Source organism: Corynebacterium sp. LaCa_205, assembly GCF_057458085.1.
In genome coordinates, this window is sequence record NZ_CP190931.1 from 334,923 (window position 1) to 391,130 (window position 56,208).

A 56,208-nucleotide genomic window follows, 5' to 3' on the forward strand; every position below is an offset into this window, starting at 1 on the left:
GCATTCTCTTATGTCGCGCGCCCTGTGCTCTTGCACGGGGCTTTTGTTGTTTCGGGCAACCGAAGCGAGGAAGGCCCCGGCGGAATAATAAAAGAGATGTTTTGGAAGGAGGCGAGAGACAATGGCAAACCCAAAGAACACTGCAGACCTGGCAGAGCTGAAGGAGAAGCTGGCTGGCGCTAACTCTGTTGTATTGACCGAGTACCGCGGCCTGACCGTATCCCAGCTGCAGGAGCTGCGTAACGATCTGGGCTTTGACGTTGAATACTCCGTCGCCAAGAACACCCTTTTCAAGATCGCTGCCAAGGAAGCTGGCATCGAAGGTCTTGATGATTTGCTGACTGGCCCGACCGCAATTGCGTTCATCAAGGGCGAGGCAGTGGATGCTGCGAAGGTCATCACCAAGTTCGCTGATGACAACAAGGCACTCATCATCAAGGGTGGCTACATGGACGGCAACGCACTGTCTGCCGACCAGGTTGAGGCCATCGCCAAGCTGGATAACCGCGAGACCACCCTCGCAAAGCTGGCTGGCGCTATGAAGGGTTCTATGGCGAAGGCAGCCGCTCTCTTCAACGCTCCTGCAACCAAGGCTGTACGCACCGTCGCAGCCCTGCAGGACAAGAAGGAAGCAGAAGCTTAAGTCGTCACAAAAGACGCACAATTACAACACCGTGTGCGCGGCATAAATCACGCGCAGCGCACACACAACACAGAAAGGACTTGCCATCATGGCTAAGCTCACCAAGGACGAGCTCATTGAAGCTTTCAAGGAAATGACCCTCATCGAACTGTCCGAGTTCGTTAAGGAATTTGAAGAGGTATTCGACGTTGAGGCTGCTGCTCCGGTTGCTGCTGTTGCAGCTGGCGCTCCGGCTGAGGGCGGCGCTGCTGCTGCTGAGGAGAAGACCGAGTTCGACGTCGTTCTGACCGACGCTGGCGCTAAGAAGATTGGCGTTATTAAGGCTGTTCGCGAGATCGTCTCCGGCCTGGGCCTGAAGGAAGCTAAGGAAATGGTCGAGGGTGCTCCTAAGGCTATCCTCGAGGGCGCTTCCAAGGACGACGCTGAGGCTGCTAAGACCAAGCTGGAAGAGGCTGGCGCTTCCGTCGAGCTCAAGTAATTTCACTGAGCTTTACGCTTTCAAACCCCCACTCTTACCGCCGCGCGCGGTGGGAGCTGGGGGTTTCCTCGTTTTATGCTCGCGGGCGCTATGCGGGTAGTACAGCAATGGCCAGTAGTGTCAAAGTGTGACACTATGGCATTGTGGAGTTCAGGAGGGGTAGCTTAGAGCGCTTTCACACAGATGGTAAGGCGCCAAAGTACGTGCCCCCTGAACTGCGAAGGATACTGCGTCGCAAACTCATCATGATTGACCGAGCAGCCTCTCTTGCTGATTTGAGGATTCCACCAGCGAATCACTTAGAGAGGTTGAAAGGGCAGTGGGACGGATTTTATTCCATCCGCGTTAACGCGCAGTGAAGAGTAGTCTTTCGATGGACAGGGAAAGGAGCTGTGGACGTTGACTTCATCGATTATCACAAATGAGGGAGAGGAAGCTTCGGATATCATATCCGTTCCACACCCTGGGGAGGTTCTGCGCGAGGAGTTTCTGGAGCCGCTCGGACTTACTCAATACCGCTTAGCCAGGGATATTTTTAGCTCCAAATCCCAAATTTCCAAGCTGGTGCGTGGGCGCATTGGGATTAGTGCGGAAATGGCGCTACGTCTTTCCGCCTATTTTGGCAATTCGGCAGAGTTCTGGCTGGGACTGCAGGAAGAGTTTGATCTTTGGTGCGCGCGCCAAACCACGGATACGAGCAGCATCGTTGCTTGGAATAAGCACACAGCTTAAAAATCAATCCGGCGTAGCGGGGCCTGTAGAAACAAGGAATCGCCGCTACGGGCTGTAGAATTAGCCCCCATGCTGCCCAAGTCCCGCATTTTTTCCGTCCTGCTCCTAGGCCTCGGTGTTGCGCTCATCGCCGCCGGTATTGTGGCGCCGGCGTTTTTGGATTACTCCCCGCGGCTGCCGCTGAACCTGAAAAACAGTACGTGGACACTGCACGATGATTCTGCGGATTCGCAGCAGCTGTCCAAGGACGGCACACAGCCGTATTCGGGCCCCATGACCTACCAAATCAACATGGATATCCAAGAGCCCTCGGACGAGGAGAATGCTACCGTGCGCATCGGTGAGACCCGCATGCGCGGTGAGGGAGAGGGCCTTAATGACCTGAGCCAGGCCCAGGTGTGGACGTACCCCGTAGATCGCCTGAGCGGCGAGGCAGCAGGAGAGGCCACGTTGAGCCACACACTCGCAACCCCGTCCGACACGGTGACCGTGGACGGATATTGGCTCAAGTTCCCAGCGGACGCGGAAAAGACCAACTACCCGGTCTTTGACCCGACCCTGCGCAAGGCCGTCGATGCAGTCTTTGAAGAAGAAACCACGATGGACGGCCGCACGGTCTACCGCTACCACCAAGAAATTGAGCCGACCAACGTCGCGCAGCTATTTGCGGCCGATGGCAATACCACCAGCCTGCCCAAGGAAGACGGCGGCGAGGAGCAGGGCTACCTGACCCACTCCGGAAGCCGTGACTTCTACGTGGACCAACAAACCGGCCTCGTAGTGGGCATGGATATGGATATCGATGATTACTACGCGGACCGCGAGGGCGTGGGCCGCGAGCGCGCCTTCGTCTTTAATGGCTCTACCTCCGAAGAGGACCAGCAGGCGCTGCTCAAAGAGGCGGCAGATTTCCCGCGCGACCGCGTGGCGGAGATCGTGCGGTGGGTTGCCATCGGCCTCGGCGCACTGTTGACCCTGCTCGGAATCATTGGCGCATTGGGCCTAATTGGCGGCAAGAATAAGCATGCCCGCCCGCGCCATAACCGCGGGCGCATCGGCGGGAGCGCGGTGCCAGCGAGCCGGTAAAAGCGCAGCTGGAAAACAAAATCGCCGCCGGGGTTGCGGTGTATTGAGATTTTAGTGGTAGGGTGCTCGGTGGTTGTCGCGCACAGTCGCGCGACGTGGACGCGTTAGCGCCGCGGCGAGCACGAGCTTGCCCCCTAGCGCGGTAGCGACACGCCCCAAGTGTGGTGTGTCTTTACATGGCAGGTCTTTTCCTATAAGCTGTTTCGTTGCGCTGGAATCTGGATCTTCGGTGCACATTTAGCCTTTCAGGCCGGTGATGGCAAAACCGACTTGACAAGGTGATTTTGTGCATTCTGAACCCAGACACTCCACAGCAGACCGAATGCTAGAATTACCAGCGGTTTTGCGGCTCGTCGGCCAGGGCGAGCAGGCAATCCGCGTGAGGTGCTGGAAGGACCCATCTTGGCAGTCTCCCGCCAGACCAAGTCAGTGGCCAATATCCCCGGAGCCCCGAAGCGATACTCGTTTGCAAAAATCAGCGAGCCTATCGCCCTGCCGGGTCTCCTTGACGTACAACTTGATTCCTTTGATTGGCTCGTTGGCGCGCCGGAGTGGCGCGAGCGCGAGCAGGCTGAGCGCGGCGATGACGCCCGCGTGACGAGCGGCCTCGAGGACATCCTCGAAGAGCTCTCGCCGATTGAGGACTACTCGGGCAATATGTCCCTGTCCCTGTCGGAGCCGCGCTTTGAACCGGTGAAGAACACCGTGGATGAGTGCAAGGAAAAGGACATCAACTACTCCGCGCCGCTGTACGTGACCGCAGAGTTTATTAATAACGACACCCAAGAGATTAAGTCGCAGACCGTCTTCATCGGCGATTTCCCGATCATGACGGATATGGGCACGTTCATCGTGAACGGTACCGAGCGCGTCGTCGTCTCTCAGCTGGTGCGCTCCCCGGGCGTGTACTTCGATCGCTCGATCGATAAGTCCACCGAGCGCCCGCTGCACTCCGTGAAGGTTATTCCTTCCCGCGGTGCATGGTTGGAGTTCGACGTCGACAAGCGCGACACCGTCGGCGTGCGCATTGACCGCAAGCGCCGCCAGCCGGTAACCGTGCTGCTTAAGGCACTGGGTTGGAGCGAGGAGCAGATCAGGGATCGCTTCGGCTTCTCCGAGCTCATGATGTCCACCCTGGAGTCTGACGGTGTAGCGAACACCGATGAGGCACTGCTGGAGATCTACCGCAAGCAGCGCCCAGGCGAGCAGCCCACCCGCGAGCTGGCTCAGTCCTTGCTGGATAACTCCTTCTTCCGTGCAAAGCGTTACGACCTGGCTAAGGTCGGCCGCTACAAGGTCAACCGCAAGCTGGGGCTCGGCGGCGACCACGATGGTCTGATGACCCTGACCGAGGAAGACATTGCCGTCACCCTCGAGTACCTGGTCCGCCTGCACGTAGGCGAGCGCGAGATGAAGGCACCGAACGGTGAGATGATCTCCCTGCACACGGATGACATCGACCACTTTGGTAACCGTCGCCTGCGCACCGTGGGCGAGCTCATCCAGAACCAGGTCCGCGTCGGCCTGTCCCGCATGGAGCGCGTTGTGCGCGAGCGCATGACCACCCAGGACGCGGAGTCCATCACTCCGACCTCCCTGATTAACGTGCGCCCGGTCTCTGCTGCTATCCGCGAGTTCTTCGGTACCTCGCAGCTGTCCCAGTTCATGGACCACAACAACTCGCTGTCCGGCCTGACCCACAAGCGCCGCCTGTCCGCGCTGGGCCCAGGCGGCCTGTCTCGTGAGCGCGCCGGCATTGAGGTGCGAGACGTTCACGCTTCTCACTACGGCCGCATGTGCCCGATTGAGACTCCCGAGGGCCCGAACATTGGCCTCATTGGTGCGCTGGCGTCCTACGCCCGCGTGAATGCCTTCGGCTTCATTGAGACCCCGTACCGCAAGGTTGTGGACGGCAAGATTACCGACCAGGTGGAGTACCTCACCGCCGATGAAGAGGACCGCTTCGCTATTGCTCAGGCCGAGGTCGAGCAGGACGCAGAGGGCAACCTCACCGGCGAGCGTATTGAGGTCCGCCTGAAGGACGGCGACATCGGGCTTACCGACGCCGCCGGTGTGGACTACGTTGACGTCTCCCCGCGCCAGATGGTTTCCGTGGGTACCGCCATGATTCCGTTCTTGGAGCACGACGATGCTAACCGTGCCTTGATGGGTGCGAACATGCAGAAGCAGGCAGTGCCGCTGGTACGCTCCGAGGCCCCGCTGGTTGGTACCGGCATGGAGCAGCGCGCTGCGTACGACGCTGGCGACGTTGTCATCACCCCGAAGGCCGGCGTGGTCGAAAACGTCACCGCTGATGTCATCACCATCATGGATGATGAGGGCCAGCGCGATACCTACATCCTGCGTAAGTTCGAGCGCACCAACCAGGGCACCAACTACAACCAGACCCCGCTGGTTTCCATGGGCGAGCGCGTAGAGGCCGGCCAGGTTCTGGCCGATGGCCCGGGTACCCACAATGGTGAGATGTCCCTCGGCCGCAACCTGCTGGTTGCCTTCATGCCGTGGGAAGGCCATAACTACGAGGACGCCATCATCCTTAACCAGCGCATCGTGGAGGAGGACATCCTGACCTCCGTCCACATCGAGGAGCACGAGATCGATGCCCGCGATACCAAGCTGGGCGCCGAGGAAATTACCCGCGAGATTCCGAACGTCTCCGAGGACGTCCTGAGCGATCTGGACGAGCGCGGCATCATCCGCATCGGTGCCGACGTCCGCGCCGGCGACATCCTGGTGGGTAAGGTCACCCCGAAGGGCGAGACCGAGCTGACCCCGGAGGAGCGCCTGCTGCGCGCCATCTTCGGCGAGAAGGCCCGCGAGGTCCGCGATACCTCCATGAAGGTGCCGCACGGTGAGGTAGGCAAGGTCATTGGCGTTGCTCGCTTCTCCCGCGACGATGATGACGATCTGGCCCCTGGCGTCAACGAGATGATTCGTGTCTACGTTGCCCAGAAGCGCAAGATCCAGGACGGCGATAAGATGGCCGGCCGCCACGGCAACAAGGGTGTTGTGGGCAAGATTCTACCGCCAGAGGATATGCCGTTCATGGAAGACGGCACCCCGGTCGACATCCTGCTGAACACCCACGGTGTGCCGCGTCGTATGAACATTGGCCAGGTCCTTGAGGTTCACTTGGGCTGGCTGGCACACGCTGGCTGGAAGGTCGATACCGAGGATCCAAAGAACGCCGAGCTGCTCAAGACCCTGCCGGAAGAGCTCTATGACGTTCCTGCGGATTCCTTGACGGCGACCCCGGTCTTCGACGGTGCTACCAACCATGAGATCGAGCGCCTGCTGGCTTCTTCCCGTCCTAACCGCGACGGCGATGTGCTGGTGGATGAGCACGGCAAGGCCACGCTTTTCGACGGCCGCTCGGGCGAACCGTACAAGTACCCAATTTCGGTTGGCTACATGTACATGCTCAAGCTGCACCACTTGGTCGATGAGAAGATTCACGCCCGTTCCACCGGTCCTTACTCCATGATTACCCAGCAGCCGCTGGGTGGTAAGGCCCAGTTCGGTGGCCAGCGCTTCGGCGAGATGGAGGTGTGGGCAATGCAGGCATACGGCGCTGCCTACACCCTGCAGGAGCTGCTGACCATCAAGTCCGATGACGTCGTCGGCCGCGTGAAGGTCTACGAAGCCATTGTTAAGGGCGACAATATTCCAGATCCGGGCATTCCTGAGTCCTTCAAGGTGTTGCTCAAGGAGCTGCAGTCCCTGTGCTTGAACGTGGAAGTTCTTTCCACCGACGGCACGCCGATGGAGCTGTCTGGCTCTGATGACGATGACATGGATAGCCCATCGCTTGGCATTAACCTGTCCCGCGATGAGGGCTCTTCCGCTGACATCGCCTAATTAGTTTCTTGGTCCACCGCGGGGTAAGTCCCCGTGGTAGGGCGTAAACGTTCCATTCATACAAAGCCATCAATTCCTCGACAACGAGGATGAAAGGGAGACATTACGTGTTTGACGTAAATCTCTTCGACGAGCTCCGCATCGGTCTGGCCACCGCAGACGATATTCGTCGCTGGTCCAAGGGCGAGGTCAAAAAGCCTGAGACCATTAACTACCGCACCCTGAAGCCGGAGAAGGACGGCCTCTTCTGTGAGCGCATCTTCGGCCCCACCCGTGACTGGGAGTGCGCTTGTGGTAAGTACAAGCGCGTCCGCTACAAGGGCATCATCTGTGAGCGCTGTGGCGTTGAGGTCACCAAGTCCAAGGTTCGCCGTGAGCGCATGGGCCACATTGAGCTGGCCGCTCCGGTAACCCACATCTGGTACTTCAAGGGCGTTCCGTCCCGCTTGGGCTACCTGCTGGACCTGGCTCCGAAGGATCTCGAGCGCATCATTTACTTCGCCGCCAATATCATCACCTCCGTGGATGAAGAGGCTCGCCACAACGATCAGTCCACCCTGGAAGCAGAAATGCTCCTGGAGAAGAAGGACGTTGAGGACGATACCGAGTCCGAGATCGCAGAGCGCGCCTCCAAGCTGGAGTCTGACCTGGCTGAGTTGGAAGCAGCCGGTGCCAAGGCCGATGCCCGTAAGAAGGTAAAGAACGCTGCCGATAAGGAAATGCAGCACATCCGCGAGCGTGGCGAGCGCGAAATCGCCCGCCTGGATGAAATCTGGAATACCTTCATCAAGCTGGCTCCAAAGCAGATGATCATCGATGAGACCATCTACGAAGAGCTGGTTGACCGCTACGAGGATTACTTCACCGGCGGCATGGGCGCAGAAGCTATCCAGACCCTGGTCCGCAACTTCGACCTCGAGGCTGAGGCCGAGGAGCTGCGCGAGATCATCAACAACGGCAAGGGCCAGAAGAAGATGCGTGCTCTCAAGCGCCTGAAGGTCGTTGCTGCCTTCCTGCGCTCCGGCAACGATCCGGCCGGCATGGTGTTGGATGCCATCCCGGTTATCCCGCCAGAGCTGCGCCCAATGGTGCAGCTGGACGGTGGCCGCTTTGCTACCTCCGACCTGAATGACCTCTACCGCCGCGTGATCAACCGCAATAACCGTTTGAAGCGCATGATCGACCTGGGCGCTCCAGAGATCATCGTGAACAACGAGAAGCGCATGCTGCAGGAGTCTGTGGACGCGCTCTTCGATAACGGCCGCCGCGGCCGTCCGGTTACCGGCCCGGGCAACCGTCCACTGAAGTCTCTGTCTGACTTGCTCAAGGGCAAGCAGGGCCGTTTCCGCCAGAACTTGCTGGGTAAGCGCGTGGACTACTCCGGCCGTTCCGTTATTATTGTCGGCCCGCAGCTGAAGCTGCACGAGTGTGGTCTGCCGAAGCTCATGGCGCTCGAGCTATTCAAGCCGTTCGTCATGAAGCGCTTGGTAGAAAACGACTATGCCCAGAACATCAAGTCCGCCAAGCGCATGGTTGAGCGCCAGCGCCCAGAGGTGTGGGACGTTCTGGAGCAGGCCATTTCTGAGCACCCTGTGATGCTCAACCGTGCACCTACGCTGCACCGCCTGGGCATTCAGGCCTTCGAGCCGAAGCTGGTTGAGGGTAAGGCTATTCAGCTGCACCCGCTGGCTTGTGAGGCGTTCAACGCCGACTTCGACGGTGACCAGATGGCAGTCCACCTGCCGCTGTCCGCTGAGGCACAGGCTGAGGCCCGCGTCTTGATGCTGGCGTCCAATAACATTCTGTCCCCGGCATCCGGTAAGCCACTGGCTATGCCGCGTCTGGATATGGTTACCGGTCTGTACTACCTGACGATGGACAAGTCCGAGGACGAGATCGGTGGCAACGGCCGCTTCCGCGAGGCAGAAGAGGACAAGCCAGCAACCGGCGTTTACTCCTCCTACGCCGAGGCCCTCATGGCCTATGACCGCGGCACCGTTGGCCTGCAGGCCCCGATCAAGGTCCGCATCGATCACCTTCGCCCGCCGAAGGAGATCGAGGAGGAGCAGTTCCCGGATGGCTGGACCAAGGGCCAGGCATGGATGGGCTACACCACCATTGGCCGCGTCATGTTCAACGAGTTGTTGCCATGGAACTACCCGTACCTCGAGGGCATCATGGTCCGTAAGGGCGGCGGCTCTGGCAACAAGGTCCTCATCGGTGACGTGGTCAATGACTTGGCCAATAAGTACCCGATGATCACCGTGGCTCAGGTGCTGGACAACATGAAGGATGCCGGCTTCTACTGGGCAACCCGTTCTGGCGTGACCATCACTATGTCTGACGTTCTGGTTCTGCCGAATAAGACCGAGATCCTCGAGTCTTATGAGAAGGAAGCAGAGCGCATCGAGCGTAAGTACTGGGAGCAGGGTGCTCTGACCGAGCGCGAGCGCTACGATCGCCTGGTTGAGCTGTGGAAGGACGCTACCGATACCGTCGGTGAGGCCGTCGAGAACATGTACCCTGACCACAACCCGATTCCGATGATTGTGAAGTCTGGTGCGGCCGGTAACATGCGTCAGATCTGGACGCTGGCCGGTATGAAGGGCATGGTTGTGAACTCGCACGGTGATTACATCACCCGTCCGATTAAGACCTCCTTCCGTGAAGGCCTGTCCGTGCTGGAGTACTTCAACAACTCCCACGGTTCCCGTAAGGGTCTGGCCGATACCGCGCTGCGTACCGCTGACTCAGGCTACCTCACCCGTCGTCTGGTGGACGTGGCCCAGGACGTCATCGTCCGCGAAGAGGACTGTGGCACCCGCCAGGGCGTTCGCGTCCCCATCGGCGAGGTTTCCGGCGACAAGGTGGTTCTCTCCGAGCTGTGGGAGACCTCCGCATCCGGCCGCGTTCTCGCGACCGATGTCAAGGACGACAATGGCGAGGTCGTGGCCGAGGCCGGCTCCGACCTCACCGAGGAACTCACCCAGAAGCTGTTGGACGCCAAGGTTACTGAGGTCAAGGTTCGCTCCGTGCTGACCTGCCAGACCCCGGCTGGCGTGTGTGCCAAGTGCTACGGCAAGTCCATGGCTTCCGGCCAGCTGGTCGATATCGGCGAGGCCGTCGGCATCGTGGCGGCACAGTCCATTGGTGAGCCGGGCACCCAGCTGACCATGCGTACGTTCCACCAGGGTGGTGTCGGTGGCGATATTACCGGCGGTCTCCCGCGTGTTCAGGAGCTTTTCGAGGCCCGTAACCCGAAGAACCGCGCTCCTATCGCTTCCGTTGACGGCACCGTATCCCTGTCCGATGAGGGCAACTTCTGGACCCTGACCATCACCCCGGATGACGGTTCTGATGATGTGGTCTATGAGAAGCTCTCCAAGCGTCAGGGCCTGGCTCAGGTCCGTCGCCCGATGGAGTCCAACCCGGATGCGATGATCGAGCGTTCCCTCAAGGACGGCGACCACGTCGAGACCGGAGACCGCCTGATGCGCGGTGCGGCTGACCCGCACGACGTGCTCGAGGTCCTCGGCCGTCGTGGCGTGGAGCAGCACCTCATCAACGAGGTGCAGGCTGTGTACCGTACCCAGGGTGTGGCTATCCACGATAAGCACATCGAGATCATCATCCGCCAGATGCTGCGCCGCGGTACCGTCATTGATGCGGGTACTACGGACTTGTTGCCGGGTAACCTCATCGACCTTTCTGAGGCTAAGCAGCTCAATGCTGCTCAGGTTGCAGAAGGTGGCGAGCCGGCTCAGCTGCGCTCGGAGATCATGGGTATTACCAAGGCTTCCTTGGCTACCGAGTCCTGGTTGTCTGCTGCATCGTTCCAGGAGACCACGCGTGTGCTTACCGACGCCGCTATTAACAAGCGCTCCGATAAGCTCATCGGTCTCAAGGAGAACGTCATCATCGGTAAGCTGATCCCTGCCGGTACCGGTATCTCCCGCTACCGCAATATCTCCGTCAAGCCGACCGAGGCTGCACGCAACGCTGCATACTCGATTCCGACTTACGGCGATTCCATCTACGGTGATGACGGCTTCGGTGAATTCACCGGTGCTTCCGTCCCACTGGATGAGGACTTCACCTTCTAACGTGCAGTTCAATTTGCGTTAACGCGGGAAATAGATGGCCCCGCCTTCCTGAACGATAGGAAGGCGGGGCTGTTTCGATGTCTAGGGAGCACCGCTAGACTGCTTTGCTAGTATGAATGCAGCTTTTGGCCAGTCACCTTTAAAGGAGTGCGGCCTAAGTCATTGAAAATTGCACACTTCACGGGTGCTTACGCGCTGCTCGGTTTTGCAGCTGTGTCGGGCTGAGATGCCACAGAAGTTGTGGCGAACCGTAGAACCTGATCCGGGTAATGCCGGCGAGAGGGAGGAAATTATGACAACTAATACACGTGTGTCCGCTGCCCCGAAGCGCAGCCTGAACTGGCGCGTGGTCGATATTGTGGTGGCGTCCGTTTTGGGCGTGGCCTGCGGAGTTTTATTCCTGGTATGGAATGCAGTGGGTTATGCCTGGTTTGAAGCTATGGACGCCGTGACTCCGGGCCTGGGAGGCATTGCTACTGGTATTTGGCTTATCGGTGGCGTGCTGGGTGGCTTGATTATTCGCAAGCCGGGTGCGGCCATCTATGTTGAGGTTTTGGCCGCCACCGTATCGGCGGTGCTGGGCTCCCAGTGGGGTATTAGCACCCTGTATTCGGGCCTGGCGCAGGGTATCGGCGTGGAAATCATCCTGGCGATCTTCCTGTACCGCAAGTTTGGCCTGGGAGTATCCATTCTGGCCGGCATGGCAGCTGGCTGGGGTGCGTTCATCTTGGAGCTGTTTACCTCCGGCAACCTGGCTCGTTCCTTCGAGTTCAAGCTCATCTATTTTGTAACTCTGAACATCTCCGGCGCTATCTTGGCCGGTGCGCTGGGTTTCTTCGTGGTGAAAGCCCTGGCTAAAACCGGTGCCCTGGATCGCTTTGCCGCAGGCCGTGAACAGCGCGCTTAGGGCGTGTTGTGTCCGTGTCTGATTGTGCATCATTGGCGGGAAACGCCACCAAGATAACGGCCCGAGGATTCGGCTGGACTCATGCCGGGCGCAGCGAACCGGCGCTATCCGATATTGACCTGATCATCGAGCCAGGAGAACGCGTGCTTTTATGCGGCGACTCTGGATCGGGTAAGTCCACTTTCCTTGCGGCGATGGCCGGAGTGCTGGGTTCCGATGAGGAAGGAACCCGCACTGGTGAAATTCTCTTGGAAGATTCCACCGGCATGGTGGAGGAGCCTGGACATACCATCCCAGTGGGGCTGGTGCTTCAGGATCCGGATTCCCAAGTGATCTCCGCGCGTGTTGGCGATGACATTGCTTTCGGCTGCGAGAACCTGGCGTATCCGCGCGGGGAAATCTGGCGCCGTGTGGCCGCCGCTAAGGAACTGGTTGGCCCATTCGTGGATCTGGATTTCCCCACCGAGAGGCTTTCTGGTGGGCAAAAACAGCGTTTGGCGTTGGCCGGCGTCATTGCAATGGGTGCGGGTGTGGTGCTGCTGGATGAGCCCACGGCCAACTTAGACCCCGAGGGTGCGCGAGATGTCGTGCGCGCCGTGTCCGCGTTGGTGGAGGAAACCGGTGCCACGCTCGTTGTAGTAGAACACCAGCACGCGGCGTGGAAAGGTGTGCTCGAGCGCGCGGTGGAGTTGGACCATGGGCGCATAGTCTCTGATGGTCCTTTCGCGGAGGTGGCCCAGCGTCGCCGAGTCGAAGGATTGCCGCAGGCGCGCCGTTTGGGCGAGGCCGAATTGGCAGGGCGCGAGGCCGCGCTGTGGAGTACGGACCTCGTCACCCGCTATGGACCGCCGCGCACGATTGCGCTGCCGGCGGGAGCCTCCACGGTCATTACCGGGCCGAATGGCGCGGGTAAGTCCACCTGGTTGATGACCATGGCCGGGTTACTGCCGGCCAAATCAGGGGAAATTGGGGTGGCCGATTTCGTGCGCCGCGGGGTCAAAGGGTCGCCGCTGCGCTGGAAATCACGCGAGCTGGCGGACCGCATTGGCTTTGTCTTCCAGAATCCGGAGCACCAATTTGTCGCCCGAACGGTGGCCGAGGAGCTGCGGGTTGCGCCCAAGGTAATGCGCGTGGACCCGCCGGAGGAGAGGATCGCGCAGCTCGTGGAATCACTGCGGCTGGAGCATCTCTTGGAAGCCAACCCGTTTACGCTCTCTGGCGGCGAAAAGCGGCGCCTGTCGGTGGCCACTGCCTTGGTGACCGCCCCGTCGGTGCTGCTCTTGGACGAGCCCACCTTTGGGCAAGACCCTCAGACCTTTGTGGAGCTGGTGCGCTTGCTGCGGCAATTGGCAGATGATGACACCACCATTGCCTCTATTACCCATGACCCGCTATTTATCCAGGCCTTGGGAGATCACCGAGTGGAGGTGCGCGGTGCCTAATCTTTTGCGCGGAGCTAACCCGCTAAGCCGCATCTTTTTGATGTTTATCTGGGTTAGCCCACTATTGGCCTCCATTGACCGGGTCTCGGCTGCGGTATCGCTGACGCTTACCCTGATCCTCGCGCCGCTGTGCGGGGTGTCATGGGGGCAGCTACTAAAGGGCGGTTGGTTCCTCTTTCTCATTGCGCCGATTTCTGGCATCTCGATGCTGTTGTATGGCGAGCCTGGTGGCACGGAGTACTTCAGCTGGTGGCTCATCGCGGTAACGCAGAACTCGCTGACCCTCGCGGTTGCCATTACGCTGCGCGTCTTTGCTGTGGCGCTGCCCATGGTGGTCTTGGCTCGCGATATTGACCCGACGGAACTGGGCGATGCGCTCTCGCAGATCCTCAAGCTGCCCTCGCGCTTTGTTATTGGTGCGGTCGCCGGCGTGCGTATGATGACGCTCTTCCAGTCCGATTGGCAGTCGTTGGGGATGGCGCGCAGGGCGAGGGGGCTGACGGACGTCGGCAAGCTGCAGCATCTGCTGACCATGTCCTTTGGTCTTCTAGTAATTGCGCTGCGCCGCGGTGGCAAGCTGGCCACCGCCATGGAGGCGCGCGGTTTCGGCCGCACCCCACCTGGCGGTGGGAAGCGCTCGTGGGCGCGCGAATCGCGGCTGCGGGCCCGCGATGGGTGGATTATGACCTGCGGTGCCGTCCTGGCTTTCGTACCGGTGGTAGTTTCGGTACTCACTGGGGCCTGGAGATTCTTCGGCCTATAAACCGCGAAAGCAGTGATTGAGCGACCATGGACTTTGATAGCCAACAAGAGCGCCTTTTAGAGGACGTCGTCAAGCTGGCGGCAGCCAGAAAGCGTGCCTTCAAGCCAGTGACCGTGCTTATCGACGGCCCTTCGGGTGCCGGAAAAACCTGGACTTCCGCCGCGCTGGCCGAGCGCACCAACTGGCGCGTGGTACACCTCGATGAGTTCTACCCCGGCTGGCACGGCCTGGACAAGGGCTCTGACATGGTGGCAGAACAGGTATTGCGCACCATGAATCCCGGCTATTGGCGCTGGGATTGGGAGGCGGACAGCCCTGGAGACTGGGCTAGCCTCGACGTGCGCGATGATCTCATCGTGGAAGGGGTGGGCTCCGTAACCCCGGCCAATATCGCAGCCGCAAAGGAGAGGGGAACGGTAGTTAGCGTGCTTATCGACGGCCCCTGGGACCAACGCCGCGAACGCGCCATCGCCCGCGAGCCCGACTACGAGCAGTGGTTTGAAACCTGGGAAGCACAGGAAAAGGACTACTTTGCCACCAAGGCTGCTGAGGCTGATTTAGTTTGGGAATGGTCCTAGCAGGAAGAAGGTGCCGATCGCGTTTTGTATAAAGCGTGATCGGTTTGCTAGTCTAAACGGCAGTTCACTATGCGTGCCTTGCTGGCACGCGGTGAAGAGTCTGATCCTTAACAAGGCACCGACCTTGGGAAGAGTTCTGGACATGCGGCAGCGCCCCGGGAAAGAGCGCCCATTTTTGCATGTTTGGTTCTTTTCCTTCGGTATTGGTGCAATTCGACAGAAAGACTGTTAAATGCCAACTATTCAGCAGCTGGTCCGCAAGGGCCGCCACGATAAGCGTAAAGAGGTTTCCACCGCTGCGCTGAAGGGTTCCCCGCAGCGTCGCGGTGTATGCACCCGCGTGTACACCACCACTCCTAAGAAGCCGAACTCCGCACTGCGTAAGGTTGCTCGTGTTCGCCTGACCACCGGTATTGAGGTTTCCGCCTACATTCCGGGCGAGGGCCACAACCTGCAGGAGCACTCCATGGTCCTCGTTCGCGGCGGCCGTGTGAAGGACCTTCCTGGTGTTCGTTACAAGATCATCCGCGGCGCTCTGGATACCCAGGGTGTCAAGGACCGTAAGCAGGCACGTTCCCGTTACGGCGCAAAGAAGGGACAGTAATAAACAATGCGTAAGAATGCTGCTCCGAAGCGTCCTGTAGTCAAGGACCCGGTATACAACTCCGAGCAGGTAACCATGCTCGTCAACAAGATCCTCCAGGACGGCAAGAAGTCCACCGCAGAGCGTATCGTCTATGGCGCTCTCGAGGCTTGCCGCGAGAAGACCGGTACCGATCCGGTTGGCACCCTGGAGAAGGCACTGGGCAATATCCGCCCAGACCTTGAGGTTCGCTCCCGCCGTGTCGGTGGCGCTACCTACCAGGTGCCGGTTGAGGTTCGCCCTGACCGTGCAAACACCCTGGCACTGCGCTGGATGGTGACCTTCACCCGCCAGCGTCGCGAGAACTCCATGATTGAGCGTCTCGCAAACGAGATTCTGGATGCCTCCAACGGCCTCGGCGCTTCCGTTAAGCGTCGTGAGGATACTCACAAGATGGCTGAGGCTAACCGCGCCTTCGCTCACTACCGCTGGTAATTTCAGCACTCATTTCAATGGCCCAAGCAACGAGAAGAAAGTTTCGCGCTGGCTGCCGGCAGGTTTTCTCCGGCGGCGACACAAAACTACATATCTCTTGCTTGGGTCATTCTTTGCCCTAATGGGTGTGATTTCTGGGCGGTATGCCCGCCCGGTCCAGCGGCATCGTGGAGTGTCCAGTACACTGAAGCGATGGAAGTCTAGGGGCATGCGTGCACCTAGGACGGCCAATAGTGGCAAAAATTAAAAGACCTTATCCATGCAGGCGTCATAGCCAGAAACCTGGTCACGGCGTCGACGACTATTAAGTTGGGGTATAAACGTGGCACAAGAAGTGCTTAAGGATCTGAACAAGGTCCGCAACATCGGCATCATGGCCCACATCGATGCTGGTAAGACGACGACCACCGAGCGTATTCTCTTCTACACCGGTATCAACCGTAAGGTGGGCGAGACCCACGACGGTGCGTCCACTACTGACTGGATGGAGCAGGAGAAGGAACGCGGCATCACCATTACCTCCGCTGCCGTGACCTGCTTCTGGAATAACAACCAGATCAACATCATCGACACCCCGGGTCACGTTGACTTCACCGTTGAGGTTGAGCGTTCCCTGCGTGTTCTTGACGGCGCCGTCGCAGTCTTCGACGGTAAGGAAGGCGTTGAGCCGCAGTCCGAGCAGGTGTGGCGTCAGGCTGCTAAGTACGATGTTCCGCGTATCTGCTTCGTTAACAAGATGGACAAGCTGGGCGCTGACTTCTACTTCACCGTTCAGACCATCATTGACCGCTTGGGCGCTAAGCCGCTGGTTATGCAGCTGCCTATCGGCGCTGAGGATGACTTCGACGGCGTTGTCGACCTGCTGAATATGCAGGCAATCACCTGGCGTGGCAAGGTCGAGACCGGCGCTGAGCCTACCTACGAGGAAATCCCAGAGGACCTCAAGGACAAGGCGGAAGAATACCGCGAGAAGCTGGTTGAGACCGTTGCTGAGTCCGACGAAGAGCTCATGGAGAAGTACTTCGGCGGCGAGGAGCTGACCATTGACGAGCTCAAGGCCGGCATCCGTAAGCTCACCATCAACTCCGAGGTCTACCCGGTTTACTGCGGTACCGCCTACCGTAACAAGGGCGTGCAGCCACTGCTTGACGCTGTGGTTGACTTCCTGCCAAGCCCGCTGGACGTCGGCGAGGTTATCGGCCACGAGGTAGGAAACGAGGACAAGGAGCTTACCCGTAAGCCTTCCGTTGAGTCCCCGTTCTCCGCACTGGCATTCAAGATTGCTGCTCACCCATTCTTTGGCCAGCTCACCTTCACCCGCGTCTACTCCGGCCAGGTCACCCCGGGTACCGAGGTTATGAACTCCACCAAGGGCAAGAAGGAGCGCATCGGTAAGCTCTTCCAGATGCACGCCAACAAGGAAAACCCTGTTGAGCAGGCAGACGCCGGTAACATTTATGCTGTTATCGGTCTGAAAGAGACCACCACCGGTGACACCCTGTGTGACAAGGATAACCAGATCATCCTCGAGTCCATGGACTTCCCGGATCCGGTTATCAAGGTTTCCATCGAGCCGAAGACCAAGGCTGACCAGGAGAAGCTGGGTACCGCTATCCAGAAGCTCGCAGCTGAGGACCCAACCTTCACCGTCGAGCTGGATGAGGAGACCGGCCAGACCGTTATCGGCGGCATGGGCGAGCTCCACCTCGACGTTCTCGTTGACCGCATGAAGCGCGAGTTCAAAGTTGAGGCGAACATCGGTAACCCGCAGGTTGCTTACCGTGAGACCATCCGTAAGAAGGTTGAGTCCATGGAGTATACCCACAAGAAGCAGACCGGTGGTTCCGGTCAGTTCGCAAAGGTTATCTGCACCATCGAGCCGTACAACCCGGACCCAGAGACCTTGGAAGAGGGCGAGTCCGCAACTTACGCATTCGAGAATGCCGTCACCGGTGGCCGCGTTCCGAAGGAATACATTCCTTCCGTTGACGCTGGTATCCAGGACGCAATGCAGTACGGCTACCTGGCAGGCTTCCCGATGGTTAACATCAAGGCCACCCTGGAAGACGGCGCTTACCACGACGTCGACTCCTCCGAGATGGCCTTCAAGCTGGCCGGCTCCCAGGTCTTCAAGGAAGCAATGGCCAAGGCAAAGCCAGTTCTGCTGGAGCCGATGATGGCCGTTGAGGTTGTCACCCCTGAGGAGTACATGGGTACCGTTAACGGTGACATCTCCTCCCGTCGTGGCCAGGTCTTCGCTATGGAGGACCGTTCCGGCGCGAAGGTCGTTAAGGCTAAGGTGCCGCTGTCCGAGATGTTCGGTTACATCGGTGACCTGCGTTCTTCCACCGCTGGCCGCGCAAACTTCACCATGGTCTTCGATTCCTATGCAGAGGTTCCATCCTCCGTTGCACAGGAGATCATCGAGGAGCGCACCGGCAGCGCTAACTAAGCAGTAGCCCCGCTCCACCCGCGGTTTGTCCGGGCTGGTAATCTTCGCCAGTAGATGCCAGACCCGCCGCGGAGCGGGACAACTGGGCCAGGGTAGCGGCGGGCTGAGTTTGCAGCTTAACCATCTAGGTTGTGAATTGAGCCGGCCGTTACCCTCCCAGGATCCTTTTTAGAAGATTCTTGTCGAGGGAAATGGCCGCGATATTTCGCGGGGTTACCTCCTATAACGGCGGTTTGAAAAAACCGTGGCATAAATCTAGGATCGTGTAACTGGCACGTAAAGAAAGCGTCATTAGCGCTTTGCCCCACATACTGTGGGTCGGGTGCCAATGACAACTGTCAACCACGTGGCTGCGAAGGTCGTAGCCACCATATAGTCCAGGAGGACATACAGTGGCAAAGGAGAAGTTCGAGCGTACGAAGCCGCATGTGAACATCGGCACCATCGGACACGTCGACCACGGCAAGACCACCACCACCGCAGCGATCACCAAGGTTCTGGCTGACCAGTACCCTGAGGAGAACCAGGCATTCGCGTTCGACATGATCGACAAGGCTCCTGAGGAGAAGGAGCGCGGTATTACCATCAACATCTCCCACGTTGAGTACTCCACCCCGAAGCGCCACTACGCACACGTTGACGCTCCGGGCCACGCCGACTACATCAAGAACATGATTACCGGCGCTGCTCAGATGGACGGCGCTATCCTGGTTGTTGCTGCAACCGATGGCCCGATGCCGCAGACCCGCGAGCACGTTCTGCTTGCTCGCCAGGTTGGCGTTCCTTACATCCTCGTTGCACTGAACAAGTGCGACATGGTTGATGATGAGGAAATCATCGAGCTCGTTGAGATGGAGATCCGTGAGCTGCTCGCAGAGCAGGACTACGATGAGGAAGCTCCTATCGTTCACATCTCCGCTCTGAAGGCTCTCGAGGGCGATGACAAGTGGGTACAGTCCGTCGTTGAACTGATGGAAGCCTGCGACAACGCTATCCCGGATCCGGAGCGCGCTACCGACCAGCCGTTCCTGATGCCTATCGAGGACATCTTCACCATTACCGGCCGCGGCACCGTTGTTACCGGCCGTGTTGAGCGTGGCCGTCTGAACGTCAACGAGGACGTTGAGATCATCGGTATCCAGGAGAAGTCCCAGACCACCACCGTTACCGGTATCGAGATGTTCCGCAAGATGATGGACTACACCGAGGCTGGCGACAACTGTGGTCTGCTTCTGCGTGGTACCAAGCGTGAGGACGTTGAGCGTGGCCAGGTTGTTATCAAGCCGGGCGCTTACACCCCGCACACCAAGTTCGAGGGTTCCGTCTACGTCCTGAAGAAGGAAGAGGGCGGCCGCCACACCCCGTTCATGAACAACTACCGTCCGCAGTTCTACTTCCGTACCACGGACGTTACCGGTGTTGTTCACCTGCCAGAGGGCACCGAGATGGTTATGCCTGGCGACAACGTTGAGATGTCCGTTGAGCTCATCCAGCCGGTCGCTATGGACGAGGGCCTGCGCTTCGCTATCCGCGAGGGCTCCCGCACCGTCGGCGCTGGCCGCGTTACCAAGGTTATCGACTAGTCGATACCCAGTAACCGCTCAGTAGAGCTATAAAAAATCCGCTTCACTTTCGGTGGGGCGGATTTTTTGATCCTTAACCCACTTTCTCCGCGATGCACGAGCGTCGGCAATAGCCGTTGCTGCCTTGGCCGGGCGGTGCTGGCCTATAAAAGAGGCCTCCCGCTGCATCCTGTTTGATTGATGCTGCGGGAGGCTTCAGCGCATTGCGCTTTTAGGTGTGCAGGGAGTTGCTACTTTTCCCAGCCGATGTCTTCCTTGGGGAGGATGGCGAAGCCGTTGGCACCGTAGTTGGCCAGACCCTTCTTTACGCCGACCATTTGCGGACCGTTGGCGAAGGGGAGGATACCGTAGTGGCCGAAGGCCTCCGATTCGAGCTCATTGACGCGGTCGATTTGTTCGTCCTGGGAAGGAAGCTTCTGCAGCTCTTCAATCTTCTTATCAAATTCCTTGGTGCCAGTGCTGGACATATTTAGTGTGGAATCGCTGGCGTAGTACTGGCCAAAGTAGGCGACTCCAAATGGATCGGAGGAAGCAATGGCGGACAGGAAGAGGTCGAAGTCTCGCTCAGAGGTTACCTTCGAGAACTCAGCAGAAGGGCGCTCTTCAATCTTGAGGTCAACGCCGACGTCCTTGAGCATCTTTTGAAGTGCGGCGGCAAGGGACTTGGATACCTCATCGTCGCCGATGAGGATATAGCGCAGGGATAGTTTTTCGCCGTCTTTAGCAAAGATTCCGTCATCACCTTGTTGATATCCGGCATCCTCGAGCAGCTTCTTGGATTGCTCGGGGTCGAACTTGATGACGTCCTTGATATTGTCCTTGTAGCCCTCCTGGGTGGAGTAGAGGGTAAGCGAGCCCGGCATCTCTTCTTCATAGCCCAGGCCGTTATAGCGGATCTCGGCCAGCTGATCGCGGTCGATGGCGGAGAAGACGGCGTGGCGCACATCCTCATCCTTGAGCTGTGGCGCCTTGGAATTGAGGGTGAGGATGACATTGGCAGGGCGCAATGCTGCGCGGATATCGATGTCCTCGCCCATTTCACCGGCAATGGTGAGGCTGTTCTTATCGGCCACGCCAGCCGCGTCGATTTCCCCGGCCTGGAAGGCGTTGATGGTGGCCTGGGATTCCATGACGCGGAAGCTTACCTTCTTCATCTTTGGCTTATCGCCCCACCACTTTTCGTTCGGCACGAGGCTAAGGGTGCCACCCTTAAAGTCCACATTGTCCACCTTGAATGGGCCAGCGCCGTACTGCGGGTTCAGTTTGCCCAGGTAGGCCTTGTCAAACTTCTCTGGGCTATCAATAGCGGGGTGGAGCAGTTGATTGAAAAGACCCTGCCACCACGGGTAGGGGCCATCGAAGGTGATGACCACGTCCTTGTCGGTAGCTCCCATTTCCACGGAGGTGATGCGCTCGTAGCCGTCGGTGGAGTTTACCTGGACGTCCTCGTCCTTGCCGTTGTTAAAACGCCAGGTATTCTCAAAGGCCTTCCAATCGATGGGCGTGCCGTCGTTGAAGGTGGCGTCTTTGTTGATCTTGTAGGTGACGACGGTGTTCTTGCCCTTCTTGTCTTCCTTGGCCTCGTCGATGTAGTCGGGGTTTGGGGTGTAGTTTCCCTCGCCGTCGTAAAGTGCCAGCTGTGGGTTGTACCAACCCCATACCGTGCGGGTATCGGTGACCATATTGGCATGGAAGGTGTTTTGCTGCTCGGTCAGTTCGCCGATGGGGAGGGTGAGTTCACCGTCGTCCTTGAGCTCGTCGCGGGATTTTTCGTTATAGTCGCCGGCTGGATTGACCTCGATGTCGAGGCCGCCTACGGCCTTATTAGAGCCTCCGCCCGAGTTGGCGGCACAGCCGGTGAGCGCGAGGGCTGCGGCGGAAAGGGTGGCTACGGTAGCGATCCGGAAGCGAGTGAACTTGTGCATAATCGGGTTCTCCTTGAGTGAGAGGAAAGTGAAAGATGTGGAAGCGGGGCAGCCGCCACATCCTTCTAGGTGTGAGGTCAACTATATAGAACGGTTGCTGTGCGGCGGGTCACTTTCGTGAAATTGGGGATGTATCGGCCGGATCGGGGTTGCGTCGCCTGCGGGCGGCCTCCGGATCTGGAATCGGAATAGCTTCCAGTAGCTTCTTGGTGTAATCCGCTTGGGGGTTTTCGAAGACCTCGTCGGTCGGCCCGGATTCCACAAATTGGCCCTTATACATGACGGCCAACCTATCGGAGAGGTGGCGCACCACCGAAAGATCATGGGCCACGAAGAGGTAGGACAGCCCCAGCCTTCTCTTCAGATCTTCAAGCAAGTTGATGACACCAGCCTGGATGGAGACATCGAGCGCGGAGACGGGCTCATCCAGCACTAAGACCGAGGGGTTGGTGGCCAGCGCGCGGGCGAGGCCGATGCGCTGGCGCTGTCCGCCGGAAAAGTGGCTGGGGAAGCGATCCAGCTGGGAGGAGTCCAAACCGACAAGGCCCATGAGCTCGTTCACGCGGGCATCCACGTCGCCGTCATAGCCTAGGGAGTTGAGTGGTTCGGCGATGACCTCGCGCACGGTCAGGCGCGGGTTGAGGGAGCTCATCGGGTCCTGGAAGACAATTTGAATGTCCTTGCGGGCCTCGCGGCGCTCGGAATTGCTCATCCCGGCCGCGTCCTTCCCGTTGAGCACGACTGCGCCATTTTCGGGCTTTAAGTCCATGATTTCTAGCAGGGTGGTGGTCTTGCCGCAGCCAGACTCGCCTACGATGGCCATGCATTCGCCCTTGCGAATATCAAAGGTGAGGCCGTCCACTGCCTTGACCGTGCCCACGCGGCGCTTGACCAGCGCGCCCTTGGTAAGTGGGAATTCCTTGCGCAGGTCCGTGACCTCCAGGGTGGTGGCGCGCTCCTCGCGGGAGATACCGGCCATGACGTCCTCCGCGAGCTGCGGGGGCTTGAACATGAGCTCGCCGCCGATTTTGCGGTCGTGGATTTCGGGCGCGCGCAGGCAGGCACTCTGGTGCGAGGGGGCGTCGTCAAGCGCGATAAGCGGCGGCTCCCCGTCGGAGCAGGCGGGCTGCGCCACGGGGCAGCGCGGGGCAAACTGGCAGCGCTGCTTGAGGTCCACCAGCACCGGCGGGCTGCCCACGATGGGTGTGAGCGGCTCTTCTGCGGACACGTCCGGGCGGGGCGTAGAGCCGAGCAGGCCCACGGTATAGGGCATGCGGGGTTGGGAGAAGATGGTATCCACATCGCCGCGCTCCACGGGTCGGCCGGCGTACATGACCATGACATCATCGGCCGTTTCTGCCACCACGCCCATGTCATGGGTAATCATGATGGTGGCGGCGCCGGTTTCGCGCTGGGCGAGCTTAATGACCTCCAGAATCTGCGCCTGAATGGTCACATCCAGCGCGGTCGTGGGCTCATCGGCGATGAGTACGCGCGGATTATTGGCGATTGCGATGGCAATTACCACGCGCTGGCGCATGCCGCCCGAGAACTCGTGCGGGAAAGACTTCAGGCGCAGGTGCGGATCGGGGATGCCCACGAGATCGAGCAACTCCGTGGCCTCTTTGAGGGCCTGCTTCTTGCCGACGTCCCTATGGGCCTGAATTGCTTCCACCAACTGCGATCCAATATCGAAGACCGGGGTGAGCGCGGAGAGCGGATCCTGGAAGATCATGCCAATGCCGTTGCCTCGAATCTCGGACATCTGCTTATCGCTGAGACCGAGCAGCTCGCGGCCGTCGAACTTTACGGACCCGGTGATCTTCGCGTAGTCCGGCAGGAGCCCCATGATGGACATGGAGGTCACGGACTTACCGGAACCGGATTCGCCCACGATGCCGAGCGTGCGGCCAGGGTAGAGATCAAAATCTACGCCACGGACCGCGGAGACGGATCCGGCTTCGGACGGGAAGTTAACGCGCAGGTCTTTGACGGATAAGACGGGCGAGGTCATGCTTTACCTCCGGAATTCGAGTTGGGGTCGAGCGCATCGCGCAGGCCATCGCCAATGAAAGCCATGGACACGGTGAGCAAGGTCAGGGTTGCGGCAGGGAAGTAGAACAGCCACGGGGAGGACTGCACGGCGGCGGTGCCGCCCTGCAGGAGGGTGCCGAGGGAGACGTCGGGAAGCTTGACGCCCAACCCCAGGAAGGACAGGGCCGTCTCGGAGCCCACGGTGCCCACCACGCCGAAGACGAACTGGATGATGAGCAGCGAACCAATATTGGGAATGACGTGGCGCACGATGGTGCGCAGCTTGGACACGCCCATGTAGCTCGCCGCGCGGACGTAGTCTTGCTCGCGCACCGTAAGCGCCAGCGACCAAATCACGCGGGCCTGGTACATCCAGCCAAAGAGGATGAGCACGACGATAAGCAGCTTCCAATCTCCGCCGGAATCCGCCACTACCAATGCGATGAGTAGGAAGGTAGGGATGGACAGCAGGAAGTGAATGACGGCCAGCACCGCCTTTTCGGCTATGCCTCCCCACAAGGCTGCAGCGGATCCAATGAACGCGGAGATGACCAAGGTGGCTAGGGATACCACGATGGCGATGGTCAGGGACCTGCCTAAACCGTGAATGGTCTGGGCATAGAGGTCATTGCCGGTGTCATTCGTGCCAAACCAGTGCTCGGGGCTCGGCGGCTCCGACAGCGCAAGGAAGTCCGGCTCGGTGTAGTCCCACTTGGCAAAGAAGCCGCCAAAAAGCGCCGCAAGGACCAAGAAAGCCAGGATGATAAGGCCCAAGGTGGCGAGCTTATTGCGGAAGAAGCGGCGCAGGTACAGCTTGTAGCGCGAGGTGCCACGGGGCATCTGCTCCAGGGTGGCTACCTGCTCGGCCTCGGCGGGGGAGAAGGGGTCTCCCGAAGTGACCTCGCTGTGTGCGGTGATTTCCCCGCGCGGTTCCTGCTTGAAATAGTTGCGGTCTTTAGATGGGGTCATTTAACTCACCCTCACTCGTGGATCAAGCGCGACGACAACCAGGTCCGCCAATACCGCGGAGATGGCCGTCATGGCGGCGCCAAAGGCAGCGACAGCCGCTGCACCGTTGACGTCGTTCTTGCTAATGGTCTCGATGAAGTACTGGCCCATGCCGTTCCAGCCAAAGATGCGCTCGGTCATCACCGCACCGGTGAAGATGCCGGGGATGGAAAAGGCCACCGAGGTTGCCACCGGGATGATGGAGGTGCGCAGTGCGTGCTTGCGAATCGCCTGTTGGCGGGTCAAGCCCTTAGCGCGGGCGGTGCGCACATAGTCCGCATCCAAGTTATCCAGCAGCAAGGTGCGCTGGGTCATGTGGTAGCTGGCGTAGCTAATGAAGACCAATGAAATGGTGGGAAGGATCAAGTGCTGTGCGGAGTCCACCAGCTTGGGAAAGAATCCTTCCACGTCCAGCGAATGGGAGCCGACCACATAGAAAATCTTCTTGCCGCTGAGCTCGTTGATTTTCAGTGCGCCCCACACCACGGCGATGGACGCCACTACCACGTGGGTATTCATCGCGATGATGGAAATGCCCTGCCAGATGCGGTCACCGGTCTTGTACTGGCGCGAAGCGGTGTAAACGCCCACTGCCACGCCGATGAGAATGGACAAAATGGTGGAGAGCAAGAGCAGCTGCGCGGAAACCCAGATGCGGTAGCTAATTTCTGAATTCACCACCTCGCCCACTGGGGATTGGCCCCAGTCCCATTTGGTGAGGATATTGGTCAGCCAGGTCCACCAGCGTTGTACCAGCGGAGTATCGGGGCTGAGGTTATAGGGCTCGAGGAGGCTATTGATTTCCTCCGGTGAAAGCGGTGGGCGGCGGCCGGTGTAGTTGGACCGTGGGTCCAGGAAGCTGGCCGCCAAGAGATAGGCGAGGTTGGTAGCCAAAAAGATCATGAGTAACCAGCCCAAGGTCTTTTTGATCAGATATTTAGTCATAGAGATTCTCCGTGCGCGGTTAAGCAGGAAACGGGGTGCAAGGTGTATCCAACGAGCGAATCGTTGTATGTGACTAATCTAATAATCTGTTATCCAGAACACAATCAAATTAACCCCGTGACATAAATCCCCAATAATACGACAGGTATTACTGAACGTAGCTAGGGTGGAAAAATCTGCAATAAATACATTGTGAGCAGGCGATATGTGGCTCGAGATTGTTGAACACTTATAGTATTTATTTAATTGAATGAAATTAACTCGGGGGTGAAAATTTTCCTCTCGGCCCCGGCTGTCTGGCCGGCGCGGGTGCTGGGTAATCTTGGCGGATATGGATGACCCCACCCGCATCGATCCCACGCTTGAGTCCCTCCGTCGCGCCTGGGAAGGCCAACCCGACCTCAGCCTCGCCACCTTCTTTGCCATGCTGGCTAATCGGGGCATCGGTTGGGGTGCGAGCGATGCGGAGCTGGTAGCGGAGTTGCAGCGACAAGCGGCCGTGCATCCACCGCTTCTGCCCTTGGATAACGGACGCATTGCGGAAGGGGAGTGGCTGGTGCTTGCCGACGCCCCCACTAACCGCATTACCGCCACCCCCACCCACGTCATCGTGCGCCGTCCACAAGCTCAACCCGTGGTATGGGCATATGATTCCATTCGCCCAACCGGGCCCGGCCGGCCTTTTACCATTCGTGATACAGAAGGCTTCGAGCACCGCTTTGGCGTGGTTACCAGCCTCATGCGGTTGAGCACTACGTGCCCAGACCTCAAGGGCCTGAAGCGACAGGAGTTAGGCGATTTCGTCTTTGTTCTTCGCTTCTCCGGGGCCATTGGCGTTCTTGACCATGGGTTACACCTATTTGCCAAGGAAAATCGCCGCGTTACTCGCCAGGATTATTCTTGGCAGCGAATAGAAAAATGCCGCCCCGGAGAGGAACTGGAAGTGATCCTCGGGGGCGGCGAATCGGCCCGTTTGGGGGCCATTGAAGAGGTCCTAGTGGCAGAGACCCCGAACCCGCTATTCGGATAGGTCCTTCAGAGGCCCAACCTTGCTGAATTGCAGTTTATAAATGGTGTCCAAATCCGCGTCCGGGAAAGCCGCGCGGAAATCGCGTTCATTGGTCTCCACGGCGCCAGTAAGGCGCTCCACCGGGGTATCCGGATTGGCCGTGACCGTGTACTGCAGGGTAGGGCGGGCACGGTCATAAGCCACGAGCCGCTCCACGTGCTCGACGCCCTTAATTCCATCCAGATCCTGGGCCACAGCACCGGCAATAGCGTTCATCGACGTCGTGATAGATCCCTTGTCATTAGACGATGCAGACTCCACGTTATTAAAGCGACGGTGGCGCAGGTTAGCTACCACGAGCCACAGGCCTACGATAAGCAGTAGTGCGGAACCACCGGCCAGCGCCCAGACCCACCAGTCATTGTCCGCCAACGTCTTCCACGCATCGTGGTCCACCCACAGGGCTAAGTACTTGGCAAACTCCACATTGAAGTGGATAAGGATGGGCCACACGCCCAAAGCGATGAGGATTATTCCCAGCAGGCCGAGCAGGATACGGTCAAAAGTAGCAAGTTTTCTAGACATTGTTATCCAACTCCGGAATCTTTTCTACAGCTACGGTGACCTGTGGCGGATTCTTTAAGTGCGCCAGGCACTGCGTAACCGCGGTCTCTACTCGGCCCTGCAGCTCGGCATCGTCGGTATCACCATTGACGGTGACCTTAGCGGTCTTTTTATCCGCTGAGGTCTGTGCGGAGGCAACGCCCGGCACGCGGCGAGCAGTCGCCGAAGATAGGCGAGCGATATCTACCGGCCGCATCCACATGGACGCGGTATCGGAAGCCAGCTGCAGGTGCGTTGTGCGGCGCGTCTTTAGCGTTGCAAATAGGAAGATAAGGCCGACGATGATGGATGCGACACCGGCCCAAATCATCCAGGTCTGCAGCTGTTCAGTGGCGATGAGGTTAAGTACTGGCTGTACCCACGATTGGGCATCGGAACCAGAACCTACAAGCCACGTCTCGCGCACGCCGACGATGCCCGCGGCGATCAGAAGCAGCCCTAGAATCACAGCCCACGATCGCGCCGCTGGAGACGCCTTCGGCTGCTGCCCAAAGTGTTCAGGCATGTGCTGTTCAGCCATGGTTGCCTCCTTGTGGGCGGTAGGGGTTTATGGAAATGGCGCGCAACGGCTCCGGCCGTGGCACATCCACGTGCAGTGGGCGAGGGTTGGCCGGGGTGACCTCAATACGTTTGAGTGCTTGTGGTCGAGGGGCTTGTACCTTTCGCGCAGGAACGGACTTAGGGGTCTGCACGCGGCGCGGTGTCCACTCGTGGCGGATCTCGATATCACGCAGCGGCTGCGGCCGAGGAGCTGATACCTGTACTTTTCGCGACAGCGGGCGAACCTGTCCGCTGGGGACCAGCTTGGCTGGGCGCGGTGCCGCCACGCTGTGAACGTGTACCGGCTTAGGCTCTTTGAGAGGCCGCAGCGCATGTTCACCTGGGGAAGAGATTTCGCGCAGGTGGTGGTCAGGGAGATCAGCAGAGACACTGCGTACCTCAGCCTCGCGCGGAGTGTTTACGGACCGCACCGCGATGTCGGAGTCCGGGGCAGTGACGCTGCGCACCGGTGTTTTCTGCGGTGTGGCAATGCTGCGTACGTTGACCGACTCGGCAGTGACCGGCTGCCAGACCGGCGAGGGCGTGATGTGCGGCGCGACGGCAGCAGCAACCTGGCGCTGCTCCACTTCTGCCGCTGTTACCCGATTGCCCGGAACGGAACCGCCAACGGTGACATTAACGCGTGTAGTGGAATAACCGGTATGTGCCGCGATGGCTTCTGAAATGGCGGCGCGGGTATGCTCCGCCACCGTAGTAACCGGCGAGGGCCACACTACGCCGATAGTGGCGTTGACGGCCGCTACCTCGCGCTCCGAGTCCATTTGGACCGAGACCCGTGGAAAACCGCGGCCGCCGATGCCCGCTAGCTTGGCCTCTATGGCCTTGGTGCCGGGGACGCTAGCGATCGCGGCGGTAACGATGCGTTCCATGGTCCGCAGCGAGATACGCGTGTGGCCCTGAGTGGAACTATCTGTCATTAACCTTGGCCTTTCTCCTTACCGATGAGGCCATTCCACACCGAGGTGAGATCGATACGGCCATCAAAGTGTGCTCCCACGATTCCGCCAATGGCAGCAAGGAGTACGGCGAGCAGGGTCGGACCCCAACCTAGGTGCAAAAAGAAGGCAAGAATAAGGCCGGAAATGATGCCCAAAGTGGTGTAATTTTTCATATCTATTCCTTCGATGGAGCAGCGGATAAGCCATCCACGGCGTCAGAAAACTCAACGTCAATGCGCTGCAGTTCGGGACATGCCCCTCGTGCGGCGGACCGGATGTCTTCTGCCAAGGCATAAAGGTCCGGCGCCGCGCTGATATCGACGCGGATGTTGATCTGCAGGTGGCGATCGTCGCGCGGATTGGGTCGCCGCATACCGACGATGCGCTCGCCTGGGAGGTACAAACTCACCGAACTGAACGAACCGCCGTCGAGTGCAGCGACGCCGCGGACCTTCGTGACGGCCTGTGCAATAGCGTGGGCGTGGCTTACCTCGAGCTCGAAATGTGCTCGGGGCTCAGGCATTGGGCTTAGGCCTGACCCTGGTTCAAAGCAGCCTGGTCTTCAGACTCGGACTCATCTTTCGGCAGCTTGACATCGTGAACAACAACGTTGACGCGCTCGACACTCAGGCCAGTCATGCGCTCTACAGCATTCATGATGTTGCGGCGGATAGCCTCAGCGAGCTCGTGGATGGCCACGCCGTACTCAGCCGTAATTGCAATCTCGATGCGGGCGGAGCCTTCTGCTACCTCTACGTCTACGCCCTGGCGGACGTCCTCGGAAGCACCGAAAGACTCGCGAATATTGCCGATCATGCGGGCGCCGCCGCCACCCAGGGAATCCACGCCGGAAACCTCGCGGGCTGCGATGCCGGCAATCTTGGAGACCACGACATCATCGATGGTGGTGGTGCCGTACTGGGTTTCCAGGTTGTTATTGACCTCGCGCTCCTCGGAAGCGGGAACCTGGTTGTCAGAGTTTTGTGCAGGGGTCTTGTTTTCAGACATGGGCGAGTGAGCCTTTCTTTATTGGGTAATGCATGAACGCGATATTCAACTATCTAGGCAGGACAAAGAGTCCACAGCCATTGCCTCCGAGTTTAGATACTTCTCAGCCGAGTGTGGGGTGCGAGGCAACAAAATTTTCCAAAACGTGATTTTTGGCACGGTTTAATACGCGGCTTGAAAAACCGCAGCCCAACATGCTTAAATACAAAGGTTGCTTTAACAGGGCAGCGAGAACCGAGATGTGGTGCGAGCGACGGACGTCGTCAAGCGCAGTCTCGGGGAGACGCTGAGCTGGTAAAGCGAACATGACACCTTCGTTGTCGCCATGTTTCAGGGGAACTTGAAACATTGACTGGAAGGTCATCCGATCGGGCTAGGTCCGCGTTAGAGCAGTGACACCCCGAGAAGATGGACCGGAGAAGGGGCATGGCAAATAAACAGCGGCAGTAGACGAATTGGACACTCTCCACGTGTAATGCGTGAAAACCGTCCTCTTCACAATACTTTGACCACGGGTCTTGTACCCCGTCGAGAGCACTGCGTTCTGGCGCTTGCCATGTACCGCAACTCTTGGTCGTCATGACAGTCAGACCACTGGCGTTGTGTCAGGCCCCCAAGCCCGGACAACGTTATAGAGAAATCGAGAAGCAATTTCCCACCGCTTCACGCCCCGGAAACGCCGGGAATGTGAAAGTGGGGAAGCGAGGAAGAGGATAAGCGTGGCGGGACAAAAAATCCGCATTCGGCTGAAGGCCTATGACCACGAGGCTATCGACGCTTCTGCAAAGAAGATCGTCGAGACCGTTACCCGTACCGGTGCTCGTGTAGTCGGCCCAGTGCCGCTCCCAACCGAGAAGAACGTATACGCAGTTATTCGTTCTCCGCACAAGTACAAGGACTCTCGCGAGCACTTCGAGATGCGCACTCACAAGCGCCTGATCGACATTCTCGACCCAACCCCGAAGACCGTTGATGCTCTTATGCGCATCGATCTTCCGGCAAGCGTCGACGTGAACATCCAGTAAGCGACTTTGGTGGAGAACAAATAATGAGTGAAAACGAGATCAAGGGCATTCTGGGCAAGAAGCTCGGCATGACCCAGGTCTTCGACGAGGACAACCGCGTTGTACCGGTTACCGTCGTCGAGGCAGGGCCATGCGTTGTCACCCAGATTCGCACCCCCGAAACCGATGGCTACAGCGCCATCCAGATCGCCTTTGGCGAAATCGACCCACGCAAGGCAAATAAGCCGGTTGGTGGTCACTTCAAGAAGGCTGGCGTAACCCCACGCCGTCACGTTGCGGAAATCCGCATGGACGACACCTCTGCTTATGAGGTTGGCCAAGAGGTCAAGGTTGACATCTTCGAGGGCATCACCTTCGTTGACGTCACCGGCAAGACCAAGGGCCACGGCTACGCTGGTGCCATGAAGCGCCACGGCTTCGCAGGCCAGGGCGCAGCTCACGGTAACCAGGCCGCTCACCGCCGCGTTGGTGGCATCGGCGGCGCTGCTACCCCGGGCCGCGTCTTCAAGGGCAAGCGCATGGCTGGCCGTATGGGCCAGGACCGCGTGACCACCCAGAACCTGAAGATTCAGAAAATCGATGCCGAGTCCAACCTGCTGCTCATCAAGGGTGCTATCCCTGGTGCGCGCGGCGGCCTCGTCACCGTTAAGACCGCAGTGAAGGGCGGTGCACACGCATGAGCAACCTCAAGCTAGACGTCCACACTTCCGAGGGTAAGACCAACGGCTCTGTAGACCTGCCTGCTGAAATCTTTGACACCGAGGCATCCATTGCTCTGATGCACCAGGTTGTTAACGCTCAGCTTGCTGCTGCACGCCAGGGCACCCACGCAACCAAGACCCGCGGCGATGTCCGCGGTGGTGGTCGCAAGCCTTTCCGTCAGAAGGGCACCGGCCGTGCACGCCAGGGCTCAATCCGCGCACCGCATTACACCGGTGGCGGCACCGTCCATGGCCCACAGCCGCGCGACTACGCACAGCGCACCCCTAAGAAGATGATCAAGGCTGCTCTCTTCGGTGCACTGTCTGACCGTGCTCGCAACGAGCGCATCCACGTCATCGAAGAGCTCGTACCGGGCCAGAAGCCGTCCACCAAGTCGGCTAAGGCCTTCCTCGAGTCCCTGACCGAGCGCAAGAACGTGCTCCTGGTCATCGGCCGCGAGGACATCAACGCTCGTCGTAGCGCTAATAACCTGCCTAACGTTCAGATCCTGGACGCTGGCCAGCTCAACACCTACGACGTTCTCTACTCCGATGACGTTGTGTTCTCCGTTGAGGCGCTACACACCTTCATCAACCGCGCAACCGGCGCGGATAAGGAGGAGAACTAATGGCTAAGATTTCTAACCCACGCGATATCATCATCGCCCCGGTTGTATCCGAGAAGTCCTACGGTCTGATGGAGCAGAACGTGTACACGTTCTACGTCTCCACGGACTCCAATAAGTCCCAGATTAAAGATGCCGTAGAGCAGATCTTTGACGTCAAGGTCGACTCCGTGAACACCGTGAACCGTGCAGGCAAGCGTAAGCGCACCCGCACCGGTTACGGCCAGCGTAAGTCCACCAAGCGTGCATATGTGACGCTCCGTGAAGGCAGCGACTCCATCGACGTCTTCGGCGGCGGCGCTTAAGCGTCACCGGAGAGCCGAAAGGAAAAGGAAGAATTATGGCTATTCGTAAGTACAAGCCGACAACTCCGGGTCGCCGCGCATCCTCCGTTTCTGAGTTTGACGAGATCACTCGTTCTACTCCGGAGAAGTCCCTGCTGCGCCCGCTGAGCAAGACTGGTGGCCGTAACAACTACGGCCGCATCACCACCCGCCATATCGGCGGTGGCCACAAGCGCCGTTACCGTCTGATCGACTTCCGTCGTAACGACAAGGACGGCATCCCGGCAAAGGTCGCTCACATCGAGTACGACCCGAACCGCACCGCAAACATTGCACTGCTTCACTACGTTGATGGCGAAAAGCGCTACATCATCGCCCCTAAGGGTCTGAAGCAGGGCACCATCGTAGAGTCCGGCCCGAATGCAGATATCAAGGTTGGCAACAACCTGCCTCTGCGTAATATCCCGACCGGTTCTACCATCCACGCTGTTGAGCTCAAGCCGGGTGCTGGCGCTAAGCTGGCTCGCTCCGCTGGTGCTTCCATTCAGCTGCTGGGTAAGGAAGGCAAGTACGCAGTTCTGCGTATGCCGTCTTCCGAAATCCGCCGTGTGGATATCCGCTGCCGCGCCACCGTTGGTGAGGTTGGCAATGCCGAGCAGATGAACATCCGCTGGGGCAAGGCCGGCCGTATGCGTTGGAAGGGCGTTCGCCCGACCGTCCGCGGTGTCGTAATGAACCCGGTTGACCACCCACACGGTGGTGGTGAGGGTAAGACCTCGGGTGGTCGCCACCCTGTGTCCCCATGGGGCCACAAGGAGGGTCGCACCCGCAACCCGAACCGTTACTCCAACAACATGATCGTGCGCCGTCGTCGCCCGAACAAGAAGCGCTAAGAGGAGGTAAACAATGCCACGCAGCCTTAAGAAGGGCCCGTTCGTCGATGAGCACCTCCTCAACAAGGTGGATGCTCAGAACGATGCAGGCACCAAGCAGGTCATCAAGACCTGGTCTCGCCGCTCGACCATTCTCCCCGATTTCATCGGTCACACCTTCGCCGTCCACGACGGCCGCAAGCACGTGCCGGTTTTCATCGAGGACTCCATGGTCGGCCACAAGCTGGGCGAGTTTGCACCAACCAAGACCTTTAAGGGTCACGTCAAGGATGACAAGAAGGGACGTCGATAAGCGATGAGTGAGACCATCACCTCCGCATCCGCCACGGCCCGCTACGTCCGCGTCACCCCGATGAAGGCACGTCGCGTGCTCGATCTGGTCCGCGGCAAGTCCGTAAGCGAAGCCCTGGCTATCCTGAAGTACGCACCGCAGGGTGCTTCCAAGCCAGTTGCTAAGGTCGTTGCTTCTGCAGCCGCTAACGCTGAGAACAACTTCGGCCTCGACCCACGTACCCTGGTCATCTCCGAGGCTTATGCCAACGAGGGTCCGACCATGCGTCGTTTCCAGCCGCGTGCACAGGGTCGTGCATTCATGATTCGTAAGCGCACCAGCCACATCACCGTGGTGGTCGAAAGCCAGCAGGAAGGGGCCAAGTAATGGGCCAGAAGATCCATCCTCACGGCCTACGTTTGGGCATCACTTCCGACTGGAAGACCCACTGGTTCGCCGATAAGGACTACGCGAACTACGTAGCCGAAGACATCAAGATTCGTAACTACCTCAACAAGGGCCTCGAGCGCGCCGGCATTGCCGACGTCGTTATCGAGCGCACCCGCGACCGCGTCCGCGTCGACATTCACACCGCCCGCCCAGGCATCGTGATTGGCCGCCGCGGTGCTGAGGCTGACCGTATCCGCCGCGAGCTGGAAAAGCTCACCGGCAAGATGGTTGCCCTCAACATCCTCGAGGTCAAGCAGGTAGACGCAAACGCAACCCTGGTTGCTCACTCCATCGCGGAGCAGCTGGTTAACCGCGTCGCATTCCGTCGTGCAATGCGCAAGGCTATCCAGTCCGCTATGCGCCAGCCACAGGTCAAGGGCATCAAGATTCTGCTGTCCGGCCGCCTGGGTGGTGCTGAAATGTCCCGCGTTGAGCGCTACCACGAGGGTCGCGTTCCGCTGCACACTCTTCGCGCCGAAATCGATTACGGCACCGCAGAGGCCCACACCACCTTCGGCCGCATTGGCATCAAGGTGTGGATCTATAAGGGTGACGTCGTCGGTGGCGTACGCGAGTCCGAACTGAACGCTCCGGCACAGGGCCGTGGCCGTGACCGCAATGGTCGCTCCCGCCGCGGTGGCCAGCGCCGCCAGCGTGCACAGCAGAAGCAGGAGGGCTAATCCATGCTGATTCCTAAGCGTGTTAAGTACCGCCGTCAGCACCGCCCGAACCGTCGCGGCGTGTCCAAGGGCGGTAACCGCATCAACTTCGGCGATTACGCTATCCAGGCTCTCGAGCCGGCGTACATCACCAACCGTCAGATTGAGGCCGCACGTATTGCCATCAACCGCCACGTCAAGCGTGGTGGCAAGGTGTGGATCAACATCTTCCCGGACCGTCCGTTGACCCAGAAGCCGCTCGGCGTTCGTATGGGTTCCGGTAAGGGCCCGGTTGAGAAGTGGGTGGCTAACGTTAAGCCGGGCCGCGTACTTTTCGAGATGAGCTATCCGAACGATGCCGTTGCAATTGAGGCTCTGCGCCGCGCTGGCCAGAAGCTTCCTTGCAAGGTCCGTATCATCAAGAAGGAGGACCAGTTCTAATGGCAACCGGTACCCCCGCCCACGAGTTCCGTGAGCTCGACAATGCTGAGCTGCAGTCCCGCCTGAAGGATGCGAAGGAAGAACTGTTCAACCTTCGCTTCCAGAAGGCCACCGGCCAGCTGACCAACAACCGCCGCATCGGCACGGTTAAGCGCGACATTGCCCGCATCTACACCGTTCTGCGCGAGCGCGAGCTGGGCCTGTCCGTTGCTCCGGGAGCTGAGGCTTAATCATGAGTGAGGCTAACGTGACTGATTCCAAGAAGGCACCTACTCCGAAGAAGGAGAAGGTCAAGGGCGCTCCTAAGGTTCGCACCGGCTATGTAGTATCCGACAAGATGAACAAGACCATCGTTGTCGAGCTGGAAGACCGCAAGCAGCACGCCCTGTACGGCAAGATCATGCGTTCTAACAAGAAGGTTAAGGCGCACGACGAGGAAGAAACCGCAGGCATCGGCGATCTCGTACGCATCGCTGAGACCCGCCCGCTGTCCAAGGACAAGCACTTCCGTCTCGTTGAGATCATCGAGAAGGCTAAGTAAAAACTAGCCAGCGCAGCCCCTGCTCCGAATCTAATGGTTCGGGGTAGGGGCCTTCGCCGTTTTCGGGCTTAGCTACGGTCGGGCCCTTCCATAAAACCAGTAGGGAACCCACGTGACGTCGGTGGTATCCAGGCCCCACTCATTCACCGCGAGGCCTCGTACGCTCTTTGCTAGCTCCCCCTCGCCGGAAGCCCACACGTACCCTGGCCCCGGCGCACGGGCATAGTCCGCTCTTAGAGCGGCTACGACAGCATCCGCCTCCTGACGCGGTTGGGTATGAATGATGCGCAGGCTGCGGACGCTCGTCTCCCACCGAGTTGCAAGGCCCGGCTCTACCTCGTCCTCGCTGGTTACCACGGCCATAACGTCGGTGGCTCGAAGCATCGCCGGGTTATGGTTTTCTTGGTAGGCCAAGATGTGCCGCAGGGCGGGCAGGGCGGATGCATCGGCGACTAGAAGTTGTGCCGACTCGGTTGGTCGCCACAAGTCGTTGCACGTAAAGAATCCCGCCGTATCGCCGGCTCGTGCGCGGCGAATCCACCGCGAGCCAGGTCCGGAATCGCCGTGGGTGACCACGTCGACATCGACTGTGGCCTCTTCTGAATGGAGCGCGCGGATGGTATACCAGCGCAGGTCCGGCCGCCTCTCCTCGCAAATCGCGCTTACCGCCGAGCGAAGGTTTATGCCGTCGACGGGGAAGGGCCTAAATTCCTGTCCGGCTTGTGGCATGACGAGTCCAAAGAATTCATCGGGTCCGGAGAGGGTGTATGTCCGGAATGCCTCGGCATAAAACGTCAGGCGGTGCAGGCGCGGCCGGATCCGTTTATTAGCGGTCAGAATAACGGGGATGAGTTCGTGTTGACGCATCGTGGCGGATTGTGGGGAAGAGTTCATGCGTCTAATATACTCATAATAAACTAAGGCTTGCCTAAATTACTCTTTGCGGTATAGGCTAAGCAAAGTTATTTTCCTCCTTCTTGAAAGGGCTAGCCTGGTGAAGATTTTCGGCCGTCGTAGTTTGGGTGCAGTAGCAGTGCTTTCTGCCGGAGCCGTAGCCTTAGGAGGCTGCTCCCGCGGTGAAGGCGATGAAACGGCTAAGGCTACTGACGCTTCCAGCGAGCAGCGGGTGGCTAGCCTGGGCCTGGGTGACGCCGATACGCTACTTGCCCTGGGGATCACTCCCGTGGCGGTGGCACCGTGGGGTGCTGAGGGCGATGGCGATCCCTCCGGCGTCGGCCCCTGGGCAGATAAGCTTTTGGGCGATGCAAAGCCTGAGGTGATTTATAATACCGCAACCGGATTCACCGCGGATACCTTTGAGCAGATCACCGCGGCAGATCCCACCCAGATCATTGCGGTGAACCAGGCCGTGGATGCGCATACGAAGGAATCCCTGGAAGACATCGCGCCTACCACCGTCAAGCCAGATGGCTATGAAGACTGGCAGGTGCCCTGGGAAAAGCAGGTAGAAACTATTGCAGACGCGGTGGGTAAGGAAGACGAAGGCGATAAGCTTATCGATGACACCGAAAAGGCCTTCGAGGAATTCCGCCGCGAGCACACGGAATTGCAGGATAAATCTGCGGCCATCGTCATGCCTTATGACGGCAAAATCGGCCTCTACACCGAGGAGGACGGGCGCGGACAATTCATCGAGGATCTTGGCATGGAGATCCCCGATGCCTTGCAGGGCGATGGCAGCAGCTTCTTCGTTGACATTGCCCCAGAAAATTACGCAAAACTTAACCAGGTTGATTACCTCTTTGTCCTGGACTACAACGGTTCCTCCGAAGCCTTGAAGAAGGATAAGACCTTCCAAGGCCTCGACGTTGTCAAGGATGGTCGCGTGCGCTACCTGGATACGGATACCGGTAATGCCATGAGTATGCCGAACCCGGTGACCATCCCCTGGGCAGTAGATAAGTTTGAAGAGAAGCTGTAATTGTCAGCAACCACGAAAGTCGGCCAAAAAATCCAGACGGATAACACCGCAGATAGTCCTACCGCCACCGGCGCCGCCGCACCGGTAATGACGCGGGCACAGAGTCACAAGCTGCTCCTTGTTGCCCTCATCCTCGCCAGTCTGGTGTTGGCGGTGGCGTCCTTGACGCTAGGATCCCGCTCGATTCCGCCCGGGGAGGTCATCGCCGCCCTGCACGGAGCAGGGGAGCAGGATATCCACGATATCGTGTGGAACCTGCGCATGCCGCGCACCTTCCTGGCTTATTTCGCCGGCGCGGCCCTTGCTGTGGCCGGTGTACTGGCGCAATCGTGGACCAGAAACCCGCTGGCGGATCCAGGGTTTATTGGCGTTACCGCGGGTGCGTCATTCTTTGTTGCCATAGGCACGGCCATCGGCATTGCTACCTCCACCGGTATGCGGACTACCCTCGCGCTCGCTGGCGCGGGTATTACCACGCTGCTGGTCTTAGCCGTATCGCGGCGGTTTCAGGATCCTCTGACGCTCGTTCTGGTAGGTGCCGGCGTCTCCGCCGCCTTGGGATCGGGCGCGATGATCATCGGCCTTTATTCCACGGACGTCCTCGATAGCATGCGGCGGTGGACCATCGGATCCACCTTTGGCCGCGGCCCAGAAGACGTCGCGATCGCGGGCATAGGGCTTGTTATCGGCCTAGCGTGCGCGGCGATGGCAGCCAGACCCCTCGACCTTTTGGCTATGGGGGAGGAGTCCTCCCTCGCCTTGGGCGGGTCCCCCACCACCGCGCGGGTGGGCGCGGCGCTCAGCGTCGTGGTGCTGGCCGGCAGTGCAACGGCGGCAACGGGGCCCATTGCCTTCGTCGGCTTTGCCATTCCTCACATCGTGCGGCGGGTGGTGGGCCCTAGCGTTGCTACCATGCTTTTGCCCTCCGCGCTCTTAGGTGGTTGTGCCGTGCTTGCCGCCGATATCATCGGCCGCCTCATTGTGGGTAACTCGGAGCTGGAGATGTCCATCGTCCTCGCAGTAGTGGGCGCACCCTTCCTCATTTGGGGTGCCCACCGAGGAATGGGCAGAACGTGGGGGTAAAACGCATGACCACGATCAGCACAATTTTAACAGCGCAGCAACGCCGTCGGCACGCGCGCGTGCTCGCTTCCACGTTGGCATTTATCCTTATCGCCCTTATCGCGTACTTAGTATTGTTGGGGCAAGGTTCCGTGGAACTGAGCCCACGGCAAGTCATCGATGTCCTCACCGGCGGCGGCAGCGAGAGCCACATCAGGGTGGTGTGGGACTTGCGCCTGCCGGTTGCTATCGCCACCGTCATCGTGGGCACCGCCCTCGGTCTGGCCGGTTCTTGGACGCAAACCATGGCCCGCAACCCGCTCGCCTCGCCGGATATTTTAGGCGTTACCGGCGGGGCATCGGTGCTGGTGGTCCTGGGCACCGTGCATTCGCGCCCCAGTTTCGCTGAGGGCATCCCGGAGTTTTGGTGGCGGGCATGCTTGGCGACGATCGGCGCCCTCCTCGTTGTCCTCCTCCTCGCCACCCTTGGTGGCATCGGTACGAGCAACCGCATCGTCATCGTCGGTATTGCCTTATCGCTGCTGTTTCAGGCCATCGTGGCGTATTTGATGCGCAGCGCCCAGGTCCTGCGCGCTGCGGAGGCGCAAACGTGGCTTGCGGGATCGACTGGATTTGTGCGCATGGAGGTCATCCTCCCCCTGCTGGCGGCATTAGCGCCGTTTCTCGCTATAGGCATCTGGTGCGCGCGGGAATTGCCGTTGCTTGCCCATGATGATTCCTCCGCAACCACCCTGGGCGTGAATATCTCCCGCCAGCGCTCTCTTCTGCTTATCGCGGCAACCGGTATCAGCGCCGTGGTGGTCTCGGTGGTGGGACCCATTGGGTTTATCGCGCTGCTAGCGCCGCACCTGGCGCGGATGGTGGCGCGCACCCCCACGCCATCGCCGCTGGCGTCGGCAGCCGCGGGCGCGGCGTTGCTTACCGTGTGCGCCGTCATCGCTGGCGCTATCCCGGTAGACGCGCCGGTGGGTGCGGTTTCCTCGGTCATCGGCGGCTGCGCCTTGGTGATAGTGGTGTGGAATGCGGCCGGGCGCAGCTAAACGTTGCGCCGCGGCACAGCGGGGGAAACGGACAAACACAGCGCCGGATGGTGCTAGATAGTCGTACGTGGATGAAGGAAAAGATATGACGAATAATCAGCCTAAACAGCCCACGAGCGCGAAGCCTCGGTGCAGTCTCCACGCCACCGGCATTCATGCGGGATATAAGGATGGCGAGGACATCCTTGCCGGCGTCGATCTGCACGCCCGTGCCGGCGAAGTCACCACGCTCATTGGGCCCAATGGCTGTGGCAAGTCCACGCTGCTGAAAACTCTCTCGAAAATCCTGGCCCCGCGGCAGGGCAGCGTCATGGTCGGGGACGCTGACCTACATGCGTTGTCCGCGAAGGATGCCGCGCAGCAGGTGGCGCTGCTGCCGCAGCACCCCGTGGCCCCCGATGGGCTACGGGTAGGCGAGTTGGTCGCGCGCGGGCGTCATCCCTATCAGGGGAGGATGCGCGGCCTTTCCGCTACGGATCGGGAGACTATCGCGCAGGCCTGCGAGGCTACCGACATTGTGGACTTCCTCGATCGTGATATCGCTTCGCTATCGGGTGGGCAGCGCCAACGCGTCTGGCTGGCGTTGGCACTGGCACAAGATACGCCTGTGCTGCTTCTCGACGAACCCACGACCTTTCTCGACCCCGCCCATGCCATGCGCATGCTGGAGTTGGCTCGCGCACAGGCGCAGGTGGGAAAAACAGTGGTTGTAGTCCTGCACGATCTCATGCTGGCGGGCCACTATTCTGATTCCATGGTGGTGATGAAAGCCGGCAAAATTATCGCTCGCGGGGCGCCGAAACAAGCGCTATCCCCGAAGGTATTGGAGCAGGCCTATGGCATCGAGGCTGAAGCCTGGGACGATCCGGATAGTGATGCCCCCATCATTGTTCCCCGCCGCGTCGTAGCGGCGCATTAGTGGAAACCTGCCAATTGTGGCTGTTGCCCAGTCGCTCTAGTTGACCTTTCTTTGTATATCTAGAAAGGAAATTGCCACTACAAAAAGATTGAGCACGCTTCCCGCGCCGAGCAAAAAGGTACCGATTCGATAGGATCCTGTGCCGACGGCCGCCATATTGCCGTAGATATAGACCCAGATGCCCCAGCCGATGAGCAGAACGAGGCCGGCAAGACCAGAGAGCAGGCGGAGGCTACGAGGGGAGGCGGGGGCGAAGAATTTATAGGCGGCGTCGACAAGCGTGCAAGCCGCAAGCCCCAAACTCAGCCCGCCGGTCAACCAAACAGGAAGTAGAGCGGAGGTGCCAAAAACTACGGGCAGGATAAACGCGAGAAACGCGAGGATAAAGAGCGCGGAGTGCAGCCACAGGGTGCGCTTGGTGTAGGTCATAGCGCTGACTCTACTTCCTCACGCCGTGGTGGGTTAGCACCTTTGCGTGAAACGGTGATCCCTGCGGCGGCCGCGGCGAAGGACAGGATTTCCTTCCACTCCGCAGCTCCTAGTTCAGACAAGGCGGTGGCGTCGAGCCCGCGCTCATCAATCTGGGTCAACAATGCGGCCATGATGGTATCGCCGGCGCCAATGGTGTCGGCGACGGTGACCTTTGCGGCCGGCACCTGTAGTGCGGTGTCACCGGCCTGAACGCTAAGGCCCTCCCCGCCGCGGGTAATTACGACGACGGGGACCTGGGAAATGAGGTCGGTGCCGAGGAATTCCACCTCCTCGTCGGAAAGCTTGAGCACAGTGACGTGGGGGAGCAGGTCCGCTAGGAATTCTCGGTGCTCCTGGGTGGCGTAGAACGGGCGGATATTCGGATCGAGGGCGACCAAGGTACCTTGTGCGGCAAAATCCTTCAATAGTTGCGCATAGCGGGAGGCGCCAGGTTCAAGGGCAAGGGAGACCGTGCCAAAGCACGCGATATCGGCCGGAACCAAGTGTGGCTCAACCAAGCGGTCGGCGGTGCCCTCGATATAGAAGTTATAGGAAGCGGAGCCGTCCTCATGGATGGTCGTGACGGCTAGCGTGGTGGGCTCATCGCCACGCTGCAGGTGGGTGGTGGTCACGCCTTCTGACTTAAGGCGGCCAACGAGTTCCTGGCCAAAACCATCGGTAGAAAGGCGGGACTGGAACTCTACGTCCGCCCCCAGTCTCGCGGCTGCGATGGCCACGTTAAATGGCCCGCCGCCCAGCGCCGGGGTGTGGTCGTTCAAGCTGCCAGGGGCTACTGGAACGAGGTCCACGAGCCCTTCACCGCACACATGAATAGTCATATTTTCATAGTATCGGTGATATGAACTACCGGCCCAATTTTCACCTTGCCCCACCACAAGGCCGCCTCAATGATCCCAATGGTGTCTTTGTAGACGGTGATACCTTGCATGTTTACTACCAGCATGACCCTGCCTTCCCGCGCCAGCCCAAGCGCACCGGCTGGGGCCATGCGACCACACGTGTTTCCGCGCCCACGCCATGGCAACACCACCCGGATGCCTTATACCCGGATCTGCCCTATGACAAGGATGGATGCTATTCGGGCGGCGCGGTGGTCGATGGCACCGATGTCTGGCTGTTTTATACAGGCAACCTGAAACAAGACGGCCGCCGCATTCCCTCGCAGAACCGCGTGCGCGCCCTCGACCCTTCGGGCCCTGAAGGCGGCATCTATCTCCGCGATGAGAATAACCCCCTCATCCCGGACTCCCCGGAGGGTTATACGGGCCACTTCCGTGACCCACAGATCACCCGCGACGGTGACGGTTGGCGGATGGTCATCGGCGCCCAAACCGAAGATGAACGCGGCACCATTGTTCTCTACCGCTCCCAGGACTTAGCGCAGTGGGACTTTCAGGGCGAGATTGTTTTGGATGATCCTTCCCAGCTGCCGGGCGGATATATGTGGGAGTGTCCTAATCTCCTCACGCTAGGGGACAAGCAGGTACTCATCTTTTGCCCGCAAGCAGAAACGGACCGCTGCGGCTATGTCGTGGGCACGCTCGAAGGGTTGGATTTTCACATTGAGCGCGGCTTTACACTCTTGGATCACGGCACCCAGTTTTATGCGCCGCAGGCTACCGAGGACGGCATCCTGCTGGGGTGGATGGGCATGCCCGCCCAGGATGACACTCCGACGCAAGGCTGGGTGCACACCTTGACCCTGCCACGCCGCATCTGGCTTGAGGGTGACTACTTGCACCAAGAGCCGCTGTGGTCTGCCTTGCCGGAGACCCACGGGCGCGAAGGCTTTGGCTCCACCATCGATATCAAGGGCGAAGGTTCCTTTGCTCTTATCGACGCCGCCGGGGATGAAGCTTTCCGTGTCACCCAACGCGACGGGACCATTTCCTTTAATGGCGGAGAACCCATCGACTGCCCGGATGGTGAGATGCGCTTGATTGCGGATGGCTGCGCCGTTGAGGTCTATGCCGGGGGTGGTCGGATTGCTGCTTCGTTCGCGGTGTTTGGCGAGTCACCGTGGCAGGGGTGGGAACCGCGCGGGTAGGTGTACCTATCACCGGTGAAGTTGCCAACACTCCGCCCGAATGTGTGGACTTAGGCCCGAATTCCAGCTGTAATGGACATAAGTAGTCACGTCCGGTATCAGGATGTGATCCATTACACTGAAGGGCTCTTCTATGGACCACAAGGAAGTAGCCGCCCGCACGCTTAAGGCGCTCGGCGGCGAAAACAACATCAACGCACTCGCGCACTGCGCCACGCGCCTGCGCATGGTGCTGCAAGATTCGGACAAGGTGGATACCGCCGCGCTGGATAATGACCCCGATCTCAAGGGCACCTTTGAGGCTGGCGGTATGTTCCAGGTCATCGTCGGCCCTGGTGACGTCAATATCGTCTTCCAGGAAATGACCAACCTGATTTCCAAGGACGTGGCCGTATCCACCGACCGTCTAAAAGACATCGCTGCTGAATCCGGCAACTGGTTTAGCCGGGCCGTCAAAGTCTTGGCGGATATCTTCGTGCCGCTCATCCCCATCCTATTGGGCGGCGGTTTGCTCATGGCTCTCAATAACGTCTTGACGGCCGAAGGCCTGTTTGGCGATAAATCCGTCATCGAGATGTTCCCGGCGTGGGAAGGCTTTGCTGGGCTAGTTAATTTGCTCGCCGCCGCGCCGTTCGCCTTCCTGCCCATCCTCGTCGGCTTTACCGCGACGAAGCGCTTTGGTGGCAACGAGTTCCTTGGCGCCGGTATGGCTATGGCGATGGTCATGCCGGATTTGGTCAGCGGTTACAACGTGGCTGAAGCGATTGAAAGCGGCGAGATGTCCTATTGGAATATCTTTGGCTTCGACGTCGCCCAGGCCGGCTACCAAGGTTCCATCCTTCCTATCTTGGTGATTTCGTGGATCCTCGCCACCTTGGAGAAATTCCTGCACAAGCACCTCAAGGGCACGGTGGACTTCATGCTTACCCCGCTGCTCACGCTGCTCATTACCGGTTTCTTAACCTTTATGGGCTTGGGGCCCATCCTGCGCACGGCCGGCGACTGGCTTGGCATGGGACTAGCTAACCTCTATGACTTTGCCGGTCCAGTGGCCGGTTTCCTCTTCGGCCTTGTCTATTCGCCGATTGTGATTACCGGCTTGCATCAATCTTTCCCGCCGATTGAGACGATGTTGTGGAACGAGGGCGGTTCCTTTATCTTCCCGATTGCCTCCATGGCCAATATCGCCCAAGGTGGTGTCGCGCTCGCCGTATACTTCCTGGCCCGCTCCGAAAAGCTCAAGGGGCTGGCCGGTGCCTCCGGCATTTCCGCCCTGTTCGGTATTACTGAGCCCGCTATCTTCGGCGTAAACCTTCGCTTGCGCTGGCCGTTCTATATCGGCATGGCGGCGTCCGCCGTTTCCTCTGCCTTCATCGCCATCTTTGGCGTGCTTGCCGATGCCCTCGGCGCCGCCGGCTTCATCGGTTTCGTCTCCGTCCCCCGCTTCGTGCCGACCTTCCTCCTGTGTGGTGTCATCTCCTTCGTGATTGCCTTTGTGGGCGCGTACCTCTACGGCCGCGTGCTCATTCGGAAGAATGGCTCCATCGACCCGGACGAGGTCAATCCTCCCGCAGCCGAGGCACAGGCTGCCGCTGCCACCCCAGCTGCGGTAGCTGCCGACGATGCCTGCACCATCTTCTCCCCACTGGAGGGCACCGCCGTGCCACTGTCTCAGGTCAGCGATCCTATGTTTGCCGGTGGCAAGCTGGGCCAAGGTGTGGCAATCGAGCCCACCGTGGGCAAGCTGGTTGCGCCTGCCGACGGCAAAATCACCGTTACTTTCCCCTCCCACCATGCCTATGCCATTCGTGCCAAGGACTCAGTGGTGGGCAACATCGATATCCTCATGCATATCGGATTCGATACGGTAAACCTCAAGGGTGAGCACTTCACCTCCCACGTCACCAAGGGCGATGAGGTCAAGCGGGGCGATATCCTCGCCGAATTCGATATCGACGCTATCAAGGCCGCCGGCCTTCCCGTGACCACTCCGGTGGTTGTCTCGAATTCGAAGAAGACCGGCCCGGTCATCCCTACCGAGGCCTTCCGCCCCGGCGAACTTATTGGCTCCGGTACCGATATCTTCACCGTGGATCCCAAGCTCGAGCCAGCATCCACACCAACCACTGGCCATGCAGCTACACCTGCATCCACTGAGGAGCCTTCCAGTACAACCAGCTAGCTCTAAAGAACAAAGGCCGAACTGAGAGATACTTCTTCCCAGTTCGGCCTTTAGTGTATTAGAAACAACTGTGCTCCCATGGCCAAAAGCTCATTTGGAGCCCAAGCGAATTGCGATGCACCAGGGAGTCCACAGCAAAAAGCTGCGCCGGCCGGACCGAAGCCCGACCGACGCAGCAAGTCTCAATTCAGTTTCCTATCTAGTAGGGAGGCTCTTGCTTAAGCGAAGAACTTGCGGCGTGCGGTGAAAGCGCCAGCAGCAACCATTGCAGCTACGGCCAGAGCAGCCAGAGCCTGTGCAACGGAGTTGGAGCCGGTCTCAGCGGACATGTCACGTGCGGAGTCTGCAGATTCGCCAGTTGCCGGGGCAGATAGTGCGGAAGGAACCTCAGCCAGGGCAGCGTCGCCCTTAGCGAGCTGACCGACCTGGGCGATAACTTCGTCCTTGTTAGCGTTCAGCATCTGCTCGGAAGCAGCCTTTTCCTCAGCGGTCGGTTCCTGGTTCTTGCGTGCCTCGTCCTTGACGTAGGTCTTGCCGTCCTGGGAAAGGTACCAGGTGATGCCACCGATGATCAGTGCAGCTGGCAGTGCCAACCAAGCCAGCTTATTCTTGTCGAATTCAGGCTTCGAATCCTCAGACAGGAACGCCTCAGCGTAAGAATTGCGCATCTCGTCGGTGATCTCTTCATTCACCAGAGCTGGGTCGTTGACGTAAACCTTCGGATCCTTCAGGCTCTGGTACCACTCGTTGCCCTCGGCGTCCTTCTTCGTAGCTGGAGCAGGGATACCTTCTTTGTTGGAGCTCTCGGAGTCAGTACCCTCGGCGTCGGCTGCGCCTTCAGTGTCAGTCTCGTTTCCAGGGGTCTCAGGATCAGCGCTTTCACCATCCTTTGACTGCTGACGCTCCCAGATGGCGCGAGCTTGATCCTCAGTGAGGGTAGGTACGGTGTCCTCGCCGGCTGGGTTCTCAAAGCGGTTGCGTGGTGCGTAGCTGCCGTCGGGCTGCTTGTCGTAGGTAATGCCATTGGTCTCGATGGAAGCCGGTAGTGGCATCTGAGCCTGGGCAATAGCTGCGCCGCCAAAGGCGAGTGCGCCGGTCAGTACAGCAGCAGTCAGGGTCTGTGGCAAACGCTTCATGTGTTTCTCCTTCGGGAAATATGGGAAAGAGCAAAGAAACGTCTTTCGCGGGCAAATACCAGTAGTCACAGAATTTGCAGTTGTTGCATGAAAATCAGAAGTTAACTGTAATTCTCATGCGTTACAGCAGTGAAAGATCAAACCATTAGAATGGCTGCGCGATGGACTTTGCACTGAGCGTTGTTAAAGTGTGGTTCATATGTGCAGATTGTGGCGATGATTTTGGAGCCTATGCGTGTCGTAGTATTCGAAATAAGAGGCCGAGGGGTAAGCGGGTGTACTGACGGAAATATATGTGGAGGTAGGGGGCGTCGGTAATCACTAAGCGGCGTTTTGGTATGGGCGCTGGCGTGTGGTTGAATGTATAGGTTGCAAAAGCTGGTCGGCCCGTAGTGGTGCGTTTCCGAACCGCCGGTCCGAGACCCTTCGGCACAGTCCGTTGTCAAGGCTTGAGCATCGCAAGTTTGTAGACCGCGTGCGGCAAGGACGGAAATCTTACCGCACATCAATCCAGGTCAGGAGACCCATAGTGATTCAGCAAGAATCGCGTCTGCGCGTCGCCGACAACTCTGGTGCACGTGAACTGCTGTGCATCCGCGTTCTCGGCGGCTCTGTCCGACGCTCCGCTGGCATCGGCGACGTCATCGTCGCGACTGTCAAGGACGCTGTCCCAGGTGGCAACGTCAAGGAAGGCGACGTAGTTAAGGCAGTTATCGTCCGTGCGAAGAAGGAAACCCGTCGTCCAGACGGCTCCTACATTCGCTTTGACGAGAACGCTGCAGTTGTTCTCAAGGGCGATAGCGAGCCTCGTGGTACCCGTATCTTCGGACCGGTTGCTCGCGAACTTCGTGACAAGCGTTTCATGAAGATCGTTTCTCTCGCACCGGAGGTGATCTAGTCTTATGAAGATCCATAAGGGAGATATGGTGATCGTCATTTCGGGCCCAGATAAGGGCGCGAAGGGCAAGGTCATCGAGGCATACCCAAAGCGTGACAAGGTCCTCGTAGAGGGCGTTAACCGCATCAAGAAGCACGTCGCAAACTCTGCTGCCGAGCGTGGCGCCGAGTCCGGCGGAATCGTTACCCAGGAAGCACCGATCCACGTGTCCAACGTTGCGATCGTTGACTCCGAAGGCAACCCGACCCGCGTGGGCTACCGTTTCGACGAGAACGGCAAGAAGGTCCGTATCGCGCGTAGCAACGGGAAGGACATCTAAAAATGAGCGAGAACTACACCCCGCGTCTGAAGACTCGCTACCGCGAGGAAATCCGCAAGACCCTGAATGACGAGTTCAAGTACGACAACGTCATGCAGATCCCTGGTGTCACCAAGGTTGTCGTCAACATGGGTGTTGGCGAAGCCGCACGTGACTCCAAGGTCATCAACGGCGCACTCGAGGATCTGACCGCTATTACCGGTCAGAAGCCGCAGCTGCGTCGCGCTAAGAAGTCCATCGCGAACTTCAAGCTTCGTGAGGGCATGCCCATTGGCGCACGCGTTACCCTGCGCGGCGACCGCATGTGGGAGTTCCTAGACCGCCTGCTGACCATCGCGCTGCCACGTATTCGTGACTTCCGCGGTCTGTCTGATCAGCAGTTCGACGGCCACGGCAACTACACCTTCGGCCTGTCCGAGCAGTCCATGTTCTACGAGATCGACATCGACAAGATCGACCGCCCTCGTGGTATGGACATCACCGTCGTTACCACCGCTACTAACGACGACGAGGGCCGCAAGCTCCTGCGCGAGCTCGGCTTCCCGTTCAAGTAAATAGCGCTTGAGGCATTCCCCCGGCACTCCGAAAGGAGGCCGGGGGAATTTTTTGGTTTTAGTGCCGTCGGTGAAGCCACGCAGCCGCGCCTACAAGGAAGATAGTGGCGCACACGATGGCAATGATGGGAGACATACTTTGGCCGAGGGAATTGCCCAACGGCGTGGTTTCGCCCAAGCACCAGGGAAAAAGGAGCGCCAGCAACGACAGGGGGAGCGCAATTCCCGCAGATGCCTTCGAGTCCAGTGCGCTACGCAGCGTTAACGCGACGCCAACCGCAGCGAGACAGAAAAGGATCGTGGATGCTGAATGAATAGGTACTACCCCAATGAATAATCCGAATCCGAACACAGCGGTCCACGCTGCGGTAGCTGCACCCAACAAGGCAGTTTTCTCCTTGCGTAGCGAACGGGCCGTGCTCGTGGCCTCGTATTTCTCATCCCATGAACTATTCAGCAACGCCAGTATGGAGCCTGCGACGAGCAGTGGCAGCAGATTGAAAACGAATACGGGACGGTTCAGTGGCGCTCCGAAGAGCTGTGGAACGGCCAAGTTATCCAGGAACTGCGCTACCACGCCAAGGCTGAGGATTAAAAAGAACTCCGGCCAACGGCGAAGTCTCAGGTAGGGACTCATTGTGCAACCCCCAGCGGTGGTAGCTCGGAGCTGTACGTCTGCATGGTGTGAATAAAGGGAGCCAGAGCCACGGCTTGCTCTGCGGGCGAACGGTGAGAAAGCTCGTTTTCAATCCAGGCGCGCGCAGGAGTAGTTGAACTTTGTGCGCTGAGGGTAGTAAACCTGTCGTCCTCCGCTCTGAACGCATACGTGGCCCAGTCCGAAAGTACCTGGTGTGCGTTGCGAGAGGCAGAAGTTTCTTCGCAGGGGGCGCTGAGCGCGCAGCGCCGCAGCTTGAGCCTCATAAACCCGCGTGTACAGGGCCGCTGGGCTGGCCACTGTGTGGGACAACTCCGTGGCGTGATCGGAGCCGGGTTGACCGTATGTGCCGGTGAGGGGAGGAAGGCCGGCGTCGACAAGCATCTGCGTGAATTCCTGCCAGTGCGCGTCTGCGGCTACGACGAGTTCGTGATCTTCTGGCCAACTGCAGTATCGCTGTTTGTTCGCATCCCGGGTGCAGCTTGCCGACGCCTCCGTGGTGTCCCGTGCCCGCGTACCTTGGGGCCCACTGCGGCGGAGCCAACAGCGGCGATGGTGATGATGGCGAGGAGAGTCAGCGCGGTGTAACGCGGGGCAGGGTGGTGGCGTGTCAGTGCGGCAAGGACACAGGCGCTTAAGGCCGCTACCATGACGGCAGAAATTGCGACCGAAGCCACCCGTCGCTGCCGTGCTATCAGCTCGTACCCATTGCCGGGGAAGAAAAGAAAGCGTAGGGAAGCCGGCGTGGAATCCGCACACGCCGATACCACGCACAAAGCTAGCGTGAGCAGTGCTGCGAGTAACACGGCGAGAAGCCGGCGCCGGACAAAGACACCCAAACCCGCACCGAGAACCGCACACAACACAACCCACACAAGGCTGCTAATGATGACGAGGAACCATGGCGAGCTGCCCACGGGTGCGGTATAGACAAACCCTGCCAGGATCATGAAGTCGATAAGAATGCTGGCCAGTCCCCATGCCAGCGCCAGGCCGACGAGAAGTACTGCTGTGCGGGCGCGCGAGGTGGATGTGGAGCGTAGAAACGTGGCGTCCTGGCTTCCTGCGTCCCATGCAGCAATACTTTCGAGAAGTACGCCCGTAGCCGCGGCGACAACCGCGCAGATTGCGGTGGCCTCTGGCCAGGAACCGGCGACGTTACTGCCCCGCGCAGAGGCAAAACTCAGCAGTGCGGTGAAGAGTACAACAGGAATGAAGCGAACGTGTCTCACAAAGCAGCCCCTCCCCGTGCCCCGTCGGTAGCTTGTTCGGTGACGGCGCAGAATCCTTGTTCTACGGAGCCGTACCTTTCGATGAAATCTGCAACAGAAGAATCGACTGCGATGCACCTACGATGAAGAATGAGCGTGCGATCGGCGGAGTCCATATCAGCCGCGACGTGCGTAGACATGAGGACAGTGGTGCCGTTCGAGGCCATGTCACGCAGTGCGCGGATGAGTGAGGATCGTTGGTGTGGGTCGAGACCTGCGGTGGGTTCGTCGAGAAGCAGTACATCTGGCTCGTGGACAATGGCCCGCCGCGACCATGGCGCGGCGCTGCATTCCACCGGACATCGCGCGCAGGCGGGTAGTGCTGTGGTCCTCCAAGCCAATTATCCGCAAGGCATTTACCGCGTGCTGGCGTGCTGTCGCGCGGTCTAGTCCGCGCAGCCAGCCAACGTCTGCTACGAAATCCACTGCGCGTTGCGCCGGATCAAACACACTGCGTTGCGGAACCCAGCCGACACGTTGCCGCCACGAGTCGGAACGGCGGACGTCTTCACCGCCCACGAAGATGGTTCCTGTTGGCGGGCGTAGCTCACCGGCGATGAGCTGCATGAGCGTGCTTTTCCCCGCGCCATTTGCGCCGAGAAGGACGGTGAGCCCTGGGGCGAGGTCGAAGGATATATCGCGAACAACCTTAGTGCGGGCGGAGTAGCCGTAGCTGAGGTGCTGGACAGACAGGAAGGGTGTCATTCCCGCCAGTTTTTCTTAAGTGAAAAGTGATTGCAATTGGTTGCTGAAGATCAGGGATTCACCTGCGGTGCGTGCGGCGGAGTACGATACAAAGGTCTCTGAAATCTGAACCGTACGAGGTACTTGATGTCCTTGAATGATGCTGCCGCAGCAGCCGTGACGAAGAAGGTCACGCTCCTAGAGCAATCTTTCTCCCGCTTTGCTGTCCGTTCTACTTTGGCCGGCGTGTACCTGGCGATCGGTACGGCATTTGCTGCGGTGATGGGTATGGGCGTCGAGAAGCATGTGGAAGGCCTCGGTTCTCTGGTCTTTGCCTGCCTGTTCGGTTTGGGCCTTTTTGCCATCGTCATTCTGGGCGCGGACCTAGCCACCGGCAACATGATGTACATGGTCTACGGCGCCGTGAAGAAGCAGGTGGGCTGGGGAAAGGCGCTGTGGCTCCTCGCAGTCACCACGCTATTCAACCTAGTTGGCGCCGTGCTTTTCGCCGCAGCCATGGGTATGTCCGCCAAGCTCGGCGGCATCGACCCAAATCACCTTATCGTCGACCTCGCGATGGGCAAGCTCCTCAAAGGACCAGGCGGCATGTTCGTGGAGGCCATACTGGCCAACTTCGTGGTCAACATGGCGATTATCGGCGCTATCTTTGCCAAAGACATTGCCTCCAAGTTCTTCGTCATCGTGCCGATCATCGCCTGCTTCGTGGGCTTGGGCCTCGAGCACGTCATCGCCAATTTCTGCCTGATGACCCTGACCTTCTTCTGCGCCAGCCCGCTACCGGAAGGTTTTACCCTTTGGGTGGTGTTGGCCAATTGGTCCATCGTGTGGGTAGGAAACCTCATCGGTGGTGGCTTCCTAATTGGTGGCGTGTACGCCTGGCTTAACTCTGGCCCGGAAGCGTATCGCGACTAAGCTGCGGCGTAGTACGCGAGAAGGCCAACCCCGCACGAGCGGGGTTGGCCTTTACTTATCGCGCCGTCGATTCTGGAGAATGCAACGGGTTGTCCATGTCCCCGGCGTAGATGAGCGAGGACTCCTGGTCGCCCAAGTTCACCATCGATAACGGGTTGCGTAACTGCAAGCGGTTGAGGCACGAGTGCTTGAACTGCGGCGCGAGCACCGGAAGTTTCTCCAGCGTGCCGGGGAAGCGGCGTTCGTAATCCAGTACGACTTCACGGCAGGTGAGCCAAAATTCGGTCTCAGTGAGCAATCCCTCCCGGTCGAAGAGCGCGGCGAGGTGGCGCAGCACGCCGTCGAGGACGTCGGTGTGGATAGATAGCGCGCGCTGGGCACCGGTGAAGTCGCCGTGATCGACCTGCAGGCGCTCTAGTCCCGCAGGCATGTCCACGCGGGCGTCAACGACCGCGGCCTCTTCCCCCAGGTCCTTGAAAAACGCGCCGACGGGCGCGCCGTTGTCGAGCTCGAGGATGACATTCTCGCTGTGCGGCATGAACACGATTCCGTACTGGGCGAGCGCGTGGAGGACTGGGACAAGGTACACGTCGAGCAGCTGACGCAGCCATTCTTGCGGCGGTAGACTCGATTGCGCGATCCACTCGGCGGCGAGTGACTCTCCTGCCGGGTCGACGTAGAGGCAGCCCGCCAGGGTCACGGCCACGCTCGTGGCGGATAGCTGCGGCACGGGCGAGTCGCGCCACAGCGCGGAGAGCATTTTCTCTCGCCCGCTTGTTGAGTCCGCGGGCAGCGGGTGGCGGTGGTAGGTGTCGCCGCGGTAGCCTACGGCGACGATTTCTTTGAGCAGACGCACGTTGCAGGCCCGGAATTCCGGATCGACATTGAGCTGTTGGGATAACCAATCGTTGATGGCGGGCGTGGTTTCCATATACGCCGGCGAGAGCCCGCGGACGAACCCCATGTTGCGAATGCCCACGGCAGTCTTGACATAGGGCAGCGCCGGGCGCGAGTGGTTGAAGAACGTCCGCAGCGACTGCTGGGGGCGAAATAGGTCGCTGCTGGTGCCGATGTACACCAGATCCCGGGAAATGAGCTGGGCGAAAAAGATCGTGGAGATGCAGTTGTCCCACTGCCACGGGTGCAGCGGCAGCGGCACATAGTCATCCGGGTCGCAGCCCAATTCTGCGAGCGCCTGCTCATAGCGCGGCTCGAGGTCTCCGAGCTGTTCGGCGAAGAACCCGGCTAGGTCCGCGACGTCTTCTGATGCCGCCACCACGCAGTGCTCCCGCTTGGCGGCGAGCCACACGATGTGTACGTCGGCTCCCGCCTCCGGCGCGTAGGCGCGTAGCTCGGTAAGGCTCATCCCGCCGCGCCCCGAATTCGCGAGGAACCCGGGGTGCCCCTCATACATTGCTGACTCAGCGGAGACGAGATAGTCCGCCTGGGCATTCGCGCGCTCCTGGGCGCTGGCGGCGAGCTGCGGTGCGCGCAAGCTTTGCGCGGCGGGGCGAGTCGCGAGGGCGCGGGCACGGCCGGCGAGGGTCGCCTGAATTTCTTCGATGTAGGTGTGCAGGAACCCCGTTTCTATGCCCAGCTGTTCTGCGGCCCCGGCGATGAGCTCGGCCAGGTGCAGCGGGGCGGCATCGGCAGCTTCGATGCTTTCGGGGACGACTTCGAGATGCTCCAGCCCGTACTGGTGGGCCGAAAAGCTCAGCTCCCGCGGCCCCAAGTGGACCGACCATCGTTCTGAGTCCGGGTGAAAGCTCGGCGTCAGCAGTCTTTCATGGCTAAATTCGCGGATGGCCTTGGCGATGAGCTGGCGCTCAGCGGTCTCGGCCGCGCACAGCGCATTCGCCACCGGCGACAGCGAGGCGCGCGCGGCAGCCGCTGAGGAATAGAAGTCTGAGGCAGTACAACGCTGCACCCGTGCCGTCTTCGTGTGCCCGCCTTGAAGCAGGCGGACCTCGTTAAGTCCCGGCACATCAAGGAAGCCGGCCTCGGCGTTCTTGCGGTGAATTGCGCCATTGGCTACGTCGGGCTCCACGAGGAGTTCGCGGAAACCCCGGCAGTCGATGAGCCAGCGGATGACCGCGGCGAAAAGGCTGCTGGTTAGCCCAGAAACGTGGGCACCGGCCGGCGGGGCGACGAGGAAGTGCAGTCCGCGTATTGGCTCTTCCAGCGTCAACTCCCTGACACCAGCAGCCTCCGAGCTAGCAGCCCCGGCCAACACCGAGTCCAGAACCACGCGGCGCGGGTCGTAGTCCTCGACGATGCCCATCGGTCTGCGCGGGGCGGCAGGGTACGGGCGCAGCTCGAGGATCCAGGCTTCTTCGTGCGGGGAGGCGCGGAGCCGGTCGTATTCGACGGCGACGTCGTTGACGCTGGCCTGTTGCATGCCCCAGAACGCGCAGTGAGGATCGGTGAGCCACCCGTGAACGAGCTCGGTGTCGCCGGGGGTGAGCGGGCGAAGGCGCACCGTGCCGTGGGGAGTGAAGATTTCGTCACGTTCGGTATTGAGCATTACTGACCCCCGAAGGTCTGGAAGGCGACGGAACGCTCGATGGGATAGTACTCGCGGCCGGTGATGGCCTTGAGAATAATGGAGTTCCTCCACGGTCCCATCCCGAGATCCGGCGCGATGAGCGAATGAAGGTGTTCCTCGGCGTTTTGGACGAAGAGCGACTGGGCGGCGTCGATGGCGAACTCGGGATCGATGGCCAGGCGCCCGGCCGTGTCGAACTGGACTTCTTCGCGTGCGGTCTCCAGGAAGCTGGGGAAGAGCGGGGCCTTGTAGCCGGTGGCGAGCACCAGCGCGTTTGTCGCGTGCGTGCGGGTTTCGCCGGTCTCGCCGTGGGTCAACGTCAGCTGGAACGGGGCGGACGCGTCTGCGTCGCATAGCGCCGCGCTCCAGCCGGCTAGGAGCGTCGAGGCGAATGGGCGCGGCAGGCCCTTCGTGATGGACAACCGGTAGTAGGTGTCGTAGATGTGATTGACGAGCTGGCCGGAGATTCCCTTGTAAAGATTGCGCTGCTCGCGGTTGAGCCGGTCGCGCGTCGCGGCGTCCAGGCTGCGGAAGAACTGCGCGTACTCGGGGCTAGTCATCTCGAGGGTGAGCTTGGTGTATTCCATGGGGAAGAAGCGCCCCGAGCGGGTGACCCAGTCCAGCCGCGTGCCTTGGTACGCGGCAGGTTCCATGAGATTGGCGTAAATCTCGGCCGCGGACTGCCCCGACCCGATGATGGTGACGGACTCCTGGGCGAGCAACTCCTCCTTGTGCTCAAGATAGTCCGCCGAGTGTACGGCGAGCCCGGCTTCCGGCGCAGCCCGCAGCTCGGCGGGAATAAACGGTATGGTGCCCACTCCGACCACGACGTTGCGGCTGAGCACCGTGCAGGTGTCCCGTGGCCCGTTGACGGTGACCTCCCACAGATCGTCGACGCGGCGCACCGACGTCACCGTGGAGTTCCACTCGAGCGTGCTCAGCTGCTGGGAGACCCAGGTGCAGTAATCGGAGTATTCCTCGCGCAGCGGGTTGAAATCCTCCTTGATGTAGAACTGGTGGATGCGCCCTTGCTGCTTGCAGTAGTTGAGGAAACTGTACGGGCTCGTGGGGTCGGCGAGGGTGACCAGATCGGCCATGAACGGAACCTGGATCGTCGTCCCAGGAATCATCATCCCGGGGTGCCAGCAAAATTCCGCGCGCGAATCGAAGAACGCCGCGCGCAGCGCGCCGCCGTCAACCAGCGGCTGGCTCAGCGCCGCCAGGCCCAGGTTGAACGGCCCGATCCCGATGCCCACCAGGTCATAGGGCTTAATGCTAGATTCGGCATCAGCGGCGGCGGTAGTGCGGGCGGTGGTGGAAGAAGACATTACAAACTCCTGTTTTAAGTTTCTGTGGGTCGTGGTCTAGCGCGCGGGTTGTATCGCGAGAGCGCTGGGGCTCGGTTGAGCGTTGGCTTGGTCGACGGCGTCCATCTCGCGCTCGATGAGCCCGAGGATCGCGTCGATATCTGTGCCACGCAGCTGCGGATCGAGAATGGTGAACTTCCAGCACGGCGCGCCCTCGAAGGTGGTGGTCGCGACAATCACGTCGCCCCGCTCGAGCAAGCGCTGGCGGACGATGTGGACGAGGCTGGCGGGGGCATCGGCAGGCGTAAACAGCACTGTGGAAAGCTCCGGTGTGGCGCGCAGTGCAAAGCGTGGATGGGCGTCGACGCGCCGGGCGGCATCGCGGGCCGCGGCGCAGCAGGCGTCGAAGGCCTCCCCGAGGGCGTCGGCGCCGTGGGTGCGCAGCGTCATCCAGAGCTTGAGCGCGTCGAAGCGACGCGTGGTTTGGAGCGAGAAGTCTGCGAGATTGTGGTCGGTGGCGTCTTCGGGGTTGAG

58 protein-coding genes and 1 riboswitch (1 of these 59 cut by a window edge) are annotated in these 56,208 nt (G+C 59.6%); of the genes, 37 read left to right on the top strand and 21 right to left on the bottom strand.

The features are described from left to right. Window positions 1–121: 121 nt before the first annotated feature. The 15 genes from rplJ (at window position 122) to tuf (ending at window position 19,724) form a co-directional block, all read left to right on the top strand. The gene (rplJ, locus tag ACP8J1_RS01710) at window positions 122–643 is read left to right on the top strand and encodes a 50S ribosomal protein L10 (protein ID WP_005322886.1); all 522 of its coding nucleotides are present in this window, start codon (window positions 122–124) and stop codon (window positions 641–643) included. 88 nt (window positions 644–731) lie between these two features. Next, window positions 732–1,121 (top strand): 50S ribosomal protein L7/L12, encoded by a 390-nt coding sequence (rplL, locus tag ACP8J1_RS01715; RefSeq protein ID WP_023020528.1) that lies wholly within the window; start codon window positions 732–734, stop codon window positions 1,119–1,121. A gap of 143 nt (window positions 1,122–1,264) precedes the next feature. Beyond that, the gene (locus ACP8J1_RS01720) at window positions 1,265–1,480 is read left to right on the top strand and encodes a type II toxin-antitoxin system RelE/ParE family toxin (RefSeq protein ID WP_255342536.1); all 216 of its coding nucleotides are present in this window, start codon (window positions 1,265–1,267) and stop codon (window positions 1,478–1,480) included. 40 nt (window positions 1,481–1,520) lie between these two features. Next, window positions 1,521–1,853: a HigA family addiction module antitoxin gene (locus ACP8J1_RS01725; RefSeq protein WP_023020529.1), complete on the top strand. Its 333-nt coding sequence runs from the start codon at window positions 1,521–1,523 to the stop codon at window positions 1,851–1,853. Window positions 1,854–1,922: 69 nt separating this feature from the next. Next, window positions 1,923–2,939 carry a cell envelope lipid trafficking protein PgfA gene (gene pgfA, locus ACP8J1_RS01730; protein WP_023020530.1) on the top strand — a complete coding sequence of 339 codons (1,017 nt, stop codon included), beginning with the start codon at window positions 1,923–1,925 and terminating at the stop codon, window positions 2,937–2,939. A gap of 384 nt (window positions 2,940–3,323) precedes the next feature. After that, window positions 3,324–6,818 carry a DNA-directed RNA polymerase subunit beta gene (gene rpoB, locus ACP8J1_RS01735; RefSeq protein ID WP_023020531.1) on the top strand — a complete coding sequence of 1,165 codons (3,495 nt, stop codon included), beginning with the start codon at window positions 3,324–3,326 and terminating at the stop codon, window positions 6,816–6,818. Between the two features lie 107 nt (window positions 6,819–6,925). Beyond that, complete coding sequence (locus ACP8J1_RS01740; protein ID WP_023020532.1) at window positions 6,926–10,921, top strand: DNA-directed RNA polymerase subunit beta'; 3,996 nt, start codon at window positions 6,926–6,928, stop codon at window positions 10,919–10,921. Between the two features lie 170 nt (window positions 10,922–11,091). Further along, window positions 11,092–11,224, top strand: a riboswitch (TPP riboswitch). Further along, window positions 11,214–11,828, top strand: a complete 615-nt coding sequence (locus ACP8J1_RS01745; protein ID WP_023020533.1) for an ECF transporter S component — start codon at window positions 11,214–11,216, stop codon at window positions 11,826–11,828. (Overlaps the previous riboswitch by 11 nt.) Window positions 11,829–11,842: 14 nt before the next feature. Beyond that, window positions 11,843–13,270: an ABC transporter ATP-binding protein gene (locus ACP8J1_RS01750; RefSeq protein WP_034656222.1), complete on the top strand. Its 1,428-nt coding sequence runs from the start codon at window positions 11,843–11,845 to the stop codon at window positions 13,268–13,270. Beyond that, complete coding sequence (locus tag ACP8J1_RS01755) at window positions 13,263–14,033, top strand: energy-coupling factor transporter transmembrane component T family protein (protein WP_023020535.1); 771 nt, start codon at window positions 13,263–13,265, stop codon at window positions 14,031–14,033. Before ACP8J1_RS01750 ends, ACP8J1_RS01755 begins: the two co-directional genes overlap by 8 nt. A gap of 26 nt (window positions 14,034–14,059) precedes the next feature. After that, window positions 14,060–14,611 carry a nucleoside/nucleotide kinase family protein gene (locus ACP8J1_RS01760; protein WP_023020536.1) on the top strand — a complete coding sequence of 184 codons (552 nt, stop codon included), beginning with the start codon at window positions 14,060–14,062 and terminating at the stop codon, window positions 14,609–14,611. Window positions 14,612–14,843: 232 nt separating this feature from the next. Next, complete coding sequence (gene rpsL, locus ACP8J1_RS01765) at window positions 14,844–15,215, top strand: 30S ribosomal protein S12 (protein WP_005322866.1); 372 nt, start codon at window positions 14,844–14,846, stop codon at window positions 15,213–15,215. Between the two features lie 6 nt (window positions 15,216–15,221). Continuing rightward, window positions 15,222–15,689 carry a 30S ribosomal protein S7 gene (rpsG, locus tag ACP8J1_RS01770; RefSeq protein ID WP_005322865.1) on the top strand — a complete coding sequence of 156 codons (468 nt, stop codon included), beginning with the start codon at window positions 15,222–15,224 and terminating at the stop codon, window positions 15,687–15,689. A 322-nt stretch (window positions 15,690–16,011) separates the two neighbouring features. Further along, complete coding sequence (gene fusA / locus ACP8J1_RS01775; protein WP_023020537.1) at window positions 16,012–18,141, top strand: elongation factor G; 2,130 nt, start codon at window positions 16,012–16,014, stop codon at window positions 18,139–18,141. Between the two features lie 392 nt (window positions 18,142–18,533). Further along, on the top strand, window positions 18,534–19,724 hold the full coding sequence (tuf, locus tag ACP8J1_RS01780) for an elongation factor Tu (protein WP_023020538.1): 1,191 nt from the start codon (window positions 18,534–18,536) through the stop codon (window positions 19,722–19,724). Between the two features lie 230 nt (window positions 19,725–19,954). Here the strand turns inward: tuf and ACP8J1_RS01785 are convergent, their stop codons facing one another. The 4 genes from ACP8J1_RS01785 to ACP8J1_RS01800 form a co-directional block, all read right to left on the bottom strand. Next, window positions 19,955–21,649: an ABC transporter family substrate-binding protein gene (locus ACP8J1_RS01785; protein WP_023020539.1), complete on the bottom strand. Its 1,695-nt coding sequence runs from the start codon at window positions 21,647–21,649 to the stop codon at window positions 19,955–19,957. Window positions 21,650–21,758: 109 nt separating this feature from the next. Then, window positions 21,759–23,663, bottom strand: coding sequence for a dipeptide ABC transporter ATP-binding protein (locus ACP8J1_RS01790; RefSeq protein WP_023020540.1), 1,905 nt, complete (start codon window positions 23,661–23,663; stop codon window positions 21,759–21,761). Continuing rightward, the gene (locus tag ACP8J1_RS01795; RefSeq protein ID WP_005322860.1) at window positions 23,660–24,652 is read right to left on the bottom strand and encodes an ABC transporter permease; all 993 of its coding nucleotides are present in this window, start codon (window positions 24,650–24,652) and stop codon (window positions 23,660–23,662) included. The genes ACP8J1_RS01790 and ACP8J1_RS01795 overlap by 4 nt, the downstream gene beginning before the upstream one ends. Continuing rightward, window positions 24,653–25,636, bottom strand: coding sequence for an ABC transporter permease (locus ACP8J1_RS01800; RefSeq protein WP_023020541.1), 984 nt, complete (start codon window positions 25,634–25,636; stop codon window positions 24,653–24,655). 331 nt (window positions 25,637–25,967) lie between these two features. Here ACP8J1_RS01800 and ACP8J1_RS01805 point away from each other — a divergent pair, with 331 nt between their 5' ends. Further along, window positions 25,968–26,666 carry a hypothetical protein gene (locus tag ACP8J1_RS01805; protein WP_023020542.1) on the top strand — a complete coding sequence of 233 codons (699 nt, stop codon included), beginning with the start codon at window positions 25,968–25,970 and terminating at the stop codon, window positions 26,664–26,666. Here the strand turns inward: ACP8J1_RS01805 and amaP are convergent. The 6 genes from amaP to ACP8J1_RS01835 are packed head-to-tail and all read right to left on the bottom strand — an operon-like array spanning window position 26,655 to window position 29,776. Next, window positions 26,655–27,230 (bottom strand): alkaline shock response membrane anchor protein AmaP, encoded by a 576-nt coding sequence (amaP, locus tag ACP8J1_RS01810; protein ID WP_023020543.1) that lies wholly within the window; start codon window positions 27,228–27,230, stop codon window positions 26,655–26,657. The genes ACP8J1_RS01805 and amaP overlap by 12 nt on opposite strands. After that, entirely contained in the window at window positions 27,223–27,789 is a 567-nt protein-coding gene (locus ACP8J1_RS01815) for a DUF6286 domain-containing protein (protein WP_023020544.1), read from the bottom strand. Before ACP8J1_RS01815 ends, amaP begins: the two co-directional genes overlap by 8 nt. Then, the gene (locus ACP8J1_RS01820; protein WP_023020545.1) at window positions 27,782–28,747 is read right to left on the bottom strand and encodes an Asp23/Gls24 family envelope stress response protein; all 966 of its coding nucleotides are present in this window, start codon (window positions 28,745–28,747) and stop codon (window positions 27,782–27,784) included. Before ACP8J1_RS01820 ends, ACP8J1_RS01815 begins: the two co-directional genes overlap by 8 nt. After that, window positions 28,747–28,941, bottom strand: a complete 195-nt coding sequence (locus ACP8J1_RS01825) for a DUF2273 domain-containing protein (RefSeq protein ID WP_023020546.1) — start codon at window positions 28,939–28,941, stop codon at window positions 28,747–28,749. Before ACP8J1_RS01825 ends, ACP8J1_RS01820 begins: the two co-directional genes overlap by 1 nt. Window positions 28,942–28,943: 2 nt before the next feature. Continuing rightward, window positions 28,944–29,291 (bottom strand): hypothetical protein, encoded by a 348-nt coding sequence (locus ACP8J1_RS01830; RefSeq protein ID WP_023020547.1) that lies wholly within the window; start codon window positions 29,289–29,291, stop codon window positions 28,944–28,946. A 5-nt stretch (window positions 29,292–29,296) separates the two neighbouring features. Then, on the bottom strand, window positions 29,297–29,776 hold the full coding sequence (locus ACP8J1_RS01835; RefSeq protein WP_023020548.1) for an Asp23/Gls24 family envelope stress response protein: 480 nt from the start codon (window positions 29,774–29,776) through the stop codon (window positions 29,297–29,299). A 719-nt stretch (window positions 29,777–30,495) separates the two neighbouring features. Here ACP8J1_RS01835 and rpsJ point away from each other — a divergent pair. The 11 genes from rpsJ to rpsQ are packed head-to-tail and all read left to right on the top strand — an operon-like array spanning window position 30,496 to window position 35,667. Further along, the gene (rpsJ, locus tag ACP8J1_RS01840; protein WP_003848085.1) at window positions 30,496–30,801 is read left to right on the top strand and encodes a 30S ribosomal protein S10; all 306 of its coding nucleotides are present in this window, start codon (window positions 30,496–30,498) and stop codon (window positions 30,799–30,801) included. A gap of 23 nt (window positions 30,802–30,824) precedes the next feature. Beyond that, on the top strand, window positions 30,825–31,481 hold the full coding sequence (rplC, locus tag ACP8J1_RS01845) for a 50S ribosomal protein L3 (protein ID WP_023020549.1): 657 nt from the start codon (window positions 30,825–30,827) through the stop codon (window positions 31,479–31,481). Beyond that, window positions 31,478–32,131, top strand: a complete 654-nt coding sequence (rplD, locus tag ACP8J1_RS01850) for a 50S ribosomal protein L4 (protein WP_005322847.1) — start codon at window positions 31,478–31,480, stop codon at window positions 32,129–32,131. Before rplC ends, rplD begins: the two co-directional genes overlap by 4 nt. Continuing rightward, the gene (rplW, locus tag ACP8J1_RS01855; RefSeq protein WP_023020550.1) at window positions 32,131–32,433 is read left to right on the top strand and encodes a 50S ribosomal protein L23; all 303 of its coding nucleotides are present in this window, start codon (window positions 32,131–32,133) and stop codon (window positions 32,431–32,433) included. Before rplD ends, rplW begins: the two co-directional genes overlap by 1 nt. Before the next feature lie 35 nt (window positions 32,434–32,468). Beyond that, window positions 32,469–33,305, top strand: coding sequence for a 50S ribosomal protein L2 (gene rplB / locus ACP8J1_RS01860; protein ID WP_023020551.1), 837 nt, complete (start codon window positions 32,469–32,471; stop codon window positions 33,303–33,305). 13 nt (window positions 33,306–33,318) lie between these two features. Further along, window positions 33,319–33,597 carry a 30S ribosomal protein S19 gene (gene rpsS, locus ACP8J1_RS01865; RefSeq protein WP_005276936.1) on the top strand — a complete coding sequence of 93 codons (279 nt, stop codon included), beginning with the start codon at window positions 33,319–33,321 and terminating at the stop codon, window positions 33,595–33,597. A 3-nt stretch (window positions 33,598–33,600) separates the two neighbouring features. Next, window positions 33,601–33,963, top strand: a complete 363-nt coding sequence (rplV, locus tag ACP8J1_RS01870) for a 50S ribosomal protein L22 (protein WP_005276938.1) — start codon at window positions 33,601–33,603, stop codon at window positions 33,961–33,963. Continuing rightward, window positions 33,963–34,706, top strand: coding sequence for a 30S ribosomal protein S3 (rpsC, locus tag ACP8J1_RS01875; protein WP_023027807.1), 744 nt, complete (start codon window positions 33,963–33,965; stop codon window positions 34,704–34,706). Before rplV ends, rpsC begins: the two co-directional genes overlap by 1 nt. Window positions 34,707–34,709: 3 nt before the next feature. After that, window positions 34,710–35,126: a 50S ribosomal protein L16 gene (rplP, locus tag ACP8J1_RS01880; protein WP_023020553.1), complete on the top strand. Its 417-nt coding sequence runs from the start codon at window positions 34,710–34,712 to the stop codon at window positions 35,124–35,126. Continuing rightward, window positions 35,126–35,356, top strand: coding sequence for a 50S ribosomal protein L29 (gene rpmC, locus ACP8J1_RS01885; RefSeq protein ID WP_005322842.1), 231 nt, complete (start codon window positions 35,126–35,128; stop codon window positions 35,354–35,356). The genes rplP and rpmC overlap by 1 nt, the downstream gene beginning before the upstream one ends. A gap of 2 nt (window positions 35,357–35,358) precedes the next feature. Then, window positions 35,359–35,667, top strand: a complete 309-nt coding sequence (gene rpsQ, locus ACP8J1_RS01890) for a 30S ribosomal protein S17 (RefSeq protein ID WP_023020554.1) — start codon at window positions 35,359–35,361, stop codon at window positions 35,665–35,667. Window positions 35,668–35,739: 72 nt separating this feature from the next. On the opposite strand, the gene ACP8J1_RS01895 is transcribed toward rpsQ, so the two are convergent. After that, window positions 35,740–36,561 carry a siderophore-interacting protein gene (locus ACP8J1_RS01895; protein WP_023020555.1) on the bottom strand — a complete coding sequence of 274 codons (822 nt, stop codon included), beginning with the start codon at window positions 36,559–36,561 and terminating at the stop codon, window positions 35,740–35,742. A gap of 100 nt (window positions 36,562–36,661) precedes the next feature. Here ACP8J1_RS01895 and ACP8J1_RS01900 point away from each other — a divergent pair, with 100 nt between their 5' ends. The 4 genes from ACP8J1_RS01900 (at window position 36,662) to ACP8J1_RS01915 (ending at window position 40,651) form a co-directional block, all read left to right on the top strand. Further along, window positions 36,662–37,609 carry an ABC transporter substrate-binding protein gene (locus ACP8J1_RS01900; protein ID WP_023020556.1) on the top strand — a complete coding sequence of 316 codons (948 nt, stop codon included), beginning with the start codon at window positions 36,662–36,664 and terminating at the stop codon, window positions 37,607–37,609. Further along, window positions 37,610–38,692, top strand: coding sequence for a FecCD family ABC transporter permease (locus ACP8J1_RS01905; RefSeq protein WP_023020557.1), 1,083 nt, complete (start codon window positions 37,610–37,612; stop codon window positions 38,690–38,692). Window positions 38,693–38,697: 5 nt separating this feature from the next. Further along, entirely contained in the window at window positions 38,698–39,732 is a 1,035-nt protein-coding gene (locus ACP8J1_RS01910; RefSeq protein ID WP_023020558.1) for a FecCD family ABC transporter permease, read from the top strand. Window positions 39,733–39,817: 85 nt separating this feature from the next. Next, on the top strand, window positions 39,818–40,651 hold the full coding sequence (locus ACP8J1_RS01915; protein ID WP_023020559.1) for an ABC transporter ATP-binding protein: 834 nt from the start codon (window positions 39,818–39,820) through the stop codon (window positions 40,649–40,651). 36 nt (window positions 40,652–40,687) lie between these two features. On the opposite strand, the gene ACP8J1_RS01920 is transcribed toward ACP8J1_RS01915, so the two are convergent. Further along, window positions 40,688–41,080 carry a hypothetical protein gene (locus ACP8J1_RS01920; RefSeq protein WP_023020560.1) on the bottom strand — a complete coding sequence of 131 codons (393 nt, stop codon included), beginning with the start codon at window positions 41,078–41,080 and terminating at the stop codon, window positions 40,688–40,690. Next, entirely contained in the window at window positions 41,077–41,961 is an 885-nt protein-coding gene (locus ACP8J1_RS01925; RefSeq protein ID WP_023020561.1) for a carbohydrate kinase family protein, read from the bottom strand. Before ACP8J1_RS01925 ends, ACP8J1_RS01920 begins: the two co-directional genes overlap by 4 nt. A gap of 20 nt (window positions 41,962–41,981) precedes the next feature. Here ACP8J1_RS01925 and ACP8J1_RS01930 point away from each other — a divergent pair, with 20 nt between their 5' ends. Both ACP8J1_RS01930 and ACP8J1_RS01935 read left to right on the top strand, forming a co-directional pair. Continuing rightward, entirely contained in the window at window positions 41,982–43,190 is a 1,209-nt protein-coding gene (locus ACP8J1_RS01930) for a glycoside hydrolase family 32 protein (protein WP_023020562.1), read from the top strand. A gap of 133 nt (window positions 43,191–43,323) precedes the next feature. Beyond that, window positions 43,324–45,372 (top strand): sucrose-specific PTS transporter subunit IIBC, encoded by a 2,049-nt coding sequence (locus ACP8J1_RS01935; protein ID WP_023020563.1) that lies wholly within the window; start codon window positions 43,324–43,326, stop codon window positions 45,370–45,372. A 218-nt stretch (window positions 45,373–45,590) separates the two neighbouring features. Here ACP8J1_RS01935 and ACP8J1_RS01940 read toward each other — a convergent pair whose 3' ends face one another. Further along, window positions 45,591–46,508, bottom strand: coding sequence for a hypothetical protein (locus ACP8J1_RS01940; RefSeq protein ID WP_023020564.1), 918 nt, complete (start codon window positions 46,506–46,508; stop codon window positions 45,591–45,593). Between the two features lie 529 nt (window positions 46,509–47,037). Between ACP8J1_RS01940 and rplN the strand changes: the two genes are divergently transcribed. The 3 genes from rplN to rplE are packed head-to-tail and all read left to right on the top strand — an operon-like array spanning window position 47,038 to window position 48,279. Beyond that, a complete protein-coding gene (gene rplN / locus ACP8J1_RS01945) occupies window positions 47,038–47,406 on the top strand; it encodes a 50S ribosomal protein L14 (RefSeq protein WP_005322812.1) in 369 nt (122 codons plus the stop codon). Window positions 47,407–47,410: 4 nt separating this feature from the next. Further along, window positions 47,411–47,725 (top strand): 50S ribosomal protein L24, encoded by a 315-nt coding sequence (rplX, locus tag ACP8J1_RS01950; protein ID WP_023027809.1) that lies wholly within the window; start codon window positions 47,411–47,413, stop codon window positions 47,723–47,725. Window positions 47,726–47,727: 2 nt separating this feature from the next. Continuing rightward, window positions 47,728–48,279 (top strand): 50S ribosomal protein L5, encoded by a 552-nt coding sequence (rplE, locus tag ACP8J1_RS01955; RefSeq protein ID WP_023020566.1) that lies wholly within the window; start codon window positions 47,728–47,730, stop codon window positions 48,277–48,279. Window positions 48,280–48,337: 58 nt separating this feature from the next. Here the strand turns inward: rplE and ACP8J1_RS01960 are convergent, their stop codons facing one another. From ACP8J1_RS01960 to ACP8J1_RS01975, 4 genes are all read right to left on the bottom strand, one after another. Then, on the bottom strand, window positions 48,338–48,916 hold the full coding sequence (locus ACP8J1_RS01960; protein ID WP_023020567.1) for a hypothetical protein: 579 nt from the start codon (window positions 48,914–48,916) through the stop codon (window positions 48,338–48,340). 434 nt (window positions 48,917–49,350) lie between these two features. After that, on the bottom strand, window positions 49,351–50,166 hold the full coding sequence (locus tag ACP8J1_RS01965; protein ID WP_023020569.1) for a hypothetical protein: 816 nt from the start codon (window positions 50,164–50,166) through the stop codon (window positions 49,351–49,353). Beyond that, window positions 50,163–50,465 carry an AAA family ATPase gene (locus ACP8J1_RS01970; RefSeq protein ID WP_349824235.1) on the bottom strand — a complete coding sequence of 101 codons (303 nt, stop codon included), beginning with the start codon at window positions 50,463–50,465 and terminating at the stop codon, window positions 50,163–50,165. The genes ACP8J1_RS01965 and ACP8J1_RS01970 overlap by 4 nt, the downstream gene beginning before the upstream one ends. Continuing rightward, window positions 50,374–50,910 carry an ATP-binding cassette domain-containing protein gene (locus ACP8J1_RS01975; RefSeq protein WP_023020571.1) on the bottom strand — a complete coding sequence of 179 codons (537 nt, stop codon included), beginning with the start codon at window positions 50,908–50,910 and terminating at the stop codon, window positions 50,374–50,376. Before ACP8J1_RS01975 ends, ACP8J1_RS01970 begins: the two co-directional genes overlap by 92 nt. 126 nt (window positions 50,911–51,036) lie before the next feature. Between ACP8J1_RS01975 and ACP8J1_RS01980 the strand changes: the two genes are divergently transcribed. After that, entirely contained in the window at window positions 51,037–51,822 is a 786-nt protein-coding gene (locus tag ACP8J1_RS01980; RefSeq protein ID WP_023020572.1) for a formate/nitrite transporter family protein, read from the top strand. Window positions 51,823–51,877: 55 nt separating this feature from the next. Here the strand turns inward: ACP8J1_RS01980 and ACP8J1_RS01985 are convergent, their stop codons facing one another. The 3 genes in view from ACP8J1_RS01985 to ACP8J1_RS01995 are tightly spaced (at most 36 nt apart) and all read right to left on the bottom strand, a layout consistent with a single transcriptional unit that may run on beyond the window. Beyond that, window positions 51,878–54,346 (bottom strand): GNAT family N-acetyltransferase, encoded by a 2,469-nt coding sequence (locus ACP8J1_RS01985; RefSeq protein ID WP_023020573.1) that lies wholly within the window; start codon window positions 54,344–54,346, stop codon window positions 51,878–51,880. Further along, the gene (locus ACP8J1_RS01990; RefSeq protein WP_023020574.1) at window positions 54,346–55,695 is read right to left on the bottom strand and encodes a lysine N(6)-hydroxylase/L-ornithine N(5)-oxygenase family protein; all 1,350 of its coding nucleotides are present in this window, start codon (window positions 55,693–55,695) and stop codon (window positions 54,346–54,348) included. The genes ACP8J1_RS01985 and ACP8J1_RS01990 overlap by 1 nt, the downstream gene beginning before the upstream one ends. 36 nt (window positions 55,696–55,731) lie before the next feature. Next, on the bottom strand, window positions 55,732–56,208 hold the 3' end of the coding sequence (locus ACP8J1_RS01995) for a pyridoxal phosphate-dependent decarboxylase family protein (RefSeq protein ID WP_023020575.1). 1,017 nt of this gene lie beyond the right edge of the window; only the last 477 of its 1,494 coding nucleotides appear in the window; its start codon lies off the right edge, out of view; the stop codon is at window positions 55,732–55,734.

Bases quoted from the DNA above. Each gene is read 5' to 3' on its own strand.
- rplJ (WP_005322886.1), top strand. From the start codon at position 122: ATGGCAAACCCAAAGAACACTGCAGACCTGGCAGAGCTGAAGGAGAAG.
- rplL (WP_023020528.1), top strand. From the start codon at position 732: ATGGCTAAGCTCACCAAGGACGAGCTCATTGAAGCTTTCAAGGAAATG.
- pgfA (WP_023020530.1), top strand. From the start codon at position 1,923: ATGCTGCCCAAGTCCCGCATTTTTTCCGTCCTGCTCCTAGGCCTCGGT.
- ACP8J1_RS01745 (WP_023020533.1), top strand. From the start codon at position 11,214: ATGACAACTAATACACGTGTGTCCGCTGCCCCGAAGCGCAGCCTGAAC.
- ACP8J1_RS01760 (WP_023020536.1), top strand. From the start codon at position 14,060: ATGGACTTTGATAGCCAACAAGAGCGCCTTTTAGAGGACGTCGTCAAG.
- rpsL (WP_005322866.1), top strand. From the start codon at position 14,844: ATGCCAACTATTCAGCAGCTGGTCCGCAAGGGCCGCCACGATAAGCGT.
- rpsG (WP_005322865.1), top strand. From the start codon at position 15,222: ATGCGTAAGAATGCTGCTCCGAAGCGTCCTGTAGTCAAGGACCCGGTA.
- ACP8J1_RS01785 (WP_023020539.1), bottom strand. From the start codon at position 21,649: ATGCACAAGTTCACTCGCTTCCGGATCGCTACCGTAGCCACCCTTTCC.
- ACP8J1_RS01790 (WP_023020540.1), bottom strand. From the start codon at position 23,663: ATGACCTCGCCCGTCTTATCCGTCAAAGACCTGCGCGTTAACTTCCCG.
- ACP8J1_RS01795 (WP_005322860.1), bottom strand. From the start codon at position 24,652: ATGACCCCATCTAAAGACCGCAACTATTTCAAGCAGGAACCGCGCGGG.
- ACP8J1_RS01800 (WP_023020541.1), bottom strand. From the start codon at position 25,636: ATGACTAAATATCTGATCAAAAAGACCTTGGGCTGGTTACTCATGATC.
- ACP8J1_RS01805 (WP_023020542.1), top strand. From the start codon at position 25,968: ATGGATGACCCCACCCGCATCGATCCCACGCTTGAGTCCCTCCGTCGC.
- amaP (WP_023020543.1), bottom strand. From the start codon at position 27,230: ATGTCTAGAAAACTTGCTACTTTTGACCGTATCCTGCTCGGCCTGCTG.
- ACP8J1_RS01815 (WP_023020544.1), bottom strand. From the start codon at position 27,789: ATGGCTGAACAGCACATGCCTGAACACTTTGGGCAGCAGCCGAAGGCG.
- ACP8J1_RS01820 (WP_023020545.1), bottom strand. From the start codon at position 28,747: ATGACAGATAGTTCCACTCAGGGCCACACGCGTATCTCGCTGCGGACC.
- ACP8J1_RS01825 (WP_023020546.1), bottom strand. From the start codon at position 28,941: ATGAAAAATTACACCACTTTGGGCATCATTTCCGGCCTTATTCTTGCC.
- ACP8J1_RS01830 (WP_023020547.1), bottom strand. From the start codon at position 29,291: ATGCCTGAGCCCCGAGCACATTTCGAGCTCGAGGTAAGCCACGCCCAC.
- ACP8J1_RS01835 (WP_023020548.1), bottom strand. From the start codon at position 29,776: ATGTCTGAAAACAAGACCCCTGCACAAAACTCTGACAACCAGGTTCCC.
- rplC (WP_023020549.1), top strand. From the start codon at position 30,825: ATGAGTGAAAACGAGATCAAGGGCATTCTGGGCAAGAAGCTCGGCATG.
- rplD (WP_005322847.1), top strand. From the start codon at position 31,478: ATGAGCAACCTCAAGCTAGACGTCCACACTTCCGAGGGTAAGACCAAC.
- rplW (WP_023020550.1), top strand. From the start codon at position 32,131: ATGGCTAAGATTTCTAACCCACGCGATATCATCATCGCCCCGGTTGTA.
- rplB (WP_023020551.1), top strand. From the start codon at position 32,469: ATGGCTATTCGTAAGTACAAGCCGACAACTCCGGGTCGCCGCGCATCC.
- rpsS (WP_005276936.1), top strand. From the start codon at position 33,319: ATGCCACGCAGCCTTAAGAAGGGCCCGTTCGTCGATGAGCACCTCCTC.
- rplV (WP_005276938.1), top strand. From the start codon at position 33,601: ATGAGTGAGACCATCACCTCCGCATCCGCCACGGCCCGCTACGTCCGC.
- rpsC (WP_023027807.1), top strand. From the start codon at position 33,963: ATGGGCCAGAAGATCCATCCTCACGGCCTACGTTTGGGCATCACTTCC.
- rplP (WP_023020553.1), top strand. From the start codon at position 34,710: ATGCTGATTCCTAAGCGTGTTAAGTACCGCCGTCAGCACCGCCCGAAC.
- rpmC (WP_005322842.1), top strand. From the start codon at position 35,126: ATGGCAACCGGTACCCCCGCCCACGAGTTCCGTGAGCTCGACAATGCT.
- rpsQ (WP_023020554.1), top strand. From the start codon at position 35,359: ATGAGTGAGGCTAACGTGACTGATTCCAAGAAGGCACCTACTCCGAAG.
- ACP8J1_RS01895 (WP_023020555.1), bottom strand. From the start codon at position 36,561: ATGAACTCTTCCCCACAATCCGCCACGATGCGTCAACACGAACTCATC.
- ACP8J1_RS01910 (WP_023020558.1), top strand. From the start codon at position 38,698: ATGACCACGATCAGCACAATTTTAACAGCGCAGCAACGCCGTCGGCAC.
- ACP8J1_RS01915 (WP_023020559.1), top strand. From the start codon at position 39,818: ATGACGAATAATCAGCCTAAACAGCCCACGAGCGCGAAGCCTCGGTGC.
- ACP8J1_RS01920 (WP_023020560.1), bottom strand. From the start codon at position 41,080: ATGACCTACACCAAGCGCACCCTGTGGCTGCACTCCGCGCTCTTTATC.
- ACP8J1_RS01925 (WP_023020561.1), bottom strand. From the start codon at position 41,961: ATGACTATTCATGTGTGCGGTGAAGGGCTCGTGGACCTCGTTCCAGTA.
- ACP8J1_RS01930 (WP_023020562.1), top strand. From the start codon at position 41,982: ATGAACTACCGGCCCAATTTTCACCTTGCCCCACCACAAGGCCGCCTC.
- ACP8J1_RS01935 (WP_023020563.1), top strand. From the start codon at position 43,324: ATGGACCACAAGGAAGTAGCCGCCCGCACGCTTAAGGCGCTCGGCGGC.
- ACP8J1_RS01940 (WP_023020564.1), bottom strand. From the start codon at position 46,508: ATGAAGCGTTTGCCACAGACCCTGACTGCTGCTGTACTGACCGGCGCA.
- rplX (WP_023027809.1), top strand. From the start codon at position 47,411: ATGAAGATCCATAAGGGAGATATGGTGATCGTCATTTCGGGCCCAGAT.
- rplE (WP_023020566.1), top strand. From the start codon at position 47,728: ATGAGCGAGAACTACACCCCGCGTCTGAAGACTCGCTACCGCGAGGAA.
- ACP8J1_RS01960 (WP_023020567.1), bottom strand. From the start codon at position 48,916: ATGAGTCCCTACCTGAGACTTCGCCGTTGGCCGGAGTTCTTTTTAATC.
- ACP8J1_RS01975 (WP_023020571.1), bottom strand. From the start codon at position 50,910: ATGACACCCTTCCTGTCTGTCCAGCACCTCAGCTACGGCTACTCCGCC.
- ACP8J1_RS01980 (WP_023020572.1), top strand. From the start codon at position 51,037: ATGTCCTTGAATGATGCTGCCGCAGCAGCCGTGACGAAGAAGGTCACG.
- ACP8J1_RS01985 (WP_023020573.1), bottom strand. From the start codon at position 54,346: ATGCTCAATACCGAACGTGACGAAATCTTCACTCCCCACGGCACGGTG.
- ACP8J1_RS01990 (WP_023020574.1), bottom strand. From the start codon at position 55,695: ATGTCTTCTTCCACCACCGCCCGCACTACCGCCGCCGCTGATGCCGAA.